Consider the following 57,671-nt stretch of genomic DNA (forward strand, 5'->3'; position numbering starts at 1 on the left):
GCCGTGAATGCGGATCGAGCCGGCACTGAGTTGTTCAAAGCCGGCGATCAGTCGCAGGCAGGTGGTTTTGCCCGAACCCGAAGGCCCAAGCATGGAGAAAAATTCCCCGTCTTGTATTTCGATAGAAACCCGGTCTACGGCGCGAACTTCGCCGAAGCTCCGCGAAACATCGATAAATTGCACGGCAATGGTCATGATCTGCGCTCCTGAAAGGCATTAATCGGGCGTAGCAGGCTACGCCCCCGCGGGTTAGCGGCCGCCCATGATGGCGATATAGTCCTGGGTCCAGCGGCTATATGGCACAAATTTTCCGCCCTGCGCCTGTGGCGTTTTCCAGAAGGCAATCTTGTCGAACTGATTGAACCCGTTGGTTTCGCAGCCCTTGTCGCCCAGTAACGTGCTGGCCTTGCAGCCCGCCGGTGATGCCGGTACCGAACCAAACCAGGCGGCAACGTCGCCCTGTACTTTCGGCTCCAGCGACCAGTTCATCCACAGGTAAGCACAGTTCGGATGCTTGGCATCGGCGTGCAGCATGGTGGTGTCCGCCCAACCTGTAACCCCCTCTTTTGGGAACACGGTACCAATCGGCTGGCCTTCCCCTTTAAGGGCATTGGCCTGATACGGCCAGGCGCTGGAGGCCACTACACCTTCGTTTTTGAAATCGCTCATCTGCACCGAGGTGTCATGCCAGTAGCGGTGGATCAAGGCATGCTGGGTGCGCAACAGCTTCAGGGCGGCCTGATACTGCTCTTCGTTCAACTGGTACGGATCGCTGATGCCAAGCTGCGGTTGCGTGGCCTTCAGGAACAGCGCCGCATCGGCGATGTAAATAGGCCCGTCGTAGGCCTGCACCCGGCCCTGATTGGTCTTGCCGTCCGGCAGGTTCTGTTGCTGGAACACTACCGCCCAGCTGTCTGGCGGCGTTGGGAAGGTTTTGGTGTTGTACATCAGCAGGTTTGGCCCCCACTGATAAGGCGTGCCATAGGTTTTGCCATCTACGGTGTACCAGGCACCGTTCAGCAAACGCGGATCTATATTTTTCCAGTTGGGGAGCAGCGCAGGATTGATTGGCTGCACCCGTTTACCGAAGATCAATCGCAGCGAGGCATCGCCGGAAGCGGTGACCAGGTCATAGCCGCCCTTGGCCATCAGGCTGACCATTTCGTCGGAGGTTGCGGCGGTTTTCACATTCACCGCACAGCTGGTTTGTTTTTCAAACTGGCTGACCCAGTCATAATTTTTATCGGACTGGCCACGTTCGATATAACCTGGCCAGGCGATGATATCCAGGCGCCCTTCGCCTTTGCCCAGCGCCTGCGGCAAGTCGGCCGCCTGGGCCAGGCCGCAAAGCACGGTGAAACAGAGTGCGGAAACTGTGGTGGTGACTGCGGTAGTTTTTCCCATCGTAATGACCCCTGTGTTGCGTATCGTTTTGCGGCAGGGAACGGCTGCCGCTGTCGTTTTCATTAGAAGCTGGCTTTAAATTTCGCCATTACATGCCTGACTACGCTGTAGTCTTGCAGTGAATCACTGGAAAGATCTTTGCCGTAGCCGGAGCGTTTCAGGCCCCCGTGTGGCATCTCACTGGCCAGGGTGAAATGGGTGTTGATCCAGGTGCTGCCGTATTGCAGATGCGCAGCGATATGCAGCGCCCGATCGATATTCTGCGTCCAGACCGACGAGGCCAGGCCGTATTCGGAATCGTTTGCCCAGTTAACCGCCTGCTCCAGATGTTCAAAGCGGGTGACGCTCACCACCGGGCCGAACACCTCGCGCTGGACGATTTCGTCGCTTTGCAGGCAGCCGGCCAGCAGCGTGGGTTGGTAGTAGAAGCCCGGGCCGGAGTGCGCGGCGGCACCGGTAATCAATTCAATATGCGGCTGGCTGAGCGCCCGTTCGACAAAGCTGGCAACGCGATCGCGCTGGCGGCTGCTGATCAGCGGACCGATTTCGTTATCTTCATCACGCTTACGAGCAAAACGCAGGCTGGCCACCGCCTCGCCCAGTGCCTCTACAAGCTTCGGATAGATCCCCGCCTGCGCGTAGATGCGGCAAGCTGCGGTGCAATCTTGTCCAGCGTTGTAATAGCCGTAGGTACGGATGCTGTTAACCACTTCGTCCAGATCGGCATCGTCACAGACAATCACCGGTGCCTTGCCGCCCAGCTCGAGATGCGTGCGTTTGACGCTTTTCGCCGCGGCTTGCAGAATTTTTTGCCCGGTGACAATATCGCCGGTCACCGAGACCAAACGCACCTGCGGATGCCCGACCAGATGGCTTCCGACCCCTTCTCCGCCGCCATAGATGATATTCAGCACGCCTGGCGGCAGGATGTCCTGCAGTGCAGGCACCAGCGCCAAAATGGTCAAGGGAGTATGTTCAGAAGGTTTGAATACCACGGTGTTGCCCGCCGCCAGCGCTGGTGCAATCTTCCAGGCCGCCATCATCAACGGGTAGTTCCAGGGCGCAATTGAGGCCACCACGCCGATCGGGTCGCGGCGGATCATCGAAGTGTGCCCTTCAATGTATTCACCCGCCAGTTGCCCCTGCTGGGTACGCACCGCGCCGGCAAAGAAACGAAACACGTCGACGGCCGCCGGCAGGTCATCATTGAGCGCCTGATGCAACGGCTTGCCGCAGTTGAGCGCTTCCAGACCGGCCAGGCGCGGGGCCTGCCGTTCGATAGCGTCGGCAATGCGCAGCAGAATAGAAGCACGAAAGGCCGGAGTGGTGCGCGACCAGTGGTTGAAAGCCTGCTGTGCCGCCTTAACCGCACTGCCCACCTGCGCCGATGAAGCTTCGGTGATGGAAACCAGCGTTTCGCCATTGGCCGGATTAACGATGCACTCCTGCTGGCCTTCGCCTTCGACCGACTGACCGTTAATGAATTGCTGACAGGATAAACCTGAAAGGAGGTGCACATCTGCCATCGTGTATTGCCCCTAAGTGACCAAAACGTTAACCAAATGTGAATAAGTTAGTTTCAATCAGACTAAGCGAGCATCAGGCAGCCAACAAATTCTAAATACTGAACGCCGCGTTCGATTAAATCGAATGCTTCAGCCCAGCGGCGTGCATATTGCCGTTTTCACGGGCAATGGTGAGGAATGGCGTGACCAGTTCCGGCCGCGCACTGCCGCGTCGCCAGGCCAGGCCGATGTCCAGCGGCTCCAGCAAATCCACCAGCTTGCGAGCCTCAATCATGTTGCCCTCCAGCGACCAGGCGCGATAGGCCATGTCCGGCAGGATTGAAACGCCCATGCCTGCCGCTACCAGGCTGCGCACCGCTTCTGTCGAACCGGTTTTCATGGCGATTTCCGGTTTCACCCCGGCGCGCGCCCAGATGCGGCGCGCATGTACGTCCATTTCGTCGGCGTTAAGCTGGATCAGCGGCAGCTTCGCCACATCCGCCAAGCCAATACTTTCATGATCCAGCAGTGGATGTAGCGGCGGCAGCCACAGACGATAAGGTGAGTGCATCAGCACTTCAGTCTGTAGCGCATCGCGGTCTTCGATATTCGACAGTATCAGCACACCGATGTCGATCTCCCCGCTCACCAGCAGGTGTTCAATATAAGGACGTTCATCTTCGATCATCTGAATGGTGACATTGGGATAGGCCGACTTAAACCGCTTGAGCAGCTCGACCAAGAAATACCCGGCCACCAGACTGGTCACACCGATGGTCAGCTTGCCGGTCAGGCTTTCGGTCCCCAATTGCAGGCTGCGTTTGGCATTGTCCACCGTGGCGAGGATCAGATAAGACTGGCGGAGAAACTGGTGGCCCTGGTGCGTCAGGTTCATGCCCTTGGCATGGCGATCAAACAACCGTACGCCAATGTCGGTCTCCAGTTGCTGAATGGCCAGTGTCAGCGAAGATTGGGAAACAAACACCGCCTGCGCAGCGGCAGAGATCGATCCGGTTTCCGCCACCGCAATAAAATGGCGGATTTGGCGTAGCGTCATCATGGGTCACAACCTCAATCAAAACAGTTGGGCTGAGTGTAAGATACCGTGCGGGAAGCGATCGGAAAAACTACCAAAAACGCGACAACCTTCGCTTTTTTAGAATGCAGATAGCGGAAATGATCGAGCGATCAATCGTTGTGAGGTTTTAGCGGGGTATAAGAAGCCGAGCACTGCCCAAGCTCAAGCTGGCGGTGCTCGGTAGACGATCACAGACTCAAGGATCAAGGGCGTAGCGAGCGCCAGCCCGATTGAGTGCGGGAAGCCGCACAGTGCCCCGGAGCGTACATGTAGTACGCGAGGAGGCCGAGCACTGCCCAACCTCAAGCTAGCGGTGCCCGGTAGACGATCACAGACTCAGGGATCAAGGGCGTAGCGAGCGCCAGCCAGATTGAGTGCGGAAAGCCGCACAGTGCCCCGGAGCGTACACGTAGTACGCGAGGAGGCCGAGCACTGCCCAAGCTCAAGCTGGCGGTGCCCGGTAGACGATCACATTAAATCGCTTCTTCGTCTTGTTCGCCAGTACGAATACGCACTACACGCGCCACGTCGAAGACAAAAATCTTACCGTCGCCGATTTTGCCGGTTTGCGCGGTCTGCATGATGGTCTCGACGCAGGTATCGACGATATCGTCGGCCACCACGATCTCAATTTTCACCTTTGGCAGAAAATCGACCATATACTCCGCGCCACGGTACAGCTCGGTGTGGCCCTTCTGGCGGCCGAAGCCTTTCACTTCGGTGACGGTCATCCCGGTAATGCCAACCTCAGCCAGCGCTTCACGGACATCATCCAGTTTGAACGGCTTGATAATGGCGTCGATCTTTTTCATCTTGTTTCCTCGCACCTATTCACTAGGCTATTTTTCTTGTCATTTTGCGCCCGGGCAGTACTCGGGCTCCTCACGTACTACCTATACGCTCCGGGCCCTGCGTGCTGTCCGAACCCAAACTAACGGCGACGATAACGCCTATTGAATAGGCACTTAATTACCAATTTTTGCGGCCAAAGCCGGATGTGATTGGGTAGCGGCGGTCTTTGCCGAAATTGCGGGCGGTAATACGCGGCCCGACGGCAGCCTGACGCCGTTTGTATTCGTTGATATCCACCAGGCGGATAACTTTGCGCACGATCGCCTCGTCGAAACCTTCGGCCACCAGATCGGCAACCGACTTATCGCGTTCGACATAACCTTCCAGAATCGCATCCAGAATGTCGTACGGCGGCAAGCTGTCCTGATCGAGCTGATCCGGTGCGAGCTCTGCGGACGGCGGGCGATCGATAACCCGCTGCGGGATCACATAAGAAACGGTATTGCGGTATTCGGATAACTTGAATACCAGTGTTTTCGGTACGTCTTTCAGTACGTCGAAACCACCCGCCATATCACCATACAGCGTGGCATAACCTACCGCCATCTCGCTTTTATTACCTGTCGTCAACACGATGCTACGGCGCTTATTAGACAGCGCCATCAACACCACACCACGGCAGCGTGCTTGCAAGTTTTCTTCCGTGGTATCACGTTCGGTACCGGCAAACATTGGCGTCAGTTGGCCCATAAAGGCATCAAACATAGGCTCAATGGAGACGATATCAAATTCAATACCCAGGATTTCGGCTTCTTCTTTGGCGTCGGCAATGCTGATATCCGCGGTGTAGCGGAACGGCATCATTAGTGCCTGCACTTTATCTTTGCCCAATGCATCGACCGCAATTGCCAGCGTCAGCGCCGAATCGATACCGCCAGACAACCCCAGCACTGCGCCCTTAAAGCCATTTTTAGTGACGTAATCGCGCACTGCCAGCACCAGGGCTTCATACACCTGCGCTAACTGTGGTAACTCAGCAGCCGGTGCCGTCATTGGCACTACGTCCAGCTCATTGAACTCAAGTAACGTGACCTGTTCGGCAAATGCCGCCAGACGGTGGGTCATGTTGCCAGCGGCGTCGAATACCTTCGAGCAGCCGTCAAAAATCAGCTCATCCTGCCCACCGATCTGGTTCAGGTACACCAGAGGCAAATGGGTCCGTTGGCAATGGCCAGCCATCAGCGTTTTGCGGATATACGGCTTTTCACGATTGTACGGCGAGGCATTGATAGACAAAATCATTTCAGCGCCAGCGGCCTTGGCAGCATCGACCGGCTCAGGGAACCACAGATCTTCACAAATCAGCAGGCCCAATTGATAGCCTTTCAGCTCAACCACGCAGGTTTCATTGCCCGCCTGGAAGTAGCGTTTCTCATCGAAAACACCATAGTTCGGCAACTGCTGTTTGAAGTAACGCGCCAGCAACTTCCCTTCGGAGAACAGCGACAGCGCATTATAGAGTTTGTCGCCTTCACGCCACGGGTGGCCGACCAGAATGGCTACATCGACCGACGCCTGTTGCAAACGATGCAACTGCACGTCACAGCGCTGATAAAAATCATTGCGATACAACAGGTCTTCCGGCGGATAACCAGACAGCGCCAGTTCGGTGAACATGACCAGATCGGCTCCCGCCTTCTGCTGCTCTTGCACCGTTTGCAACATGCGCTCGGTGTTGCCTTCAATGTCACCGACCAGCAGGTTTAACTGGGCCAATGCGATGGATAGTGATCTGCTCATTGTTTAGGATCCCGCTTAATACGTTCCATGGTTCTCTGTGTTGGGCCACGCCACAAACAAGAGAACGGAGTGTAAATCATTCCGTTGCGTTTGTTGAGAACCTGCGTGCGCAGGCCGCAGCGGAAAATATCATTCTTTAAAATCGTTGGCGTCCAGTTCATGACGCGACAGCAATTTATAAAACTCGGTGCGGTTACGGCCTGCCATACGCGCGGCCTGCGTCACGTTACCTTTAGTGATCTGTAACAGCTTGCGCAGGTAATGTAATTCAAACTGATTACGCGCCTCGACAAAGGTCGGCAAGGCGGTATTTTCCCCTTCCAGCGCCTGTTCCACCAGCGCTTCGCTGATCACTGGCGCAGAGGTCAAGGCCACACACTGTTCGATAACGTTCACCAGTTGGCGCACGTTACCCGGCCAGCTGGCGGTCATCAGGCGTTTCATGGCGTCCGAAGAGAAGCTACGGACAAACGGCTTGTGGCGTTTGGCGGATTCGCGCAGCAGATGATTGGCCAGTAATGGAATATCCTCGGCGCGTTCATTCAGTGCAGGGATTTTCAGGTTCACCACATTCAGGCGATAGTACAAATCCTCACGGAATTCGTTTTTCGCCATCGCCTTTTGCAGATCGCGGTGAGTGGCGGAAATAATGCGTACGTCAATGTCCAAATCACGGTTACTGCCCAACGGGCGTACCTTGCGCTCTTGCAGCACGCGCAACAATTTAACCTGGAGTGAAAGCGGCATATCGCCGATCTCATCAAGGAACAGCGTGCCGCCGGCTGCCGCCTGAAACAGCCCTTCACGGCTACTCACTGCGCCGGTAAACGCCCCTTTTGCATGGCCAAACAGTTCTGACTCCAGCAACTGCTCCGGCAACGCGCCACAGTTAATGGCAATAAACGCCTTTTTACCACGTGGGCTGGCACCATGAATCGCTTGCGCCAGCACCTCTTTACCGGTACCGCTATGGCCGTTGATCAAGACGCTGACATCGGACTGTGCCACCATTTTTGCCTGCTCGAGCAGGCGCAGCATAATCGGGCTGCGGGTAACGATCTCTTCACGCCAACTGTCATCACCCGCAGGCAACGACAATGACAGCGCTTCGTCGATGGCCTTATACAACGCATCGCGATCCACCGGCTTGGTCAGGAAGCTGAACACCCCTTGCTGTGTGGCAGCCACCGCGTCCGGGATCGAGCCGTGGGCGGTAAGGATGATCACCGGCATGCCCGGCTGATGTTTCTGGATCTCGGCAAACAACGCCATGCCGTCCATCTCATCCATCCGTAAATCGCTTATCACCAGATCAATCTTCTCGCGCCCTAACAGGCGCAACGCTTCCTGGCCGCTTTCTGCGATGGTGACATGAAAACCTTCGCTGGTCAGGCGCATTCCCAACAGCTTGAGCAGGCTGGGATCGTCGTCAACCAATAATAAATTGGCCGGTTTGCGTGCTGTCATTGCGCGTGGGACTCCTTGTTAGCAGGGGACGGCGCATAGGTATCTTCCGGCTCTACCGGCAAGGCTGTGCCCTTCTCCGGTTCCGCGTCCGGTTCTCCGGCTTTGTTTGGTGCCACTTTCTTCGCGGCGTCGGTTTTTTGTTGCGTCGCACTGTTGTCCGGAATCTCAGTTTGCAACTGCTTGCGCGAAGAGAGCTGGCGTTCGATGTCAGTCAGGTTTTCCAACTTACGTGACGTGTCCTGCAACTGTGCCTGCAAACGTATTTGGCTCTGGCGCAACTGATCTATCTGGCTGTCAGAGCTTTCCTGCAGATGTTGGTAGCGTGCCTTTTCATCAAACAGAGTGATCTGCAGCACCTGCTGCTGACGCCACAATTGCAACAACGGGCGCAGTGAACTTGGGAACTCCAGACGATAACTGTTCAGGCGATCGATCATCTGGCGACGTTCGCCAGAGGTTGGCTCAGCGCTACCCAACAGGATGCTTTGTTTGAAAATTCCATACCAACTGTCACCGGGCAGCGTTTTCGCCAGCGCACGCGCCTGGGTGGAACCGATACGATCCGCGCAATCCATGGCTCGCAGCCAGTAAAGAGAGTTATTCAACGCATCTTTTTCGTCGAGCGGCCACAGGGTGTCACACGCTGCAATACGGTAATCCACCACTTTTGTGTCCGGGATCGCTTCCTGCTGCGGCTGGCTTAAGCCACCGCTGACCGCGCGATCAACACAGCCAGCCAGTAGAAAGGGCACAAAAAGAACGCTGCCTAAAAAGGAAAATCGACGCTTGCCGAGCGGCGTACCCTGTGTGGCACGCGGTGAACGTTCGGTCTGTGAGAGACGAAGGCGTTTAGACCATGTGTACATTATTATTCATTCTCGGCGGTTAATGGCAATTCAATACGGAAGCAGACGTCTGCGCCAGCAACTTCGACCAGTTGCAGCTCGCCGCGCATCCGGCGGATACAATCCTGCGCGATACTTAGCCCAAGACCGCTTCCTTTTACCGCCCCTTTTCGCTGGTGACTACCCTGGAAAAAAGGCTCAAAAATCATGGTTTGCTCAGCTTCGGGGATCGGTGTGCCGCTATTGGCGACATCAATCTGCACCCGTTGCCCAACCTGACGGCTGCGGATCCAAATGTTACCGGATTCCTTACCGTAGTGCACCGCATTGGAGTAGAGATTATCCAGTACGCGCATTAATAGCGTAGGCTCTGCCCAGCAGATTTCCGCATCCAGTTGGATCTCGGTGCGAATCATTTTTGCCCGAGCCGGTAAACTGTGCGCAGCAACGACCATTTCAACCATTTCTTCCAACGCAACATTCTCATGTTCCGCCGGGCCATCGGCCAGTTTACGGTTGTAATCCAGCAGTTGTTCAATCAGCTGCTGCAAGTGACGGCTACTTTGATCGAGAATGGTCACCACTTCTTTTTGATCGGACGTCAACGGACCGGCAACTTCGTCCGCCAGCAGCTCGGTACCCTCACGCATGCTGGCCAGCGGCGTCTTCAACTCATGCGATATATGGCGTAAAAACTCATGGCGCTGCGATTCCAACCACGCTAACCGCTCACTCAACCAAATAATGCGTTGCGCCAACGAACGTAGTTCTCGCGGTCCTTTAAAAGATGCCGTACTACCTAATGCTCGCCCTTCCCCTAAACGGTTGATCATCCGCTCAACCGCTTTTACCGGGCCGATAATCATCCGGGTGAACAGCACCACCAACATCACACTGACCAGAAACAGCATCAACGCCTGCCAGCCGAAGAACTGGCCACGCTCAGCAATCGCCTGCTGTAACTGTTGACCCCGTGAAAACACCACGGCACGCGTGGCCTGCACCATCTCGGCATTCGAGCGTGAAAACGACTCCAACAGTGCTGAAGCCTGTGAGTCCGGCCCACTGCTTTGACATTTAATCGCCGCAAGCTGGGTCAGCAAATTACGCAACGTTTGATAATAGCGTTCATCAGGCAGGATTGGTGCATGCGCGTCGAGCATCTGCGAATACTGTTTTCGTTGGTTCTGGTACAGCTTTTCCAGAGTGGGATCGACCAATACGCAATATTGGCGATAGCTGCGCTCCATTTCCAGCGCCACACTGGTCATCGCCTCGCTGCGTCGCGCATCCACCAGCGTGGTGCGGTTGATGTCTGCCGCCTGCGCGCTCAGGTGATCCAGGCTCTGGTAAGCCTGATAAGCCAGCACCAACAGCGGCAACAGCACCAGCAGGAACGCCATCAGCACCAGTTGGCGCAGCGAGCGGGGAAATAAACGCCATCTTTTCAACGAAATCATCTCATTGTCTCTAGTCTGCTTCGATGCTAACTGAGTCGCCGATGAGAGGAAAGCCCGGCGTTCAGCGGAGCGTCAGGAAAATACAGGCAAGCGGGCCTTGGGCAGGAGTTTGCGTTTGCGTTTGGGTCTGTCGTAATGAAAGAGAGGTAAACATGACTTTAACGAATTGACGCTGGGGCAGGACTGCCCCATCGCAAGAAAGTGTGGATGCCCTTAAACCTCGTCCCCAGGGTGATGTAGCACTAAGCTGGCATCGAATAGGACGAATAGCATCCGTAAGTATCCGGATTTGATGAATACTCATCACAGTTGGATACAGGCGGTGCCTCACTCCACGTGTCGCCCGATGCTTGATAAAGCGCTTGCGCGTCTGTTATCGGTTTGGTTGGACGATAGGCACCATTTCTTTGGCATCATTCGGAGGCTTATGAGGCAACTATTCCGTCTAAATACGGGGCCGTCATAAAAAGGTGAATGAGCAACTGGAGAGAATAATGCACTTATCGTGCCAATTTTTCAATATATTTATTAACACATTGAAATCAAATAAAAATAATTTTAATCGCGGCTAAAGTGGTCGCTTTATCACGGCATTCGATGAATAAAAAAACACCGCCCTGTCTCCAAAACCCGACAACTTAACTCAATTAATTTTACACCATTATAAAACAACGAGTTACATGTCTCTTTTTAGAGACAGTGAAAATAGCCTCTGTCGCAAAATGCAGACAATAACCCTCCCCACCCAATAAAAAGGGGCGCAATCTCTTGCGCCCCGCAGTCCACTGCTGAATGCTTACTTAGCCCAGCTGCTTACGAGCGTTACGGAACATGCGCATCCACGGGCTGTCTTCGCCCCACTCTTCTGGGTGCCATGAGTTACTGACAGTGCGGAATACACGCTCTGGATGCGGCATCATCACCGTCGCACGGCCATTAGCGCTGGTCACAGCGGTGATACCGTTCGGCGAACCATTCGGGTTCGCTGGGTAGGTTTCTGTCACATGGCCCGCATTATCGACAAATCGCAAAGCAACCAGACCATGGTGCTCCAACGCCGCCAAGTGTGCAGCATCCCGCACCTCGACGTGCCCTTCACCGTGTGACACGGCGATCGGCATGCGAGAACCCGCCATACCTTGCATGAACAGTGACGGGCTAGCCGCCACCTCCACCAGACTGAAACGCGCTTCGAAACGGTCAGACAGGTTACGTACAAAGCGAGGCCAATGTTCTGCACCTGGGATCAGATCACGCAGGTTCGACATCATCTGGCACCCGTTACACACACCCAATGCCAGGGTTTGCGGACGGTGGAAGAAAGATTCGAACTCGTCGCGAACGCGATCGTTGAACAGAATCGATTTCGCCCAACCTTCACCGGCACCCAATACGTCGCCGTACGAGAAACCACCACAGGCGACCAACGTATGGAAGTCCTGCAAATCGCGACGCCCTTCCAGCAAATCGCTCATATGCACATCTACCGCATCAAAACCGGCGCGATGGAATGCTGCTGCCATTTCAACATGGGAGTTAACACCCTGCTCACGCAGCACCGCCACTTTAGGGCGTGCACCCTTGGCGATATACGGCGCAGCAATGTCTTCTTCCGGCGCGAAGCTCAATTTGACGTTCAGGCCAGGATCGCGCTCGTCCTGTTTGGCCTTGTGTTCCTGATCGGCACACTCAGGATTATCACGCAGGCGCTGCATCTGCCAGGTCGTTTCTGCCCACCAGGTACGCAACGTCGCACGGCTTTCGCTGTACACCGTTTTATCGCCCTGAGTAATCACAAAGCGATCGCCAGCCTGTACGCTGCCGATATGGTGCACATTGTCGATCAGACCCTGCTGAGCAAATACGTGTTTTACAGCTTCAAGCTGGTCAGCAGATACTTGAATTACCGCCCCCAACTCCTCGTTGAACAATGCGGCCAGTGCATCATCACCCAACGCGTTAATGTCCGCCTGCACGCCGCAGTGACCGGCAAACGCCATTTCTGCCAACGTGACCAACAGGCCACCGTCAGAACGGTCGTGGTAAGCCAGCAGTGCGCGATCGGCCACCAACTGTTGCATCGCATTAAAGAAGCCCGCCAATTGCTCGACATTGCGCACGTCGGCCGGTTTGTCACCTAACTGGCGGTAAACCTGTGCCAATGCGGTGGCGCCCAGCGCGTTATGTCCATTACCCAGGTCGATCAACAGCAGCGCGCTGTCGCCCTTATCGGTACGCAACTGTGGCGTCACGGTATGGCGTACGTCTTCTACGCGAGCAAAACCGGTGATAACCAACGACAACGGCGAGGTCATTTCACGCTGTTCATTACCTTCCTGCCAGCGAGTTTTCATCGACATTGAGTCTTTGCCCACGGGAATCGTAATACCCAGTGCAGGACAAAGCTCTTCGCCAACGGCTTTCACGGCTTCATACAGACCGGCGTCTTCACCCGGGTGACCTGCTGCTGCCATCCAGTTAGCGGAAAGCTTCACGCGTTTGAGTGAACCAATCTCAGTTCCTGCCAAGTTGGTCAACGCTTCCCCTACCGCCAGGCGGCCAGAAGCGGCGAAGTCCAACAGCGCAACCGGCGCACGTTCGCCGATCGACATCGCTTCACCATAGTAACTGTCCAGGCTGGCGGTCGTTACTGCACAATCCGCTACAGGGATCTGCCATGGACCAACCATCTGATCACGCGCCACCATACCGGTCACGGTACGGTCGCCAATGGTGATCAGGAAGGTTTTCTCGGCAACAGCCGGCAAATGCAGAACACGGTTGACTGCATCAGCCAGAGTAATATTGTCACGCTGCACCGGCTCGCCTTTGGCCTGCAGGCGCGTTACGTCACGCGTCATCTTCGGCGTTTTGCCCAGCAGCACGTCCAGCGGCATGTCGATCGGTTGATTGTCGAAATGACTGTCGTTCAGCGTCAAATGCTGTTCTTCGGTAGCTTCACCAATCACGGCATAAGGGGCACGTTCGCGGCGACAAATCTCGTCAAACTGCGCCATCTGCGCTGGCGCAATCGCCATGACATAACGTTCTTGCGATTCGTTACACCAGACTTCCAGTGGGCTCATGCCCGGCTCGTCGTTCAGAATATCGCGCAGTTCGAAACGACCACCGCGGCCACCGTCGCTAACCAGCTCAGGCATGGCGTTAGACAAGCCACCAGCACCCACATCGTGAATAAACAGAATTGGGTTTTGTGCGCCCAATTGCCAGCAGCGGTCAATCACTTCCTGGCAACGGCGCTCCATTTCCGGGTTGTCGCGCTGTACCGAGGCGAAATCCAGATCGGCGTCAGACTGGCCGGACGCCATGGAAGAGGCTGCACCACCACCCAGACCGATGTTCATCGCCGGGCCACCCAGCACCACCAACTTGGCGCCTACGGTGATTTCCGCTTTTTGCACGTGATCGGCGCGGATGTTACCAATACCGCCCGCCAGCATGATCGGCTTGTGGTAGCCACGCAGTTCCACGCCATTATGGCTGTTGACCTGCTCTTCATAAGTACGGAAGTAACCCACCAGTGCCGGACGACCAAATTCGTTGTTGAACGCTGCACCGCCTAATGGACCTTCAGTCATGATGTCCAGAGCAGTAACGATGCGGTCAGGTTTGCCGAAATCCTGTTCCCATGGCTGTTCGAAGCCAGGAATACGCAGGTTGGAGACCGAGAAGCCCACCAGGCCCGCTTTGGGTTTGGCACCGCGACCGGTAGCACCCTCGTCACGGATCTCACCGCCGGAACCGGTAGCTGCGCCTGGCCATGGGGAGATTGCTGTCGGGTGGTTATGAGTTTCCACCTTCATCAGAATATGTGCTTCTTCCTGATGATAATCATATTGACCGCTTTCCGACTCAGCGAAGAAACGCCCTACCTGCGAGCCTTCCATTACTGCGGCGTTATCTTTATAAGCCGACAGCACATAATCCGGCGTCTGCTCAAAAGTATTTTTGATCATTTTGAACAGCGACTTCGGCTGCTGTTCACCGTCGATAATCCAATCGGCGTTGAAAATTTTATGGCGGCAGTGCTCAGAGTTGGCCTGCGCGAACATATAGAGTTCGATATCCGTCGGGTTGCGCCCCAAACCGGTAAAGGCATTCAGAAGATAGTCGATTTCGTCCTCAGCCAGCGCCAGGCCCAACTTGATGTTGGCCTGTTCCAGCGCGCTGCGCTCTTCACCCAACATATCGATGGCCTGGTAAGGCGCAGGCTGATGTTGAGCAAACAGTTGTTCCGCCTGTTGCAAACTGCTGAAGACGGTTTCCATCATGCGATCGTGCAACAGTACAGCAAGCTGCTGCCATTGCGCTTCAGTCAGCGTCGGCGCCTTAACGTAAAACGCCAGGCCGCGCTCCAATCGCAGTACCTGCTTCAAACCGCAGTTATGGGCGATATCGCTGGCTTTAGAAGACCACGGAGAAATAGTACCCGGACGCGGCGTCACCAACAGCAAGCGACCTTCAGGGGCATGTTCGGCGAGAGAGGGGCCGTACTTGAGTAGACGCTGAAGCTTGGCATGCTCTTCGGCGTTTAGCGGCGCGCTAACATCAGCAAAGTGGACGTACTCGGCGTAGATATCACTAACAGGAAGTTGAGCGTCCTGACAGCGGGACAGCAGTTTGGTAACACGAAAAGCCGACAAAGCGGGCGAACCACGCAGTATTTCCATAATCAAAGTTCTCTCGTCTTCGAAGCAACTGACTTCAGCACTTCATTGGGCGCAACAGGGGGAAAACGCGCGCCATTATAGAGAATCTACGCCGCAGACGAAACCGTTTGCGTAGCTATTATTGATAAAAGCTGTTTGCGCCATCGAATTGTCATAACGTGTCAATAAAGTTGCACGCTGGCGTTTTGTTGCGCAAAATGCCCCCGCACTGGTGATTTAACCATAAGAAAAGACTGGTTTGCTGTCGGCAGTGCACGTGTGCCACCACTGGATAACTATTTGAAACGCCTTAAAATAAACTACATTCTAATCGGTGTTGTTACCTTGCTTCTGGCGCTCGCCTTGTGGCCCAATATTACCTGGCGCGGCGGTCAGGGCGGGCAACTCGAAGAGATTAAATCCCGCGGGGAGTTGCGTATCAGTACGCTAAACTCGCCGTTAACCTATTTCACGACCAAACAGGGACCGAGTGGTCTCGACTATGAGTTGGCAAAACGCTTCGCCAACTATCTGGGTGTGAAACTGGTGGTGATCCCGCATAAGAATATCAATGACCTTTTTGACGATTTAGATGATGACGATGCAGACCTGCTGGCCGCAGGCCTGATCTACAATCAGGATCGGCTCAGCCGCGCACGCACCGGTCCAGCTTATTATTCGGTCTCCCAGCAGTTGGTCTACCGTTTGGGAACCGCTCGGCCAAAAACCTTTGCCGATATTAAAGGTAAACTGGCCGTTGCTTCTGGCTCTGCCCACGTAAGCACGCTGAAACAGCTTAAGCAAAGCAAGTTCCCGAACCTCAGCTGGGAATCCTCCAGCGATCTCACCTCAAAGGAGCTGTTGGAGCAGGTAGCTGACGGCAAACTGGACTATACCCTCGGTGATTCGGTGACCATTGCCCTGCTGCAACGTATCCACCCGCAGCTGGCGGTCGCCTTCGACGTGACTGATGAAGAACCCGTCACCTGGTATTTGAAGCGCGGCACCGACGACAGTCTGTATGCAGCAATGCTAGACTTCTACAGTCAAATGGTTGACGACGGGACGTTGGCACGGTTGGAGGAAAAATATCTCGGCCACGTCGGCAGTTTCGATTACGTTGATACCAAGACCTTCCTATCAGCCATCGACTCCGTCCTGCCAACATTTCGCTCGCTGTTTGAAAAGTATGCCAATGAGATCGACTGGAAACTGCTGGCAGCTATTGCCTATCAGGAATCACACTGGAATCCCCAGGCAACCTCACCGACGGGTGTACGCGGGCTCATGATGCTAACGCGAGCCACTGCCGACGGTCTGGGAGTTAATGATCGTCTCGATCCTGAGGAAAGTATCCAGGGTGGCGCACTCTACCTGCAAAGGTTGATGGCCAAGGTACCCGACAGCGTGCCGGAAGATGAACGCATCTGGTTCTCACTGGCGGCCTACAACATGGGTTGGGGCCATATGCTCGATGCCCGCAAGCTGACCAAGATGCAAAAAGGCAATCCGGACAGCTGGGTAGACGTCAAACAGCGCCTGCCGATGCTCAGCCAAAAGCGCTATTACCCGCAGTTGACCTACGGCTATGCACGCGGGCGTGAAGCTTATAACTATGTAGAGAACATCCGACGTTATCAGGTCAGTTTGGTGGGTTATCTACTGGAAAAAGAGAGAAAGGCAGCGCAGGAAGCCGCCGAACAGGCTGAAATGGGGAAAGGCTACCCGGCCGTCACACCGGAACTGGCACTTAACTTCTGATTAATCTGGGTTCTTATCCAGACCTGCGCGCTGTGCCAGTTTCAACGCCTTTTGCTGTTCACGGCGCATGCGGAAAAAGTTGCTCAACGTAGCGGCGCACTCCTCGGCCAGCACGCCGGACAGGATTTCCACCTGATGATTCATGCCTGGATGGCGCAAAATATCCACCAGTGATCCTGCTGCACCGGTTTTTACATCGGGCGCACCGTATACCAACCGGCGAATGCGGCTATGCACCATCGCCCCTGCACACATCACACAAGGTTCCAGTGTCACATACAGCGTGGCATTTAGCAGACGGTAATTCTGCAATACCGAGCCACCCTGTCTCAGAGCCATGATCTCTGCATGCGCGGTTGGATCGTGGCGGCCAATCGGCCGGTTCCAGCCTTCGCCAATCACCTGATTATCCAGCACCAGCAATGCCCCCACCGGCACTTCACCTTCTTCTTGCGCACGCAAGGCCAGCTGCAATGCCTGACGCATCCAGTATTCATCGTTATATTCAGTCATTGCATTATTCCTCGTGCACTTTGCGGCGGGCATTATACACAGTAGCCCCTTTTATCGCAGCCACTCGACTATACTGGCCGAATAACAGTGTTTTTCAGGGACAGGAAACATGAAATTCAATAAAAAGAATGCCGCCGTAGTGCGTAAAGCACTGGACGGCTGGGTAGCTGAAGGCGCACTGACGACACAGCAACAGCAACAACTGATGCAACATGTCGAGGTACAGCCCTTCGACTGGCGACGGCTGGCACGCTATGCGTTTTTCGCCGCACTGGCTTCTCTGGTAATCGCCATCAGTAGCCTGTTCGCCGACAGCGCACTGCTATACCGACTCAGTGAGCTGTTCCGCTTTGATGCCCCCGTACGTATGACAATTGCCGCCATACTCGCCGCTCTTGGCTATGTGTGGGCATTGCGCCGACGCCACCGGTATCCGGAAAAACGTTACGGCAATGAGGCGGCGTTATTCGTTGCCGTACTACTGACTGCCTGTGCCTTGTGGCAGATGGGCGTTTGGCTGGATAACGGCAGCGGCCGAATCTCACTGCTACTGATGTTCGCTGCCCTGCTGTATGGCGTGATTGGCTGGTTCAGTCGCTCAGGGCTGGTGTGGTGGTTTGCTCTGCTGTCGCTCGGTAACGCCTTCGGCGCCGAAACCGGTTATATGTCGGGCTGGGGCGCCTATTGGCTCGGGATGAGTTTTCCGATTCGCTTTATCGCCTTCGGTGCGGTACTGATCGCGGCTGCGTTGCTGTTGCAGCCACTACTCGCTCGCCGTGGTCTGGAGCGGGTTTCATTGGCGATGGGGCTGTTATACCTATTTATAGCCCTCTGGTTACTGTCGATCTTTGGCAACTATAGCGATCTCGACAGTTGGTACAATGCACGCCAGATCGAACTGTTTCACTGGAGCCTGTTGTTCGGCCTTGTCGCCGTCGGCTGCATTTGGCTGGGGTTGAAACGCGACGACGGCATGCTCCGCGGATTCGGCCTGACGTTTCTTGGTATTAACCTTTACACGCGTTTTTTCGAGTTTTTCTGGGGTGCCATGCCGAAGGCTATTTTCTTTGTGCTACTCGGTCTCAGTCTGTGGGCCTTGGGGCATTACGCAGAGAAGATCTGGCAATTGGGCCGCAAACCCCATGATCAAACCGATGATTAAAGCTTCTGTTTAACGGTTAAACTTACTGCTGGATTGAGCTCAGACCGAGCCAAATCCACAAGGTTAAAGTGGTTAAATTAAAATCAAATCAATCACCTGGCTTATCCACCCCGATATTGCGATAGATCATGATAATTTAATAATTAGCATAGTAGTGTTTGAGGCAAGCAATAAAGCTTTTATCAAGGAGTGAGTTATGGCTGCTTCAACTTTCTTTATCCCCTCCGTCAATATGATTGGTTCTGGCTGTCTGGAAGAAGCAGCGAACACCATGAAACAGCAGGGGCTAGGTTACGCATTGATCGTGACCGACAAAGTGTTGAATAACATTGGTGTGGTCGCCCAGGTTCAACAATTACTCGCCGCACAGCAAATCGAAAGTTGCGTTTATGACGGCACACATCCTAATCCAACCACCCTGAACGTGAAGCAAGGCCTGGCCTTACTGCAAGAACACCGGTGCGATTGCGTCGTCTCTCTAGGTGGGGGCTCACCACACGATTGTGCCAAAGGCATTGCACTGCTGGCGACTAACGGTGGCGACATTAAGGATTATGAAGGTGTTGATCGTTCTGCAAAACCGCAGCTACCGATGATTGCTATTAACACCACCGCAGGTACCGCCTCTGAAATGACCCGTTTTTGCATCATTACTGATGAAGCGCGTCACATCAAAATGGCGATTGTCGACAAACACGTTACCCCAATCCTGTCGGTCAACGATCCACACCTGATGGCCGGCATGCCAAAAGGACTAACCGCCGCGACCGGGATGGATGCGCTAACCCACGCGATAGAGGCTTATGTTTCCAGCGCAGCTAACCCGATTACCGATGCTTGCGCACTGAAAGCTGTCACCATGATCACCGAATCTCTGCGCGACGCAGTCGCCGACGGCAGCAATATGCAGGCGCGTGAAAACATGGCCTATGCCCAGTTCCTGGCTGGTATGGCTTTCAACAACGCCTCACTCGGCTATGTGCATGCCATGGCGCACCAGCTCGGTGGCTTCTACGATCTGCCACACGGGGTGTGTAATGCCGTGCTGTTACCGCACGTGCAGGAGTTCAATACGAGCGTATGCGCATCACGGCTAAAAGATGTCGCCGCCGCCATGGGCCTCGACGTGACACACCTGAATGACCAACAGGGTGCCGCCGCCTGTATTGCTGCCATCCGTTTACTGGCGCAAGACGTCGGTATTCCGGCTGGCCTGCGTGATTTAAAGGTGAAAGAACAGGACTTCGATACGCTGGCAGCCAACGCACTGAAAGACGCTTGCGGCTTCACCAACCCAATACAAGCCACCCACGAGCAAATTGTCGCCATCTTCCGCGCCGCGATGTAAACATCCAAAATACTAAAGGGCGGAATATCCGCCCTTTATTTATTCCAACTGTTGTAACTCACCCTGCTTACTGACCCGCCAACGATGCTCACAGAAATAGAGCAATGGGTTATCCTGCTTGCTATCGCTGTAGCCACTGTATAACTTGAGCGGAGCGCCAAGACGCTGTTCCAACTGGGTGACTTTTTGTTCACCCAAGCAACGCAGCGTCAGAACCCAACCTCCGTAACACCGTATAATACGGCTACCGACCAAATGAACCTGCGGCAGGAAAGCCGAATCCTGATAAACCTGCTTAACAAGTCGTTCTGGCGAGCCGGTGATCAACCATACTTGCGCATCATGAGCATCAAGGTATTGCCGCAAGCGCATTTGCACCACAGGAAAAGCTGTCACTTTCTGCCGGAAATCACTGACAAAACGCAATTCCAACGCCTTTAGGCTGGCCTCTGAGCGACCAAAGGTAATCGACCACAGCAGCACACTCATAGGCCAACGAGCGGCACGCCCCATCACCAGCATTGTTAGCCCAACAATCGGCAATAAGGGCACCACCAGCAACAGATTCAGCGGCAGACGACGTAACAAGAAACGTAAAAAACTGCCAAACATATCTTCCTGATGCAGCGTACCGTCCAGATCAAAGAACACCACGCGACGGCCTTCCACGGCCTGTTGGCTCTGCTTCTCGCTCAAACGCTACTCCTCAGGATCGTTGAATCCCATTATCCAGGTGAAAATAAATCCAGCGGCAATGGTAATCACCAGACCAGCCAGATACAACATCACCTTACCCGAGACAATGGTTAACGCCAAAGGTAAACCCGAGATGCCGAAGGTGATCACCGTCGCCACTTTCCAGTAGCTGATCAGTGCCCCACCCACCGCACCACCAAGACAAGCCGCGATAAAGGGCTTACCCAACGGCAGCGTCACGCCGAAAATCAACGGCTCGCCAATGCCGAGAATACCAACCGGCAACGCCCCTTTGATCACCTTTTTTAGACGCGCATTACGGGTTTTCATTAATACCGCCAGCGCAGCCCCGACCTGCCCTACTCCTGCCATCGCTAAAATCGGTAACAGTGGGTTGGAACCATGAGCCTGCACCAACTCGACGTGGATCGGCACTAACCCTTGATGCAAACCGGACAACACCAGCGGCAAGAACAGCCCGGATAGCACTGCGCCCACCAGCAAGCCGCCTTTGTCGATCGCCAGATTGGCGCCATGGGCAATGGCATCCGAAATATAACCGCCCAGCGGCTGCAGGATCACAATGGCCAAGGATGCGGTCACCAGGGTGGTGATCAGCGGATTGAGGATCAGTTCAATCGACTCCGGCAGCCAATTGCGCAGGCGCTTTTCCACCCAGCACATGAGCGCCACTACCAGCAGCACCGCAATCACCCCACCGCGCCCAGGCTGCAATGCCTCACCAAACAGGGTGATTTGAGCCAACGCAGGGCTGGAGAGAATGCCGGCCATTACGCCGCCCATGGCTTGCGAACCGCCAAACACCCGTGCTGCATTAACCCCCACCAGAATATTCATAATGGCAAACACTGCGCTGCCGAAAATCGCCAGCAGTCCCAGCACGTTGGGGTAATTCACCGCCAGCTCACCGGCAATATCCGGCCTCTTCAGCACGTTGATAATGCCGGTAATCAGACCGGAGGCGATAAACGCCGGTATCAGGGGAATAAAGACATCAGCCAGTTTTTTCAGCGCACCGCTCATTGGTGCAGAATACTTTTGCTTAGCCTGTGCCTTGTTGCGAGCGATATTGTCCTCAACAGCCGCAGGGGCGCCACTGAGTAATGTACGCATAGCGTCCACCACTTTGGCGGCGGCACCAGGACCAACAATGAATTGATGCTGCTCGCCCTGCTTGATATAGCCCTTAATGCCCGGTAACTGCTTGAGCAGCGCTAAATCAAGACGTTGCTCATCGTTAACCTCAACACGAACCCTTGTCATGCAGTTTTCCAGCCGGAGGATATTCCCCTCACCGCCAATCCCCGCCAGAATCTGTGTTGCCAGTGCCGTTGTTTTGTCCATCGCCCGCCCCAGGTGTGGTTTAGCGCGTCAATGCCGCGCGCAAATAGCCGTCGTGTTGCTGTAAGCGCTGCTGCGCCTCTTCAGCATCAACGCCAGCCAGAATCATCAGAATTGCCGGTTTGACCTCAAAGCGGGTTTGCTTTAGCGCGGCTTCAGCCTGACTGCGCTCGGCGCCGGTAGCTTCCACCACGATACGACAAGCACGATCCACCAGTTTTACGTTGGTGGCTTTCACATCCACCATCAGATTTTCATAAACCTTACCGAGCTTGACCATCGCACCGGTCGACAACATATTCAACACCAGCTTTTGTGCAGTACCGGATTTCATGCGCGTCGAGCCGGTCAAGGCTTCTGGCCCCACGACCGGCGAAATCGCCACCTGTGCCTCATGAGCGATCGGTGAGTCCGGGTTGCACGAGATAGCTACCGTTGGGCATCCCAGTTGTCTTGCGTAACGCAACGCACCAATCACATAAGGTGTGCGCCCTGACGCCGCCAACCCCACCACAATGTCGGTCGCCGTTAAATTCAGTGCAAGGAGATCGGCCTCGCCCAGCGTGGCATCGTCCTCCGCTCCTTCTACCGCTTTCAGTAATGCCCCTGGGCCGCCGGCAATCAGCCCGATCACCATGCCATGGGGCACACCGAATGTCGGCGGACATTCAGAAGCATCCAGCACGCCAAGACGACCGCTGGTACCCGCGCCCAGATAAATCAGCCGACCGCCAGCCTTTAGCGCCGCCGCAGCCAGATCCACCGCTTGTGCAATAGCAGGCAACACCTTTTCAATTGCCTCTGGCACCTTTCGGTCTTCCCGGTTAAAACAACCCACCATCTCCAGCGTCGACATTTCATCCAGCCCCATAGTGGCTGGGTTGCGGGTTTCGGATACCAATGCGCCTAAATTCATTTTTTCACCTTTGAATTTTTAATTCACAAACTAAAATCATTATTTGAATATTTTATTCAATAAAGCGAGCATTTTTTGCTATTTTAAAGACTTGGTCACAAAAATTTTCACTGCGCGTTTTCGTCACTGCCGTGGCAGAATGTCGGCTGGTTTTCAGGAAATATTGGTTGCGCCTCAAAAACCCGAACTCCGCGTTATCGGGCCGAAACAGAGGTTCGCTATGCTCTGTACCCATCGCCTTGATTACGGCTTTTGGGTCTGCGACGGCGCCACGGTCAATGATGAGACACACCTTATGAGTACCCTTCTCCGTATTCGCCAGATGTACCCAACGCTGGCTCAAAATGACCGCAAGTTGGCGGACTTTCTGCTGCATAACGCCGAGCAGGCACGCCATCTTAGTTCACAAAAGCTGGCCCAGTTGGCTGGGGTCAGTCAGTCGAGCGTCGTTAAGTTTGCTCAAAAAATGGGCTACAAAGGCTTTCCGGCACTAAAACTGGCATTGAGCGAAACGCTGGCCCACCCGCAAGCAGAACCCGTCGTTACGGTGCATAACCAGATTCTTAGCAGTGATGCATTGAAAACCGTCGGTGAAAAATTGTTGGTAGAAAAGCAAGCGGCACTACGCGCAACACTGGATATCAACAGTGAAGAGCGCCTTCATCAGGGGCTAGAAATGCTGCGACAGGCGCGAAGGGTTATTTTGCTGGGGATTGGCGCTTCCGGGCTGGTTGCCAAAGATTTCTCTTACAAGCTGCTAAAAATTGGCGTTATGGCGGTGGCCGAGCCGGATATGCACGTCCAATTGGCGGCAGTTCAGGCACTGGATAAACGGGATTTATTGCTGGCCATTTCGTTTAGCGGCGAACGCAGGGAAATCAATCTGGCAGCCGAAGAAGCTCGCCTGGCTGGCGCTAAAGTGTTGGCGTTGACCAGTTTCTCCCCCAATGGATTGCAGCAACGCGCTGATCACTGCTTGTATACTATCGCCGAAGAACCCAACACACGCAGCGCCGCTATTTCCTCCAGCACCGCTCAATATGCGCTTACCGACCTGATGTTCATGGCCTTAATTCAGCACGATCTCGATCACGCACGTGACCGTATCAAACACAGCGAACAATTAGTGAAAAAACTCGTCTGAGCCGTATAATGTCCACGCCACGAATACCAAGATATAAAAAACATATCTAAAAATAGAGTATGTGGTGTTTATTGTTCAAATTCCGTACGGAGTTTGAACAGGCATGGACAGCAATATATTAACAATAGAGTTTTATGAAAACACACACGATTGCTTTAAATAAACCCCACATTCCCGCAACATTCTTCGTAATCCGCAATATTTTACTTTTCGTTATCACATCGTTGCTCTTAATAAAGGCGATGGGCTACGGAGGGGCTAAAGGGATTGATATCCTGTTTATTTCACTTATCTTGTTATTATTATCTAGAATCGCCCTAACTCGATATGCCTTGGTCATTCCATACATTGTATTTTGTGCCATCTATGCTCCCGTTGGTGCAATATATGGCCCGCCTTCGGTTGCCGTCGTATCGGCGCTGTTTCAAACCAACAGCACCGAAGCCGTCGAGTTTCTGCACGCCATACCTATCAGTTGCTATCTCTTGCCCTGCGCCATACTGTTCATGTTGCCGACTCTCGCCCGCTATTGCTGGCGCCAACCACTCCCCACCCGAAAAATCTTGCTGTTCCTACTTATTTTTATCGTTGTAGTGTTCACCAGATTACTCAGCGGAGGCGTCGGAAATCTTAAACTGGTGAATTTCTTTTCCTCTCTGGTTTCTTCCTATCAGAACTATAACCAACAAATAATGGAACTTGATGCCAGTACATTAGCCGAAAATAACTGGGTCGTTGATGCAGGAAATAGCCATCAGGCTAACTATGTCATCATCGTCGGCGAAAGTATGCGCAGAGACTATATGTCAGTATTTGGCTATCCGACACCCACCACTCCATTTCTTGATCACGCGAAAGGAGCCTTTTACAGCAATTATATTTCCACCGCACCGAATACGTTTGAATCATTACCAAGAACACTCGCATTAAGCGACGGAAAAAATAATTATCTTGCGGATAACATTATCACGTTGGCAAAAGCTGCTGGGTTGCGTACCTATTGGTTTTCCAACCAAGGGTTACTTGGCCAATTTGATTCACCGGTTTCCAAAATAGCCATGTTCAGTGATGAACGCCGATTCCTGAAAAAAGGGGACTATCAGTCACGCAATACCGACGATGATGAGCTGTTACCCCTGCTGCAAAGCTCATTAGCTAACAATGGTCTGGGGAATCTGTATGTTCTGCATATCATGGGATCTCACTCAGATTTTTGCGAACGTCTCAGCGGCGAACCGCCGGTTTTCACCAGTGAAAATCCAGAGCTTGCTTGTTATCTTTCTACCTATCGCAAGACGGATCGGTTTATCGAACATACCTACGCAATGCTGCAAAAGACCCATTCCCCTTTTAAATTAATCTACTTCTCTGACCACGGCCTTTCCCATAGGAATATCGACGGCAAACTGTACCTGCGCCATGGTGGCAATACCCGACAGAATTATGAAGTACCACTGTTAGTGCTCTCCGATACCGATCACCAGCATACTCTCATTGAAGAACCGCACAGCGCCTTTGATTTTATCCGTCTGTTTGCCCAACAAGCTGGCATCGTCATCACCCGGCCACACCTGAGTGCAGCAGTGGCTGTTCAAGGCAAGCGGCAAGCCTTCAATGGTCAAGAAATGGTTGATTTTGATCAGTTGGCCGATGATCCAGCGGAGTTACTATGACAGCCCGCATCACCATCTGTAAAAAGACATTTGCAGGTGCCGCTGGAAAAACACCCAAATAAATGGGTTTTATGATAGATTGCGCGCCTGTCCGTGTGCACCGATTAAAAGATAACTGAAATGGCACTGCTGATTACCAAGAAATGCATCAACTGCGATATGTGCGAGCCGGAATGCCCGAATCAGGCTATTTCGATGGGCGATGATATCTATCAGATTGATACTGATCGCTGTACCGAATGTGTCGGTCATTACGATACGCCAACCTGCCAGCAGGTGTGCCCAATCGACAATACCATTGTGGTTAATCCTCAGCACCGCGAAACCAATGAACAGCTGTGGGACAAGTTTGTGGTGCTGCACCATGCCGAACAGCTGTAACGGCCACGTTCAGATCGAAAAGGGCGCCAATTGGCGCCCTTTTGTTTTGTCGCAAAGCCAGCCTGTTATCCTTCGATAATCACCGTGGCGCAGGCATAACGGCGCTCGTCTGCCAGCGAAACGTGGATAGATGTCACCCCCATTTCCTGGGCTAGCTCGGCGGCGCGACCATGCAGACGGATATTCGGCTTGCCGAGACCGTCGTTAAAGACTTCAAACTGATTAAACGCCAACCCATTGCGAATACCGGTACCAAAGGCCTTGGCAACGGCCTCTTTCACCGCAAACCGTTTGGCCAGGAAACGTACCGGCTGCTGATGCTGCTGGTACAATGCCCATTCAGTATCATTGAGTACACGACGCGCCAGCCGATCACCACTACGCTCTACTACCGCTTCGATACGTGCCATTTCGACAATATCGGTACCCAATCCCAGCACAGCCATTAGCGACGTGCTTCGCGCATCAGCAGTTTCATATCCGTAACCGCAGCAGGCAGACCGCACATCACCGCCTGCCCGATAATCGCGTGACCGATATTCAACTCATGCATTTCCGGCAGTGCTGCGATAGGCTGAACGTTATGGTAAGTCAGACCATGTCCGGCATTCACCTTCAGGCCTTTTTCTGCCGCGTAAGTTGCAGCAACCGCGATACGATGCAGCTCTGCTTTCACCGCCAGTTCGCCTTCGGCTTCCGCATAAGCGCCGGTGTGGATTTCAATGTAAGGAGCACCCACCGCTACCGCTGCATCTATCTGTCGATGGTCCGGATCGATAAACAGCGATACCAGAATACCGGCCTGTGCCAATCGCTCAACCGCAACGGACATTTTGTCTTGTTGCCCGGCAACGTCCAGCCCACCTTCAGTGGTCACTTCTTCACGTTTTTCCGGCACCAGGCAACAAAAATGCGGCTTCAACTCAATAGCGATATCCAGCATTTCATCCGTCACTGCCATTTCCAGATTCATGCGCGTCTGAATGGTCTGGCGCAAAATGCGAACGTCGCGATCGGTGATATGACGGCGATCTTCACGAAGGTGTACAGTGATCCCATCGGCTCCTGCTTGCTCGGCAATAAATGCTGCCTGAACCGGATCCGGGTATTGGGTTCCGCGCGCGTTACGTAACGTGGCGATGTGATCGATATTGACGCCCAGCAGCAAATCAGCCATGACAACCCTCTAAAGAATTGATTTTCAGTGGCCGTAGTTTACACGTGGGGGCTGTGCGGCAAAAGAGGAAAAGGTCAGGCGTCGTCGACGGGTGTATCCGGCTGTTTACGGACGAACTGACGAAATAGCTCACGACTCTTCAACGGCTTTCCGCCCAGATAGGGCTTGAGTGCCATACGCGTGAAACGTTTGGCCGCACGTAACGTTGACACATCAGGGAACTGGCGCTCAGCCAACGCACGTAGTTCACGGCCGGTAAAGCTGTAATGATCCACCACCAGACTGGCGATAAAACCTTTTTCCTCGCGATACCGGTAGGTCATGCCATCATCCACCGGCAGACCGCTGCCAGCACAATGCAGAAAGTCCAGTCCATATCCCAGATGGTTCAGCAAAGCCAATTCGAACTGACGCAGCGCCTGCTCCGGCGAAACGTCTTCTGCCGCCAGCGCCTGCAAACATTGTAGGTAGTCGAAGAACAATACCGAGTAATTGGCTTCTTGTTCCAACACTCGTGACAGCAGTTCATTCACGTACAAGCCGCTGTACAACATCATGCCACTGAGAGGTAAACCAAGGGAGACCGCTTCGGCGTTACGCAGCGTTTTTACTTCGCCACGGCCACCCCAGCGTACTAAGAGAGGAGTAAAGGGTTGCAAGCAACCCTTTAAATTGGAGCGGCGGCTGCGCGCGCCTTTTGCCAGCAAGCGCACCCGCCCATGACCTTCTGTGAACATATCCAGCATGAGACTGGTTTCACTGTACGGTCGTCCATGCAGGACGAAAGCGCGCTCCCAGCCGTCCATTGGATACGTTATTTCAGATCGTCGGTATAGCCCAGGCTACGCAGCGCACGTTCGTCATCCGCCCAACCCGATTTCACTTTTACCCACAGTTCCAGATGCACTTTGGTTTCAAACATCTGTTCCATATCCTGGCGGGCTTCGATGCCGATAGTTTTGATCTTCGCACCTTTGTTGCCGATGACCATTTTCTTCTGGCCTTCGCGCTCGACCAGAATCAGCCCGTGCACGTTGTAACCACCGCGCTCGTTCGGCACAAACTGTTCGATCTCAACCGTCACAGAATAAGGCAGTTCTTCACCCAGGAAACGCATCAGCTTTTCACGGATGATTTCCGACGCCATAAAGCGTTGGGAACGGTCGGTAATATAATCGTCCGGGAAGTGGTGTTCCGCTTCCGGCAATAGCTTGCGTGCGATAGCCGCGATAGTGTCCACGTTCATACCTTTCTCGGCAGAGATTGGTACCACGTCGAGGAAATTCATCTGTTGGCTAAGGAACGCGATATGCGGCAACAGTTTGGATTTGTCAGTAACGTTGTCGACCTTGTTGATCGCCAGCAGTACCGGACATTTCAAACTACGCAGCTTATTGACCACCATTTCATCGTCAGCGGTCCAGTTAGTCCCTTCCACAACGAAGATCACCAGCTCGACGTCGCCGATTGAGCTGCTGGCTGCGCGGTTCATCAAACGGTTGATGGCGCGCTTTTCTTCGATGTGCAGACCCGGGGTGTCGACGTAGATCGCCTGATAGGCGCCATCGGTGTCGATACCCATGATACGGTGACGGGTCGTCTGCGGTTTACGCGAGGTGATGGAGACTTTTTGCCCCAACAGTTGGTTCAGCAACGTGGATTTGCCCACGTTGGGACGACCAACTATCGCGATAAAACCACAGTATTGTTTTTCTTCGCTCATTCAAGCTCCAGCTTTTTCAGCGCTTGTTCCGCTGCCGCCTGTTCAGCTTTACGGCGGCTTGAGCCTGTTCCCACTACGGGTTCGCTCAAACCACTCACCTGACAGTGGATAGTAAACTCCTGATCGTGCGCCTCACCGCGAACCTGCACCACCAGATAAGAAGGTAACGGCAGATGGCGACCTTGCAAAAACTCCTGTAAACGGGTTTTTGGGTCTTTCTGCTTATCACCAGGGCTGATTTCGTCCAAGCGGCTGCGATACCAGTCCAAAATCAGTCGTTCAACAGTTTGGATATCGCTATCCAGGAACACGCCGCCAATTAATGCCTCAACCGTATCCGCCAGGATTGATTCGCGGCGGAACCCACCGCTTTTCAACTCACCCGGGCCCAGACGCAGACATTCTCCCAGATCGAACTCGCGTCCCATCTCCGCCAACGTATTACCACGCACCAGCGTGGCACGCATGCGGCTCATATCGCCCTCATCTACGCGAGGAAAACGATGGTAGAGCGCATTGGCGATGACAAAACTAAGAATAGAGTCACCCAGAAACTCAAGACGTTCATTGTGTTTACTGCTGGCGCTACGGTGAGTTAACGCTTGCAGTAAGAGCTCCTGCTGTTGAAAAGTGTAGCCCAGCTTCCGCTGCAGCCTATTTATTACGATGGGGTTCATGAGTTACCAATAGATCAAGAATGCGTCAAAAACTTGCAGCATACGGAACAGGCCTGCTTCGCCGAAAGCCAATCCAAAGCTGTTTCGTTTGCAGTGGCTCCCAACAGGGAGCCAACTTTTTATCGCTCGAGCCGGTATTCTACAACGAGTGGAAATATAATGCTGCGTTAATATACCCGTCGCCTTTCAAACTATAGCGTTGTTACCTGCACTCGCTCCCCCCAGTAACTTACTTGAGTAAGCACCTGGGGATAAGCAAGCTGGTCGCCTGGCTACAGCTTGAAATTCATAGGGCAGAAACACTGGATTAATGAATTCCACCGATGCGGCTAAATCTTACGCCGGTAGGCCATTCGCCTTCCTGCTTTTCAAAACTCATCCAGATAGCTGTGGCTTTACCCACCAGATTTTTCTCCGGTACGAAGCCCCAATAACGGCTGTCAGCGCTGTTGTCGCGGTTATCACCCATCATGAAGTAATGACCTGCCGGCACAACCCACTCTGCCAACTGTTTACCTGGCTGCTGGTAATAAGCCCCCACCTGATCCTGCGTGCCCGGCACGGTCAGAATATGGTGAGAAACAGTCCCCAGTGTTTCCTGGCGCTCACGCAGACGGATGCCACCCTGCGGTACGTTATCACTCAGCGGGATCTGGTAGAAACCGTTGCTGGCTTCGCCCATGCCGCTGCGACTAAACAGCTGCACAAAGTCACTTGGTTGCGCATCGTTGTAAGTCACCGCCAATGCGGTATTGCATGACTGACCGCTATTACACGAAGGCTGGATGGTCACACGCTTATTGACGGGATCGTAACTTACACGGTCGCCCGGCAAACCAATGACGCGTTTGATATAATCCAGCTTTGGATCCAATGGATATTTAAATACCGCAATATCACCACGCTTCGGATGACCAGTTTCAATTAGCGTCGTCTGGGTAATAGGATCTTTAATGCCGTAAGCATATTTCTCCACCAGAATAAAATCGCCAATTAACAACGTCGGCATCATTGAGCCTGACGGGATCTGGAATGGCTCATAAATAAATGAACGCACCACAAAGACCAACAGCAATACCGGGAAAACCGATGCACCGGTTTCAATCCAGCCTGGCTGCTTCGCCACTTTCGCCAACGTTTTATCGTCTACAGCGCCTGCAGTTTGTGCATTCACCGCCGCAATTTTCGCCCGGCGAGCCGGCGCCCATTTAAAGCGCTCAAAGGCCCAAATGATCCCGGTGACTAACGTTGCCAGTGCCAGGATCAGGGCAAACATATTCGCCATGCAAACTCCCTAGTTACGCGAACTTGTCGCTGTTACTTACTGTCTTTGCCAACGTGCAGAATGGCCAGGAACGCTTCTTGCGGCAACTCAACGTTACCAACCTGCTTCATGCGTTTCTTACCGTCTTTCTGTTTCTGCAACAGTTTCTTCTTACGGCTAACGTCACCGCCGTAGCATTTTGCCAACACGTTTTTACGCAGCTGCTTCACCGTTGAACGCGCGATGATATGCGTGCCGATAGCCGCCTGGATGGCGATATCGAACTGCTGGCGTGGGATCAGCTCTTTCATCTTTTCCACCAGCTCACGGCCACGGTATTGCGCATTGTCGCGGTGAGTAATCAGCGCCAACGCATCCACGCGCTCGTTGTTGATCAACACGTCAACACGCACCATGTCCGATGTCTGGAAACGTTTGAAGTTGTAATCCAGCGACGCATAACCACGCGAGGTGGACTTCAGACGGTCGAAGAAGTCGAGTACCACTTCTGCCATCGGGATTTCATAAGTCAGCGCAACCTGGTTACCGTGATAAACCATGTTGGTCTGCACGCCGCGTTTCTCGATACACAGGGTGATGACGTTACCCAGGAACTCCTGCGGCATCAGCATGTGACATTCGGCGATCGGCTCACGCAACTCTTCGATGTTATTCAGCGGTGGCAGCTTGGATGGGCTATCAACGTAGATAGTCTCTTTGCTGGTGGTTTCCACTTCATACACTACCGTTGGCGCGGTGGTGATCAGTTCCAGATCGTATTCACGTTCCAGACGTTCCTGGATGATCTCCATGTGCAACAGGCCGAGGAAGCCACAGCGGAAGCCGAAGCCCAGCGCGGTGGAACTCTCTGGCTCATAGAACAGTGAAGCGTCGTTCAGACTCAGTTTGCCCAGCGCGTCGCGGAAGGACTCGTAGTCGTCAGAGCTGATTGGGAACAGACCCGCGTAAACCTGTGGCTTCACTTTTTTGAAGCCCGGCAAGGCTTTGTCTGCCGGCTGACGTGCCAACGTCAAGGTATCGCCTACTGGCGCGCCAAGAATGTCTTTGATGGCACAAACCAACCAGCCTACTTCGCCGCAGTTCAATACGTCACGATCGACACGTTTTGGCGTGAAGATACCCAGACGATCGGCATTATAGGTTTGGCCGGTGCTCATGACCTTGATCTTGTCGCCCTTACGCATAGTGCCGTTCTTGACACGCACCAAGGAAACAACACCCAGGTAGTTATCGAACCAAGAGTCGATGATCAGTGCCTGCAATGGCGCTTCTGGATCGCCTTCTGGCCCAGGGATATCGCGTACCAAGCGTTCGAGGACTTCTGGCACACCAACGCCGGTCTTAGCCGAGCAACGCACTGCGTCGGTCGCATCGATACCCACGATGTCTTCAATTTCCTGCGCAGCGCGATCGGGATCGGCAGCCGGCAAGTCAATTTTGTTCAGTACTGGCACCACTTCCAGATTCATATCCAGCGCGGTGTAGCAGTTAGCCAACGTCTGAGCTTCTACGCCCTGCCCAGCATCAACCACCAGCAGTGCACCTTCACAGGCAGCCAGTGAACGAGAAACTTCATAGGAGAAGTCAACGTGCCCTGGCGTATCGATAAAGTTGAGTTGGTAGGTTTGGCCGTCTTGCGCTTTGTAGTCCAGCGTCACGCTTTGGGCTTTAATGGTAATGCCACGCTCGCGCTCCAGATCCATAGAATCGAGCACCTGCGCAGCCATTTCACGTTCAGTCAAGCCACCGCAAATTTGGATAATACGGTCGGACAGCGTCGACTTACCGTGGTCAATGTGGGCAATAATGGAGAAATTTCGTATATGCTTCATTATAAAAGTTTTTCTGCCTTGGTATTTCTGAATTACTCGCCTATAGAAACCCGCATGGACCTAAAGCGACAGTGAATGGGTTCGGCCGTCTTGCGCCTGAATCGCTGCATTCTACATGTCACAACACTGAAAACCTAGCGATCGGTGCAGTGAAGGCATTCTATTATGTAGACTTTAATGTTACAGAGCGCTCCGGGTTATGAAAGCGGATGTTAACAAAACCCAACGCCGTTATAACGGTAAGTTTCAGCAACCGATATCGCCCCCCTTCCCTCACTGACTATCGTCAGGATCCCGCGCTAATACATAACCGCCAATAACGCAATAAACCCCCTCCTAATTCTGGATAAAATAATATCTGGATCAACATCTTAGAATTGTAATCTGACTCAAGGGGTTTAGGAAAAAACCCATATACGCTTCCCAGCGGCTTCTATAGAAATGGGGGTGAACACCGCGATAAAACATAATTCAGGGCACTACATCGGCACGCCCACCGGGGTTCACCAGCATATCTCTGCATGTTGATTGGAAGGTGCACAATGATCGATAAAGGGCAAATGCTGAGCCGGCACGATTTTTCAAAGGTCAATTGGGGCATTCTCGCAGCCGCAGCGCTGCTGTTAACCATCGGTGCGGCACTGATTTTGTTGCCGTTACTGAGCAATATGGATGAAAGTGCGGTACTGACCTTACTGCAAACCGGCGCAGTCACTATTTTACTCGGCTGTATTCTGCTGGCGCTGCGCCACTATCTGCGGCCAGCGCTAACCTATCGCCTGTACGAACATGGTGTTCGGGTGATTAATGACCATAGTCACAAAGAACGGTTTATCCCCTTTGAAAAAATTGGGGATATTTATCGTTTCCGGGGAGGGCGTCTGTTTGGCGGATTGTTCGACGTGATGGCATTTCGCACCTCAGCCGATCAGCCTTGGTGTCCGGTATTCAGTAACCTGTCTCACTCCTGGCGGCTGGCAGATACCATTATTAATCAGCAAATCCAGCAACGTGGGCCACAGGCGTTAAATGCACTGTATCAGGGGGAAGTACTGTCCTTTCACTATCTCCGTTGCGGCGCTCGTTGGTTAAATCATATGTTTCCTGGTTACCGGAAAGGGCAATCAGCCCAAACGCTACGGCTGAGTGCTACGGCGCTAATCACATCGCAGGGGGCTATTCCGATGGAGCAGATACGCGAAATGGAAAACAACCCGCAACGCGGCACCATTCGCCTGCTGGATAACCAAGGCAATACATTGTTTACGATAGGCTATTTTTCGCTGCTCAGTGCCGATCTGTTTATGGCACTGCTGGAGCATATGATCTACAACCGCATCCCCGCCTACCATAACCCGGCGATGACGCGGCAGCAGTTTTAACGCAGAGGTTCGCTGTCCGCTTGCAGGCGCATAGCCCCTGGCGGCAAACCAATTTGCAGAACGATGGGTTGGTAATTCGCTTGCTCGCCGAGGCGATGCGCCAAGCTGCGCGCCAGCATAAAGGCTGCGCCACCACCAAGCAGTGCGCCAAGCGCGGCTGAAGCGTCGGTGCCCAGCCAATATTGCAGCAAACTGCCACCGAGCATCATGCCCAGCAACGGCGTCAGATAAACCAGCATTGCCGAACGCAACAGACTGCCTTCGGCAATCCCCACCTCAACCCGCTGGCCCGGCTCGAGTGGTTGCTCGATACGCACTTGCAGTTGGTGTTCGGGTTCCGGCACCAGCTCATTCAACGCACGTGCGCCGCAACCAGAGCGGGCAGTACAACTGCCACACCCTGCTTTCGGTTCACAGCGCAGCAGCGCCACGCCCTGTTGCCACGAAACCACCGTGGCCCACTCTTTCATCATTATGGTGATACCTTGAAGGAAATACTGTCAGCAATGCGTTTAGCCGTCGCTGGCGGCAGTTCGCCAACGATGGTGATCTCGTTGCCGCTACGCACTTCGGTCTGGATAGTGCGCCGCCCTTGGCGATAATACTGCTGGCCAGCACCACTCCCCGCGGGGCTGACATTGACCGAGAAGCTAAACAGGCCATCGCTGTATAGCCGTGATTCAACAGGTTCTGACACATTCGGCAGTTTACGGCGGTTGCGTGCGACTTCATCGACACCCGCTGGTAACCAGCCAGTGCTCCATCCCAACTTGATATTCTCTACCGCTGGGAGTGATAGCAACGGCGGTAGGTTGGCCTTGATGAGCCCCTGCATGGCACTTTGCACTTGCGGCCCGACTACGAACGAAATCACCCGATATTGCTCCAGCGTTTCGCCGTCGCGATCGATCAGATCCACCCGCAGCGGCAGCTTGGTATCTTCGTCCATCCAGACAATATAGCTGTAGCGAGAACCATCGCGTGCAACCACGCGGAGCACTTCACAAGGACGATCGGAAATACGTGTGCTGCCAACGGAGATGAAATCGTAGTATTTCGCCAGACGGTTAAAATCAGCATAAACAATGGCCGGTAACGCATCGACGATATGATCGCCGGATAACGTAAAGGGTTCCAGACCGGGTTCAAAATAGCTGATCCCACCACCACGCTGCAGCACTTCGCGACGTGGGCCGTCCATATGCAGCAGTTGGCCAAGAGGCTGCTGATCAATCACCGCATGGCGATAACGCAGCGACTCAATCCCCTGCTTGCTAATGCTGATATAGGCGAGTTCATAATTGAGCGAACGGCTAGCACTGCTCATCTGTTGTAACAACGCCCCGGACGCAGTGGGCTGCGCCGGGGCGATGTTTGAGTAGAGCAGGCTGCCCGTCAATAGACAGACGGAGAACCAAAGTTGCTTCATTACTGCTGTTGCATTCCTAAAGACTGAGTTCCGGGAACCTGGACGGCAGCCTGTTGTGGTGTGCTTTGCTCAAGCTGCAGTTGATCAGAATGCAAACGGCGTTGCAACTCATAATCTTGCAGCATAGCGTTAATGCGTTTACGTTGTTCCTGCACCTGCTGCTGTTGCCCGCTGCCGGTTGAGAAACTGTCTGCCGGTACGCCAAGGCTAACCGGTGACGCCTGCCCCATGATCGGCAGGGTATTGAACGCCGGTGATTCAGCGGCACCAGATTGGGCAGCCGGTTGATTGTATTGCTGTACGCCTACAATCACTGCCAGCGACACGCAGGCCGCCATGCCAATCTGTGTGATCTGGCTGGCCCAAGGACGGACTTTGTCCCAGAACGGCATTTTCTGCCAGGTATGTGGCTGCGGCTGAGATTCCGGAACTGCAGAAGGAACCAGACGTGCCGGTTCTTTCTCTAGCGCAGCAGCAACACGATCTGCGATATCGAAATGCATCACTTGTCCGATATCACCCCGTAGTGTGTCACGTATCAGGTGATAGCTCTGCCAGCTTTGTTGAAGCGCTCTGTCTTTAGACAATGAACTCAGTAGCTCATTGTCGAGCGATTCTCCATCCATCAGAGCGGAAAGCTTTTCTTTCTGCATGCCTAAGTACCCTTCCTGTGTCCGCCATTGCTAACGTTGAATCAGCGGTTGAACTTTATTATCGATAGCCTCCCTGGCGCGGAAAATACGCGAACGTACGGTTCCGACCGGGCAATCCATGATGGCAGCTATCTCTTCGTAGCTTAGACCATCCAGCTCCCTCAGGGTAATCGCCATGCGAAGATCCTCAGGGAGAGACTCAATGGTACGGAAAACTATCTGTCTCAGCTCTTCTGACAACATTAAGTTCTCAGGGTTCGAAATTTCTTTTAGTGCGCCCGCACTTTCGTAATTTTCGGCGTCGTTGGCATCCACATCGCTGGATGGCGGACGACGACCTTGAGCCACCAAATAATTCTTTGCCGTATTCACAGCAATTCGATACAACCAGGTATAGAAAGCGCTATCCCCACGGAATGATTCCAGTGCGCGATAGGCTTTAATAAACGACTCCTGCACCACATCCGGCACATCGCCCTGCGGTACATACCGGGAAACGAGGCTCGCAACTTTGTGCTGATAACGAATTACCAGTAAGTTAAACGACTTCTGATCGCCCTTTTGGACCCGCTCAACCAGAACTTGATCCGTTAACTGCTCGCTCATCCGAGGTAAACTCTCCCCAAATCCGTCTCCACGCGTAAAATTGTACTGCCAGCCATACATTATTTTCCTGAGCAAGCACTCGCTTGGAGTTCATACAGAACACGAAGTTCCGTATTGCCATTGTTTTTTATGTTGATGTCACCCATCCGTGGCTTTTGCCCGGACAATTAGGCTAACATGAATTTCACTCTTCTTCTGCACACATCATACGTTATGCAACCATCATCTGAACATGTTAGCGATGTACTGATTGTCGGCAGCGGCGCTGCAGGCCTGTCATTGGCGTTGCGTCTAGCGCAGCATTGCAAGGTTACCGTACTCAGCAAGGGGCCTCTCAACGAAGGCGCCACATTTTATGCCCAAGGCGGGATCGCCGCGGTTTTCGATGAAACGGACAGCATTGCCTCACACGTTGATGACACTTTGATTGCTGGAGCCGGCCTGTGTGACAAAGACGCCGTTGAATTTATCGCCGGCAATGCGCGCCACTGCGTACAGTGGTTGATCGATCAGGGGGTATTGTTCGACACCGAGGTCAACGCTCAGGGCGAAGCACATTACCACCTGACGCGGGAAGGGGGGCACAGCCACCGCCGTATCCTGCATGCCGCTGATGCTACAGGTAAAGAAGTAGAGACTACCCTGGTGGGGAAAGCAAGCAACCACCCGAATATTTGCGTGATGGAACGCCGTAATGCGGTCGATCTGATCACCTCGAACAAAATCGGCCTGCCGGGCACTCGTCGGGTGGTCGGCGCCTATGTGTGGAACCGGGAGCTGGAGCAGGTAGAAACCTACCGTGCCAAAACAGTGGTGCTGGCTACCGGCGGCGCAGCCAAGGTGTATCAATACACCACCAACCCGGATATCTCATCCGGCGACGGTATCGCCATGGCCTGGCGCGCAGGTTGCCGGGTCGCCAACCTGGAATTCAATCAGTTCCACCCGACCTGCCTGTTCCATCCGCAGGCGCGTAACTTCCTGCTAACCGAAGCGTTGCGCGGTGAAGGTGCCTATCTGAAACGCCCGGATGGCAGCCGCTTTATGCCCGATTTTGACCCGCGCGGCGAACTGGCACCCCGTGACATCGTTGCGCGCGCCATCGACCACGAAATGAAGCGCTTGGGTGCGGACTGCATGTATCTGGACATCAGCCATAAACCAGCTGAATTCATTACCCAGCATTTCCCGATGATCCATGAAAAACTGCTGACGCTGGGCTTTGACCTGACCAGCCAGCCGATCCCTATCGTCCCTGCCGCGCACTATACCTGCGGCGGCGTAATGGTCGATCAGCATGGCCGTACCGACCTTGACGGGCTGTATGCCATTGGCGAAGTCAGCTATACCGGCCTGCACGGCGCTAACCGCATGGCATCCAACTCACTGCTGGAATGTCTGGTCTACGGGTGGTCAGCAGCGGAGGACATCAAAATGCGCCTGCCGTTTATCAAACTGGCGAAACAGCTGCCGCAGTGGGATGAAAGCCGCGTAGACGATGCCGATGAACGGGTCGTGATCCAACACAACTGGCATGAGCTGCGATTGTTTATGTGGGACTACGTAGGGATCGTGCGCACCACCAAACGGCTGGAGCGCGCACTGCGCCGCATCAATACCTTGCAGGCCGAAATTGACGAGTACTACGCTAATTTCCGCATCTCTAACAATTTGCTGGAACTGCGTAATTTGGTGCAGGTGGCGGAATTGATCGTTCGCAGTGCCATGGAACGTAAAGAAAGTCGTGGGCTGCACTATACGTTGGACTACCCGGATCTGCTGCCGGAAGCACTACCGACAATCCTGCAGCCATAATGGCTTTACCAGGGCGTCAGGAATGGCGCCCTTTTCATTTCAGTAGAACAGATAAAAATCAGTAATCAGGTGGCGGAAATCATCCGTATAACCGCCATCGGCCAGCTTAATCGCCAGCTTCCGCTCTACATTTGCGTCTGTCGGCTGACGCGTCAAAGCCAACAATACCCGGTGCAATGGCGTATCAGCGCGATCGCTGACATTCAGCCGCTGCGCAGTGTGCCAACCACGCCCATGCGCATTGCTTTCGAAAGCTTCACCGATATCATGCGGCAACACTACGCAAAAAGTACCGTTCGGAGCGAGCAACTGCTCTGCACTTGCCAGCAATGCATCGTGGGTCAGGGTTTCCGTATAACGCGCATTGTGGCGTGCCTGATCGCGGCAGGCGACCGCTGGCTCAAAGTACGGCGGGTTGCTGACGATCAACTCGTATTCACCGGCATGATGCTGCGCGAAATCGTGAATGTCCTGCGCATGCACCTGAATGCGCTGCGACCAAGGTGACTCCAGAACATTATCACGCGCCTGTGCAGCGGCGGCCTCATCGAGCTCTACCGCGTCGATCAGTACGCTGTCCGTTGAGCGCTGTGCCAACATCAGCGCAATTAATCCGCTGCCGCTGCCGATATCCAGCACTCTCTGTGCCTGTGCTAAGGGTGCCCATGCCCCCAGCAGGACACCGTCCGTGCCCACTTTCATTGCACAGCGATCATGAGCAACAAAAAATTGTTTAAAGGTAAAACCACCGCGACGTGGCGTAAAATTCGCTTTCGATTGAGTGCTCACAATAACCACCTGGATACAAAACTGGCGTAGCATAAGGCAATCTGATTTTTGGGAAAAGAGATGCTTTCCGCTTAAATAGGTGAAGAAAGCGGCCAACCCGTCTATAATCGGCGCCCCAAGTAGAGGTAGACCATGACAGTAACCAATTTTTCCGAGCTCGAACTCGATGAACGCCTGATAAACGCCCTGCGTGATAAAGGCTACGAACGCCCAACCGCCATTCAAGCCGAGGCGATCCCGCCTGCGATGGATGGGCGCGACGTATTGGGTTCGGCGCCGACCGGCACCGGCAAGACCGCTGCATTTTTGCTGCCGGTATTGCAGCATCTGCTCGACTTCCCACGCAAGAAGTCCGGCCCACCGCGCGTACTGATCCTCACCCCGACGCGCGAGCTGGCGATGCAGGTAGCCGATCAGGCACGTGAACTGGCTGCTCATACTTCGCTGGATATCGCCACCATCACTGGCGGCGTCGCGTATATGAACCACGCGGAAGTCTTCAGCGAAAACCAGGACGTGGTCGTCGCCACCACTGGCCGTCTGCTGCAATACATTAAAGAAGAAAACTTCGACTGCCGCGCAGTAGAGACACTGATCCTCGATGAAGCCGACCGTATGCTCGACATGGGCTTTGCACAGGACATCGAAACGATCTCTGCTGAGACTCGCTGGCGCAACCAGACGTTGCTGTTCTCCGCAACGTTGGAAGGCGATGCTATCCGCGAATTCGCAGAACGCATTCTGAAAGAACCGGTAGAAGTCGAAGCTGATCCATCACGCCGTGAACGCAAAAAGATCCTGCAGTGGTATTACCGCGCCGACGACGTGCAGCATAAAACCGCTCTGTTGGTGCACTTGCTGCAACAACCGGACGTACAGAAATCCGTCATCTTCGTGCGTAAACGTGAGCGCGTGCATGAGCTGGCAGCCTGGCTGCGCGAGGCCGGTATCAATACCTGTTACCTCGAAGGCGAAATGGTGCAGGCCAAGCGTAACGAAGCGGTAAAACGCATGATGGATGGCCGTGTCAACGTACTGGTCGCCACCGACGTTGCTGCCCGTGGTCTGGATATCCTGGATATCACCCACGTGTTCAACTTTGATATGCCGCGCACCGCGGACACCTATCTGCACCGTATTGGCCGTACCGGTCGTGCTGGGCGCAAGGGGACTGCAATCTCGCTGGTTGAAGCACATGACCACCTGTTGTTGGGCAAAGTCGGACGTTACCTGAACGAGCCATTGAAAGCGCGGGTAATCGAAGAACTGCGACCTTCAACCAAAGTGCCAAGCGAGAAAAGCAACGGTAAGCCTTCGAAGAAAGTGATTGCCAAACGCGCAGCCGACAAAGAAAAGAACAAAGAAAAAGCCAAGGTGAAAGTACGTCATCGCGATGCGAAGAACGTGGGCAAACGCCGCCAACCAAAGGCCAAACCTGAAGACAACGGCGCGAAGTAATGTTGCCGCTGTAAATAAAAACCGCCTCCACTTACCTGAAGGCGGTTTTTTTATGCCTGTTATTGCTGTACGTAATGCGTTGCCTGCTGATGAGCTTTCAGCCAGGCGTTCAGTTGACGATAACGATCGCGCATTTCTTCGCTCTGCAATGCTGTTGGCGTCTGAGAGAAATAGAACTGGAAGGTCACCCCTTGCTGGTTACGGGCTTTAGCATCGGCCCCGGCCTGCAACAACATCAACGCCAATTGCGGTGCATTGATTTTTGCCGCGACATGCAAAGGGGTATCCCCTAACCTATCGCTCAGCGTGACATCTGCACCAGACACCAGCAACAGCCGCAATTGCTCCTCTCGGCCCGCCAGTACCGCAACGGACAGTGGTGTGGCTCCAGTTACCGCATTACGCGGGTTGATCGGCACACCATAAGACAACAGCAAGCGCAGATACTGCGGGTCCTGCACCGCCGAGGCGGTATGCAACGCGCTGTTTCCATCCAACCCCGGAGTAGAAACATCGGCCCTCTGCTCCAGCAATGCGCTTAGGCTTTGCGGTTGTTGTGACAGTATTGCCCACTGCAATAAGGTGATCTGATGATCGCCCTGCTCACGCAAATGCGCCTGCGTTGCCTGTTCAGCAATACCCTTTACATCGCCACGTGCTACCGCCTGAGCCAGCACCACATTACTGCGCCCGTTGAACGGGGTAATATCCTGATTCATCTGTTGTCCCTTAGCCATAATCAGCAAACCGGCGATCGCGATCAGCGCCAGCATGGCAATAATCACCGTATGCCATGCCCGCCGCCTGTCAGGCATTGGCTTTGGTCTCCCATGGCTTTTGCTCCGCCATCGAACTGATTACCTTATCAATACCGTGCGCCGTCAGACTGCGATCGACATGTTTGCTCGGCCGCCAGTCGTCAATACCGCTCAACGTGTCGTTATTGGCCAACGTGATTTTATGCCCGATGGCGTCTGGAATTAACGAAGTGGATTCCTGTGCACCGGTCAGCATGTCATATTGTTCGCTGTACCGACGAATCCCACCCGCTTGCGCATCCTGTTTTGCTGCCGCAGGATCAATCCCCATACGGTTCAATGTGTAATCAGAAACCCCCGCAGCATTGAAAGTAACCGCCACCGTGCCAGTCGCCAGTGCTGCCGTTGCCGCCAAGCCCCCACCCAGCGAATGGCCGGCGATCACCAAAGCATCACCGAAGGCCGCTTTGGCACCTTTAGCGACCGCGACAGCCTGATTGTACTGCACATCATCATACCCCGTCGCCTGACGGACATTGCTCAACCAGTCGCGCATGTCATTGGTGCCCGCGAAGGCCAGCACGTACTGTTGATTATCACTGTAGATCCCGGCCTGAAAACCCGATGCTGTGTCATGCAGGCTGGCAGGATCAATACCTGCGCCGAGCAAGGCGCTGTCGCTCAATCGACTGAACCCATCAACACCCTGGCTATTGGTGCTGTAAACGTCTTTGGCCAACAGCGCTAACGTGTAATCCCCTTGTTGCGATTGCTGACCGCGCGTCACACCCGAATGCGCAGCAACCGGTGCAGTTGCCGACATGTCGCTCACCAGCGTATTCAGCAGGTTCTGTGCATTTACAGTGTGCGACGACAGTGTAGCCGTGGGGGCGTTTACAGACGTAGGTTCAACAGGCTGGGGGGAGTTCAGCGGTTCCTGCACCGCACGCGTTAGTGGAGGCTGAATGGCCGAAGGACTGACCGCAGAGGTAAAGCTCAAAGACATACTCATGCCGACTCCTTGTCGATAGACTGATTAATTAGCACATCTAATGTGTGCTGTTGTAGCTATCGGCAGGTCGGAGCAGTTCTGTAATGCAGGCGGCTATCTTTGCAAAGAATGTGATCCGGATTCACTTTCTGTCCGGTTAGGCAATGAAATAAAAAAAGGGAGCCGAGGCTCCCTTGTTAATAACACAGTAATTACAGGCTTTCTGTAAAAGTACGTGTAATCACGTCACGCTGCTGTTCTGGCGTCAACGAGTTGAAACGCACTGCATAGCCGGACACACGAATGGTCAATTGCGGATATTTTTCTGGGTGCTTCACCGCATCTTCCAGCGTCTCACGGCGCAGTACGTTCACGTTCAGGTGCTGACCACCTTCAACACGCACGGTAGATTGCATTTCCAGCGGTACTTCACGGTACTCGATCTGGCCCAGTTCGCTGACCGGTACAACTTGGTCTTCTGTATAGTTTGCTTTAGCGCAAACACAGCGAGCTTCTGATGTTTCATCGTCCAGCAGCCAGAAAGAGTTCACCAGCGCCTGGTCGTTTGCTTTAGTAATTTGAATACCAGTAATCATTTTGTTGCCTCCGTACAAGGGCGAAAAATTCTACGTCGAAAAAATCCAATGTTGGTTTCGGCCATTTGGTAAAACCATTGTTGTCTTGTTGTTCTGTATACCAGTCTGGCCAGGGCAATTCTTTGATTAAAGTCAATTTTCACGGGGTACCCACACAGCGTAAAGGGGCAAGTTTATGTTTTATGTCAATTTTCCCCATAAAGTGCATAGCAATTATTTTTGTAAATTTTCAAAAATATTTGTATTCGCAACGATAACGTAAACATAAAAGCGGGTTTCACTGCGTGAAGCTAAACGGTAAGCTATGCCCAGTGAATTGTTAACGAAAACAAAGGAGAGCGTTTATGTCCACCTCCCTCACCTGGCATGACGTCATCGGCAAGGAGAAAGAGCAGCCCTATTTTCATGAAACGCTTGCCTTTGTTGCCGCTGAACGCCAGGCCGGTAAGACCATTTACCCACCGCAAAAAGACGTGTTCAACGCGTTCCGTTTTACCGAACTGGCGGACGTGAAGGTGGTGATTCTCGGTCAGGATCCTTATCACGGTCCGAACCAGGCCCACGGTTTATCGTTCTCCGTGCTGCCCGGCGTCCCTGCTCCCCCGTCGTTGGTTAATATGTATAAAGAGCTGGCGACGGATATCCCTGGTTTTGAACGCCCTAACCACGGTTGCCTGCAAAGCTGGGCAGAACAGGGTGTGCTGCTGCTGAATACGGTATTAACCGTGGAAGGCGGCCAGGCACACTCCCACGCCAAGCTTGGCTGGGAAACCTTTACCGACAGAGTGATCGCTGCGCTAAACGAAAACCGCGAAGGCGTGGTATTCCTGCTGTGGGGTGCGCATGCTCAGAAGAAAGGCAACTTTATCGATCGTAACCGCCACCACGTGTTGAAAGCGCCGCACCCTTCGCCGCTCTCCGCCCATCGCGGCTTCCTCGGTTGCCACCATTTCTCGCAAACCAACCAATTGTTGGAGCAACAGGGACTAAAACCTATCGACTGGATGCCTCGACTACCACAGACATAGCACCAGACGCAAAAAAGGCACCCGAGGGTGCCTTTTCTTTACTTAATTTCGCTTAAGCCTTGGCTTTGGAAACTGCAACCATCGCTGGGCGCAACAGGCGGCCATTCAGCGTATAGCCTTTCTGCATCACCATCATGACATGGTTCGGCTGGTGATCGGCGGATTCCATCAGGCTCATCGCCTGGTGCACATCCGGGTTGAACGGCACGTTAATGTCGCCAACGATTTCGATCCCGTACTTACGCACAACGTCCTGCAGGGACTTCAGCGTCAGTTCGATACCTTCAATCATTGCTGTCAATTCCGGATTGTTTTTATCCGCCATTTCCAACGCGCGTTCCAGGTTATCAAGCACCGGCAACAGATCGCCAGAGAATTTCTCCAGCGCAAATTTGTGCGCTTTTTCGATATCCAGTTCAGTACGGCGACGGACATTTTCCATCTCCGCTTTGGCACGCAGCAGGCTGTCGCGTTCATGCTGCTGAGATTCGGCCAGTTGAGCTTCCAGCTCAGCAATGCGCTCATCCCGCAGATCGACGCCCTCAGCCGCTTCCGGCAGGGCTTCCTGCTGTTCCATTTCTTCCGAGACTTGCTCGTTTGGCGTCTTCTGTTCTTTACTACTCATGAATATCTCCGCGTTTTAGCATTAATCTCGCAACTTGGCTTATTATGGGGATCAAAACCGGGGTTTCAAGTCAACCGGTCACAATGTGGGGCATAAACTGGTCCCGGTGAGGAAAATCACAACAATGAATAAAAAATTCGCCTGTATTGGCATTGTTGGCCACCCGCGTCACCCTTCGGCGCTGGCAACGCATGAGATGTTATTTCACTGGTTGGTCGCCCGAGGCTATTCAGTGATGGTTGAACGGCAGATTGCCCAGGATTTAGGGTTGAAAGACGCCGTAACCGGTAGCCTGGCAGAGATTGGCCAAAAGGCCGATTTGGCCGTAGTCGTTGGCGGCGACGGCAATATGCTTGGCGCTGCGCGCGTGTTGGCCCGTTACGACATTAAAGTGATCGGCGTTAACCGCGGCAATCTCGGTTTCCTGACCGATCTAGACCCCGATAACGCATTGCAGCAACTGGCCGACGTGTTAGAAGGCGAATACATCGATGAACAGCGCTTCCTGCTGGAAACCATCGTGCACAAAGAGAACCAACAGTGCCGCATCAGTACCGCTATCAATGAAGTGGTATTGCACCCTGGTAAAGTGGCGCACATGATTGAGTTCGAAGTGTATATCGACGATCGCTTCGCCTTCTCACAACGCTCTGACGGCCTGATAATCGCTACCCCGACCGGTTCGACCGCATACTCTCTTTCCGCCGGTGGGCCGATCCTGACGCCATCGCTGGAAGCCATTGCACTGGTGCCTATGTTCCCGCACACCCTTTCAGCCCGCCCGTTGGTGATCAACGGCAACAGCACCATTCGGCTGAAGTTTTCGCAGATTGGTAGCGATCTGGAAATCAGCTGCGACAGCCAAATCGCGCTACCTATCCAGGAAGGCGAAGAGGTTTTGATACGCCGTAGTGATTTCCATTTGAATCTTATTCACCCAAAGGACTACAGCTATTTCAATACCTTAAGTACCAAGCTGGGCTGGTCAAAAAAATTATTCTAAAAACTGCGCCAGCCCCTTTACTGTATATAAAACCAGTTTATACTGTATGAAACTACAGTTATGTGTTTATACACAGGAAGGTTCCCATGCTGGCGCAATTGACCATCAGCAATTTTGCTATCGTTCGTGAGTTGGAAATAGATTTTCAACCGGGTATGACGGCGATTACCGGTGAAACCGGCGCCGGTAAATCGATCGCTATCGACGCTCTGGGGTTATGCCTCGGTAACCGTGCCGACGGTAATGTCGTTCGCTTGGGAGCCGCCCGTGCCGATATCTGTGCTCGCTTTTCGCTGGCAGACACCCCGTCTGCGCGCCAATGGTTAGAGCAAAATCAATTAGACGACAGCAATGAGTGCCTGCTGCGCCGGGTGATCAACGCAGATGGCCGCTCACGCGGTTTTATCAATGGCACTGCTGTACCGCTTTCGCAGTTGCGTGAGCTCGGCCAGCGGCTGATTCAAATCCACGGCCAGCATGCCCACCAGTTGTTGCTCAAGCCAGAGCACCAAAAACAACTGCTCGACGCTTATGCGGACGAACCCGCTCTACTGACGCAAATGCAACAAGCTTACCAGCGCTGGCACCAAAGCTGCCGCGAACTGGCTCACCATCAGCAGCAATCCATTGAGCGCGACGCGCGCAAACAGCTACTGCAATATCAATTAAAAGAACTGAACGAGTTTGCGCCTCAGGCTGGCGAATTTGAACAAATCGACACTGAGTTCAAACGCCTGGCCAATAGTGGCCAGTTATTGACGATCAGCCAGCAAACCTTGCAATTGTTGGCTGATGACGAAGAAAACAACATGCTAAGCCAGCTTTATACCGCTAAGCATTTGCTGGTTGAGCTGATCGGGATGGATGAAAAGCTCAGTGGCTTGCTGGACATGTTGGAAGAGGCGTCAATCCAAATCAGTGAAGCCAGCGATGAACTGCGCCATTATGCCGACCGCATGGATTTGGATCCCAACCGCCTGCAAGAACTGGAACAACGTTTGTCGCGCCAAATTAACCTGGCGCGTAAACACCACGTCGCGCCAGAAGAACTGCCGCAGTTGCATCAGCAAATGCTGGATGAACAACAGTTGCTGTCACAGCAAGAAAACGACCACGAACACCTGACCGAGGCGGTTACGCTGCATCATCAGCAAGCGCTGTTGTTGGCAGAGCAACTGCATCAGAAACGCCAGCATTATGCCGCTGAGTTGACCACGTTGATTACCGACAGCATGCAGGCACTCTCCATGCCGCATGGTAAATTCAATATCGACGTACGCTTCGAACCGCAATATTTGAGTGCGGAAGGCGCAACCCGCACCGAGTTTTGTGTGTCCACCAACCCAGGGCAACCGCTACAGGCATTGGCGAAGGTTGCCTCTGGCGGCGAATTGTCCCGTATCGCGCTGGCAATCCAGGTGATTACCGCTCGCAAAATGGAAACACCAGCATTGATTTTCGACGAAGTGGACGTCGGTATCAGTGGCCCAACCGCCGCCATTGTTGGCCGCCTGCTTCGCCAATTAGGCGAATCCACACAAGTCATGTGCGTCACTCACCTGCCGCAAGTCGCGGGCTGTGGGCATCAGCATCTGTTCGTCAGTAAACAGACCGACGGCACAGAAACCGAAACACAGATGTCGCCATTGGATAAACGAGCTCGTTTGCAAGAGTTGGCACGCCTTCTTGGTGGTAGTGAAGTCACCCGGAACACGCTGGCAAATGCAAAAGAACTGCTTGCTGCATAAAAAAGCTCAACTTTTTTACTTTCCTGAGGTCTGACTTTGGCGCTGTTTGCCCGACAGACCTCAAGCTGTAGCAAGGCCACAATTAAGACCCTCCGGGAAACTTCGTCAACTCAGCGATTGGGATGAACAAAGGTGCCAATACGGCTTCAACTTGAAGGATGACGGGTATACCCAATAGATTTCAAGTTGTAGCAAGGCGGCAACCAAGGGATCCCCCGGGAGCTTAGTCTCCTCAGTAACAGGGATAAACGAAGGCTGCCAATACGGCTTCAACTTGAAGGATGACGGGTATACCCAATAGATTTCAAGTTGTAGCAAGGCGGCAACCAAGGGATCCCCCGGGAGCTTAGTCTCCTCAGTAACTGGGATAAACGAAGGCAGCCAATACGGCTTCAACTTGAAGGATGACGGGTATACCCAATAGATTTCAAGTTGTAGCAAGGCGGCAACCAAGGGAATCCCGAGGAGCTTAGTCTCCTCAGTAACAGGGATAAACGAAGGCTGCCAATACGGCTTCAACTTGAAGGATGACGGATATACCCAATAGATTTCAAGTTGTAGCAAGGTGGCAACCAAGGGAATCCCCGGGAGCTTAGTCTCCTCAGTAACAGGGATAAACGAAGGCTGCCAATACGGCTTCAATTTGAAGGATGACGGGTATACCCAATAGATTTCAAGTTGTAGCAAGGCGGCAACCAAGGGAATCCCCGGGAGCTTAGTTAACTAAGTGACTGGGGTGAACGAGGGCAGCCAACACAGCTACAACTTGAAAGATGAAGGGTATAAGGGTTTCCAACAGCAGCAAGGTCTATTATCATCGGCATCCTATGCCCTAAAGGAATGTGATTACTATGCGCTGTAAAACGCTGACTGCCGCCGCTGTAGTTCTTGTGATGCTGACTGCAGGCTGTTCTACCTTTGAGAAGGTGGTTTACCGGCCTGACATCAACCAAGGGAACTACCTGACGTCAACCGACGTAGCTAAAATTCAGAAAGGTATGACCCAGCAACAGGTCGCGTACACATTGGGCACCCCAATGCTGCAAGACCCGTTCGGTACTCAGACGTGGTTCTATGTATTCCGTCAGCAACCAGGCCATGAAGATATCACTCAGCAAACCCTGACGTTGACCTTCAACAGCGCTGGCGTGTTGACCGATATTCAGAACAAACCTGCGCTGACCAAATAATCAGCGAAGGAATTATCGTCCGGCCCATGAGGGATACGTCACGTTCTTCATGACAGTAACAGGCTGCAACTCGGAAGGTAAAATTCTGATAAAAAACAAGGCGCATTCAGCGCCTTATTTTTTTGCCTTTTCTGCCCGTTGGCGGCGCAGTTCTTTAGGATCGGCAATCAAGGGGCGGTAAATTTCCACCCGGTCGCCATCGTTGAGTACATCACCCAACTTGGCCGGTCGGCTATAGATGCCCACCTTGTTACTTTGCAGGTCAATGTCACTACGCAGTTCAAGCAGACCAGAGGCCACAATTGCCTGTTCAACACTGCTGCCTTCGGCCAGCGTGACTTTGCGCAGATACTGACGTTCCGGCAGGGCGTAAACCACCTCAACCCGTATATCTGACACTGTAAACCTCTTTTGCCCGCTGGGTGAATGCTTGCACCATGTTGCCGGCCAGTTCTTTAAACACCTTTCCGAACGCCAACTCGATCAGTTTGTTGGTAAATTCGAAATCCAGGTGCAGCTCAACCTTGCAGGCTTCCGGACTGAGCGGCGTAAAATGCCAGCCCCCCATCAGCTTACGGAAGGGACCATCCACCAGTTGCATATTGATGCTCTGGTTATCCAGCAGCGTATTACGCGTAGTAAACGTTTTGCTGATACCGGCTTTGGCAACATCTACTGCGGCGGTCATTTCATTGTTGGACGCGTCAATCACCCGGCTACCGGTGCAACCTGGCAGAAAATCGGGATAAGAATGAACATCGTTAACCAACTGATACATCTGCTCAGCGCTGAACGGCACCAACGCAGACCGACTGATCTGGGGCATAACATTTCCTGTGAGACACAAAACATACAAATCATACCATTTATCTATCAGCAAACAAAAAATCTGCTATGCAACGAAGGGGCCAAAAATGCGAAAAATTGCGCAGGTGCTGAGCGGTAAAGGATTTCTTTCGCTCGCGCATCCAGTATAATGAACACACTATGACAAAGAAAAAAGCACACAAACCCGGTTCTGCCACCATTGCGCAAAACAAGCGAGCACGTTTCGAATACTTCATTGAAGAAGAAATCGAAGCGGGCCTGTCCCTGCAAGGGTGGGAAGTAAAATCGCTGCGTGCCGGCAAAGCCAACCTCAGCGACAGCTACGTGACATTCCGCGATGGTGAAGCCTATCTGTTTGGCGCCACTATCACGCCCCTTAGCGTGGCTTCGTCGCATGTGGTTTGCGATCCGATACGTACCCGTAAACTGCTGTTGAACAAACGCGAGCTGGATTCGTTATTCGGCCGTGTTAACCGCGAAGGCTATACCGTGGTTGCCTTGTCCATGTATTGGAAAAATGCCTGGGTCAAAGTCAAAATCGGCGTAGCCAAAGGCAAGAAAGAGCACGATAAGCGCGATGACATCAAAGATCGTGAATGGCAGACGGCGAAAGCCCGTATCATGAAGCACGCAAACCGATAAGCCTCTGGCTTAACGGGCTAAACTTCTGGTATACTGCACAAAGTTACTTGGGGCTGATTCTGGATTCGACGGGATTTGCGAAGCCCTAGGAGCATGCCGAGGGGCGGTTGGCCTCGTAAAAAGCCGCAAAAAAATAGTCGCAAACGACGAAAACTACGCCCTAGCAGCTTAATACCCTGCTAAGAGCCCTCTCTCCCTAGCCTCCGCTCTTAGGACGGGGATCAAGAGAGGTCAAACCCAAAAGAGATCGCGTGGATGTCCTGCCTGGGGCTGAAGCGTTAAATCCAATCAGGCTAGTTTGTTAGTGGCGTGTCCATCCGCAGCTGACCGGCGAATGTAAAGATTGGACTAAGCATGTAGTGCCGACGGTGTAGTAATTTCGGACGGGGGTTCAAATCCCCCCAGCTCCACCAAATAAAACAAGGGGTTACGTGAAAGCGTAGCCCCTTTTTCTTTGTAGTGGCGGCAAAATGGCGACAGACGAAATACCGCCATTTAGTGATTTTTGTAGAAGTGTTCCATTACGCGATCGTAAGCCTCTCGCTCATCTTCTGCGGGAAAGTAGATTACTGACTGCCATTCCTTCCCGTTGTGAAACGCAGCGCTCCACTTTCTCCCAATTGGCCAAATCGCATATACAGGGTTGCCATTGTTACCAAACACCTGCTTTTTAGTCAGCCTTTCCCCGTTGGCCATGAAATAAATCATTACGCTACAAACTCGCAACGAACGCATGAAAACCTCTACTTTTTATCTGGTCACAATTACACCGCTCAAAAACATAATACTGTATATATAAACAGTAAATCAATTTCGCAGATTTCAGTTTTACAAACCCACTGCAATTCCTGCGCAAACCTTGCGGCGTCTGGCCTGCCACGTTCTGCCGGCATTTCTGCGCGATCCACTCCTAACGCCCCGCGATCCACGCAATTGATATTTAATATATATTTTTCAATTGGTTATTGTTTTTACCCTTAACGCGGCATGATCCAAAAACTGAAAAACACTGAAATTCTTTTCAATCTTTTCAGTTTGGGTTTAACCGCAAAGCCCCAGGCACGGCACGGCCTGGCGGGGTGGTTTGTAGAAAATCAAAACTGAAATAATTTCCTGATCCAAATCGTGCAGGCGGGTGCGGTGTAGTGCCGTTTCCGTGGGCATGACGTTGATTCCGTGGCGATTCTGCCGCGCTGGCGGCTCGCTGTTGCGGTGATCGGATTTGTTCGCGTGGGATTGTCGGCGGGGTGCCTGATGGCTCAGAAAGGCGCACAGGCCCACCAAATGGCAGGCATGAAAAAGCCCGCGCGAGGCGGGCCGGTATTCCCTGGTGCTGTTATGTACTGCTGCTTAATTTCTACACTGTTATGGGGCCAATTGATAATTGGTTGTGTAGATCAATTACCCGCTATCGATCGGCGCGAACGATCAATTAACAACCCTACCCAATCACCGGCGCGTACTTGGTTTTCAACTGGCCAGACTTCGTGCCGGCGGCGCTAATAGCTGCGGCGTTCTGCGGCCCGCCGGTGTTACTGTGCGTATGGCTAGCGGTCTGTTGCGCCAGCTCCTGCACCACTTCCAGGGTTTCCAGCATTAGTGCCATCACGTTGATTTGCTGGCTACCCACCCACACCACTGGGGCAATTACATCCTGGCGCACTGCCGCAATGCTGCTGCGGATTTTGCCTATCTTCTCCATCAGGCTGCCGGCCACTGCCGTGGTGGCATCCCTTCCCACACTGGCCACCAGATTGCCCTGGGTCGCTACGCTGTAATCCCCTTCGGCAATATGTTGCACTGCACCGGCCAACAAGGTGGATGTGCCCAGCACAGTGGTTTTATCTGTAGCCTGCACCGTTGTGGCCCTGGCCACCAGGGTGCGCGTTTCTTCGTCGGCCTGGATCTCCCTGGTCATGGAACTTTCACGGATAGCCTGGTCGGTTTTCCGTTCCCAATCCCCTGCCTGGGTAACTCGCTGGGATACTTCCTCCCGCTGCTGCTGTAGCTGCTCGCCTGGTTTCACATCCGGCAGCGTGTTGCCCTGGGCCAGCGTCTGACGGATAAACGGTTTATCGGGCCGCCCGTCGGTAAACGCCACCTCGACCAGCGTTCCCACTGGCGGAAACTGAAACATGCCCGAATCCTGGCCCGCCATTGGCACCGGTAGCGGCACCGCCGGGTAAATCGGCGTGTTTTTCGCTGGCTGTCCGTCGGCGTCCAACAATTGCAAATCGACGGCATAGCGAGGCCGGAATGGGTCGGCCAGGTCGCCGCTACTGACGCCCTCCGCGTGGGCTTCTACCCTGGCGAATTTGGGCAGATGTAAACCCGCTGATAACTCCGGGTAAGCGGCATCAATCTGGCGCTGCGCCGGTGTCATGGCCATAGACTTACCCGTTAACGGGTTTTTGGCCAACCAGGTGATCGTGGTGTCGTCATTTTCCAGGCGAACACTCGAAAGCCGGTGGCCATTGACCACCACACCAGGCCGCAAGGCTTGCACCATAGGCAAAGTCATGCTGTTACCGCCGGCACGCGCCTGGCTAAACTCGGCGGGAATATCTACCGGTTTGCCGGCAAACATGGAATGCGCCCAACTGCCCAGGAACACGCCGCCATCCGGCAGCGGTTGCCAAACGTAATCAGGCACCCCAAACGCTGGCCCCAGATTGGCCAGCAGTTGGTAGCCCGTCCCGCTGTGGGTGAAATGGGGGATCGGCTTGTCCAGGTAATCCGCCTGCGCCGGCAACGCGATAGTTAACCCGCTGTTTTCCTCCAACCACTTGGCCACCTGCCGCAATGTTGGGTGCTGGAAGGAACACGGCCAAAGCCTTTCAAACACGCCAACCAGTTCACGCACAAATAGCCGCTGAGAGCCTGTTTCCGCCGGCTGTGCGCGCTCCACATACCCCGTAAACCACCGCAAAATGCTATCCGTATAGCCGGCATCCAGGCGCACCAGTTTACCGGTGTAGTCAGTATCGGTTTGCGCGGTAATAAATCCACGCCCGCAGCCGTTCAGCTCCAACACCAGATTAAAATCAACCAGGGGCACCGTATCCCCGGACAACATCAGGCGTTTAATCGGTTTCATTCGCCCCCCACTACGCCGGCAAGCGCATCATCTGCCGGCTTCAATACCTTACGTTCGAACCAACTCAATTTTTGTTCATCCTCTGACGCCGCGCCGTTCCCGTTTACCTGGCCATTTGCGCCTGGCGTCTGCTTTTTGGCGGCGCTCTTGCTACCTTCCCGCGCATCTTTCTTTTCCGGTACGCTCAAGTGCTCGCGTAGGGTAAACGTCACCAGCCAGGCTTGCTTGCCGTCCTGCTTTGGTGCATCAATCGAGCCAGTGAACGTCGCCAGCCTAAAATTAATTGCCTGGGCCGTGTGGTTGGCCACTCTGTAGCGTTTCAGCTTACCGCCTTCGGTTGCCTCCGCCAGGGCAAACAAGCGCGTTAACACTTGGGCTTCGCTAAAGGGGATCATGCCGGAAATACGCAGTTCTTTGGGTTTTATGCCCTGTTCGGCGTTGGCCGTGCTGGACGTCTGCCCAGACTGGTCTTTATCCTGAAATTGCATCATTGGCGTGACCATGACGCCTTTTAAGGGGATAGCTTCACCATTAAGCGCCAGCGTGACTATCGTCATTGATCATCCCCTCCAGTTGCCCCAAATCCTTGCCCACAAACAACACCGCCAGGGTAAAAACAGCATCCTGCCGGGGAATATCTTTTTTCATCGCTGCACCAACACTGGCACCGGCCCCTTTCGCCGTAAAGGCCCACGCCGGCGCGCTTTTCCCTTGTAATGCGGTCATTGCCTGGCTTATCCCCTCCAGGGCAGATTGGCGGGCCTGGGAAAATCCAGCCAGCGCCACTTGTAAGCCGTCCAAGCTGGCCCCTATGGCCGCGCCGGCCTTGGCTTCCGCAATACGCTGCGCATTCAACGCCAGGCGTTGAGCACCGGTCGAAAGCGGCACCGCCGCCGGCAAACCAGCCCCCATTTTCCCAGGCAATTGCATCCGGGTAATTGCCTGGGTGGCGGCAGTCTGCGCCATGCGCTGCACCTGGTTAAGTGCCGGCAAAGGCAACACCCCCGCCAACGCTGCAATCTGCGGCATAAATTCACCGTGTGAGTTAGCGCAAAGCATGAATACGGTGGCGCTGATTTCCTCCCCCTGGCCGGCCAACTTGCCAGCCAGGTAATCCACGGCATTGGCCGGGCTAAGGTAACTCCCGGATGCCTCTTGCCGTCCTACGCCATAAACCCACGGATGCGCCGGCACCATTGAACACGTCAAAGACTGCATATCACCTGGCATACGCAAAACCGTCTTACGCCACACTCGGCACCTCCGGCCATTCAATTTTTGGTGCCGATAACAGATCAATGCGATTCAGCATCACCCGATATTTTTTCCAGGCGGCCAGTTGCTCTTTTTCCGTATCATTCGCAATAGCGAGATCGGCGGCATCCTGTAAAGGCGCAATGTGTTTAGTTGCTGTAGCAATACGTGCCGCTTGCTCTAACTTGGCTTGGGCCTGGTACTCTTCTGGCGCGTAAACTCGCTTAACTACCTTTTCACCATCGAAAACCCATCCGCCGCCAATGACCGCACGACGGTTTGCCGTGGTATCAGGAACCTCTGCCACGCTCAAGCCCGCAGGCCATAAGGTGGAAACATCCTTGTTGGCGGCAATACTACGAATGACGCCGTTACTGTCATACGCGATTTTGATTGAGTCAGCCGCAAAACCGCTTTGGCACTCGTACCATTCCGTGCCATCTGCGGCAAAAAGAAACATGGCGTTATGCCGATTACGCAATTTAATTTGTTCTGGTGTTTTTGGCTCACCCAGTTGGAAATTCTTAATATTCATCATGGTTTATCGCCCTATCGTGATCCATTGGCCATTTTTATAAATCTGGATATAGCTCCAAAACAGGGACTCAGCCGAATAGTCGCCGTCTCTGTTATCGAAACCCGTTAAAACAGTGTTGTCGTGATAGGTGTAAACACCTGTTGCACCGTGCTGCGCTTCTGCGCTGTATCTGACGTTTTGAATAAAGTTTTGGTTAACCCAATCTATGGTTGCCCGCGCACCAACATCACGATTGTATGTGCCCCAATCCACGCGGTTATTGATATTGTTATCACGCGCATTTAATTGATTGTTCAGCCAGGTACTAAGATACCCACCCCAGATAGCGCCTTTAACGTTGCCGTCATTCTGATAGACGGCCTCCCCGGCGTTCAGATTACCTGGCGCAATAAATTGCTTGTTATTAGGGTCAAATCGCCAGGTAGCCTCAGCGTTGTTATCTCCTCGCACATGAATACAAGGTTTAGCAAAACTGCCTGATCCATCCATTAGATACCCAAAACTTACGGCAGTTGGGTAACCTTGCCCCTTCCGGGTGCTCTTGCCTTTAATCAACGGGACATAGCGGCCACCTTCGACAACATCCCAGTTATAATTTTCCTGATAGAAAGGGGCTTTCGTATCAAGTTGCGATGCAAAAGTTCCACTCCCCTCTGGAGGCGCGCCAGAGGGGGTGCTGTGATAAGTGGCGGTTAATGACGAAGCAGAGATAGAACTGCTGGACGATACCGGGCCGGTGAAGCTGCCCCCGCTGGCCATCATTACCCGATCCCAGCCGCTAAAAGTGCCGTTTATATTGGCAGCTACACGGATGCCAGCTTTTCCACCCGCCTCATGAGACATCTGCAAATAATGCTGAAACTTTCCGTTTCCTGAAGTGGCGGAAAGGTCATTCATGTTAGTCGTGCACAAAACAGAACCCCACGGCACGCCGGCCCAGGAACTATTTTCGACACTCCACACCCCCGGCGACGTTGGCGCATTAGCGCCCGTCAAAACGCGGGCAACCCCCATTCGTGCGGCAAAGCTATTTCGTACATCAGCGGCCTGCACATCTGACGCGGAGGGTTTATTTCCGGTGTGGTACAGGCTCACAAAATCCGAATATTTCCCCGTATCGGTAGCACGCAGCCAAAAGCTATTGCTGGTTTTTTCCGCCAATAACTGGAAACCCCGATACTCGTTTGCACTGAAATTCACCAGTGTAGAATAAGGTTTCGACGGATAGCCTTTGATGTTCGGATCGTCAAACTCCAGCGTTGACAGGCTGATGCCCTGCTTCCATAACGTGGGTGAGTCTGTAGCGGCGCGCAACGGCTGCATTGGCAATACCGTTGAACCGTCAATCTCTAACCGGCCCTTCATCTTGTCGCCCGCAAGTTTTACATAGCGTCCGTCCGCTTCGGTCTTGTTCCAGGCATTCACATCCGATGCAACCAAGTTAACATCGCCGGTCAGCGCCTTACCGTTTACACGAATAGAGCGCAGGGCATATTTTTGCGCGGCCTGGGCATCGGTTAACGCTCCAACGTCCGCCGCCGTGGGCTTATTGGCGGGGGAATAAACGCGGGCACTGCCATCCCACACGGATGCGCCGGTGATCCGCCCCTTGGCCGAAAATGAGCCGGTACGCACATTCAAAAATGCTGTGCGGCCCTGGACGCCTTCCCCCTTGCAAGTGTTATAAAAGCCCAGGCCATACCAGCTTTGTATATCCACATTGCAGGTTTCATAGCTGGCCCCGTCCCCGTTCCCTGGGAAAAGGCCACCTGGCTTAGCTTTCCAACTGTTGGCCACCATCACACCGCCAGATGCCTGGATCTCCTTTTGGAACGTGCCGCCCTGGGTAGCGGATACGGTGTCCACGTCTTGCGCCGTTGGCTTGTAGTCCGTGGTGTAAATACGTGACCACCTAACCCCGTTTGTGGCATTTGAACCACCTAAGAAGCCCGCACCGCTGTTAGAAACACCCACGTATCCGGTAGAAGGGCCGCCATCACATGGCAAAGAAAGTACCCCATAGACCCCGTTACCTGGTGCGTTAGATGAGGTGTTATTAACCCGGTAAATTTCCCCCTGATTACAATAAGCATCATCCCGATGACGGGAACCCATGCCCAGGCCAAATGCCCCGACCTCCATCAGTTGACCGCCGGCTACACCCACGTTACGCGTGGCCGCGCTGCCCAATCCCAGGCTACCCCGGCTTTTCGCCTTATCTTTCAGCGACGCCAGGTTATCGTCCTTACGCAAATAGGCATCATTGCCGGCCTGGTCGGACAGTGAACCTTTTGGGCGCAAGTCGGTAATGTTGCCGGCGGCATCGATGCTGGCCACCGCAAACACATAGTGCTTAAAACCGGCGTTATCCGTGTAATCCGTAGCATTGGCCGAAACGGTAAATTTCACAGCGCCAGCCCATTGACTAACCACATTGCCCTGTAAGCTCACGTCGGCCCAGACCTTGATAGGCTTTGTTGTCACTGTGATGTTTTGGTTTGCCGCCAACACCGCACGCAGCCCGCCTACATAGCCGGTGCCCGCCGTCACAAAATATTGCGCGCCGGCTT

General features: G+C 53.5%; 51 protein-coding genes, 1 other RNA gene and 1 pseudogene (2 of these 53 running past the window's edge). 15 read left to right on the plus strand and 38 right to left on the minus strand.

The features are described from left to right. The 10 genes from SGBXF1_RS18410 to purL all read right to left on the minus strand — a co-directional run. Positions 1-195 carry the 5' end (the start) of an ABC transporter ATP-binding protein gene (locus SGBXF1_RS18410; protein WP_037417470.1) on the minus strand. Its footprint begins 834 nt before the window's first position, so only the first 195 of its 1,029 coding nucleotides appear in the window; the start codon lies at positions 193-195; its stop codon lies beyond the left edge, outside the window. 54 nt (positions 196-249) lie between these two features. Further along, complete coding sequence (gene ydcS / locus SGBXF1_RS18415) at positions 250-1,404, minus strand: putative ABC transporter substrate-binding protein YdcS (protein WP_186427320.1); 1,155 nt, start codon at positions 1,402-1,404, stop codon at positions 250-252. A gap of 62 nt (positions 1,405-1,466) precedes the next feature. After that, positions 1,467-2,930 (minus strand): gamma-aminobutyraldehyde dehydrogenase, encoded by a 1,464-nt coding sequence (locus SGBXF1_RS18420; RefSeq protein WP_186427321.1) that lies wholly within the window; start codon positions 2,928-2,930, stop codon positions 1,467-1,469. Positions 2,931-3,045: 115 nt separating this feature from the next. Then, positions 3,046-3,969 carry a LysR substrate-binding domain-containing protein gene (locus SGBXF1_RS18425; RefSeq protein ID WP_012146355.1) on the minus strand — a complete coding sequence of 308 codons (924 nt, stop codon included), beginning with the start codon at positions 3,967-3,969 and terminating at the stop codon, positions 3,046-3,048. A gap of 491 nt (positions 3,970-4,460) precedes the next feature. After that, positions 4,461-4,799, minus strand: a complete 339-nt coding sequence (gene glnB / locus SGBXF1_RS18430; protein ID WP_004847623.1) for a nitrogen regulatory protein P-II — start codon at positions 4,797-4,799, stop codon at positions 4,461-4,463. Positions 4,800-4,956: 157 nt separating this feature from the next. Then, on the minus strand, positions 4,957-6,579 hold the full coding sequence (locus SGBXF1_RS18435; protein WP_186427322.1) for an NAD+ synthase: 1,623 nt from the start codon (positions 6,577-6,579) through the stop codon (positions 4,957-4,959). 129 nt (positions 6,580-6,708) lie between these two features. After that, positions 6,709-8,046, minus strand: coding sequence for a two-component system response regulator GlrR (gene glrR / locus SGBXF1_RS18440; RefSeq protein WP_186427323.1), 1,338 nt, complete (start codon positions 8,044-8,046; stop codon positions 6,709-6,711). Beyond that, positions 8,043-8,912 (minus strand): two-component system QseEF-associated lipoprotein QseG, encoded by an 870-nt coding sequence (qseG, locus tag SGBXF1_RS18445; RefSeq protein WP_186427324.1) that lies wholly within the window; start codon positions 8,910-8,912, stop codon positions 8,043-8,045. The genes glrR and qseG overlap by 4 nt, the downstream gene beginning before the upstream one ends. A 2-nt stretch (positions 8,913-8,914) precedes the next feature. Next, entirely contained in the window at positions 8,915-10,351 is a 1,437-nt protein-coding gene (locus tag SGBXF1_RS18450; protein WP_037417456.1) for a sensor histidine kinase, read from the minus strand. Between the two features lie 800 nt (positions 10,352-11,151). Beyond that, complete coding sequence (gene purL / locus SGBXF1_RS18455; RefSeq protein ID WP_186428537.1) at positions 11,152-15,045, minus strand: phosphoribosylformylglycinamidine synthase; 3,894 nt, start codon at positions 15,043-15,045, stop codon at positions 11,152-11,154. Between the two features lie 276 nt (positions 15,046-15,321). Between purL and mltF the strand changes: the two genes are divergently transcribed. Next, on the plus strand, positions 15,322-16,782 hold the full coding sequence (gene mltF / locus SGBXF1_RS18460; protein WP_037422319.1) for a membrane-bound lytic murein transglycosylase MltF: 1,461 nt from the start codon (positions 15,322-15,324) through the stop codon (positions 16,780-16,782). Here mltF and tadA read toward each other — a convergent pair whose 3' ends face one another. Beyond that, positions 16,783-17,295, minus strand: coding sequence for a tRNA adenosine(34) deaminase TadA (gene tadA, locus SGBXF1_RS18465; RefSeq protein ID WP_037422049.1), 513 nt, complete (start codon positions 17,293-17,295; stop codon positions 16,783-16,785). Between the two features lie 109 nt (positions 17,296-17,404). On the opposite strand from tadA, the gene SGBXF1_RS18470 reads away from it, so the two are divergent. Continuing rightward, the gene (locus SGBXF1_RS18470; protein ID WP_186427325.1) at positions 17,405-18,457 is read left to right on the plus strand and encodes a DUF2339 domain-containing protein; all 1,053 of its coding nucleotides are present in this window, start codon (positions 17,405-17,407) and stop codon (positions 18,455-18,457) included. A gap of 196 nt (positions 18,458-18,653) precedes the next feature. Beyond that, positions 18,654-19,805, plus strand: a complete 1,152-nt coding sequence (yiaY, locus tag SGBXF1_RS18475) for an L-threonine dehydrogenase (RefSeq protein ID WP_186427326.1) — start codon at positions 18,654-18,656, stop codon at positions 19,803-19,805. A 39-nt stretch (positions 19,806-19,844) separates the two neighbouring features. Here the strand turns inward: yiaY and yfhb are convergent, their stop codons facing one another. The 3 genes from yfhb to murQ are packed head-to-tail and all read right to left on the minus strand — an operon-like array spanning position 19,845 to position 22,779. Beyond that, a complete protein-coding gene (gene yfhb, locus SGBXF1_RS18480) occupies positions 19,845-20,501 on the minus strand; it encodes a phosphatidylglycerophosphatase C (RefSeq protein ID WP_037422061.1) in 657 nt (218 codons plus the stop codon). 3 nt (positions 20,502-20,504) lie between these two features. Beyond that, a complete protein-coding gene (locus SGBXF1_RS18485) occupies positions 20,505-21,866 on the minus strand; it encodes a PTS transporter subunit EIIC (RefSeq protein WP_037422063.1) in 1,362 nt (453 codons plus the stop codon). 19 nt (positions 21,867-21,885) lie between these two features. Continuing rightward, entirely contained in the window at positions 21,886-22,779 is an 894-nt protein-coding gene (gene murQ, locus SGBXF1_RS18490; RefSeq protein ID WP_061808345.1) for an N-acetylmuramic acid 6-phosphate etherase, read from the minus strand. A gap of 295 nt (positions 22,780-23,074) precedes the next feature. Here murQ and SGBXF1_RS18495 point away from each other — a divergent pair, with 295 nt between their 5' ends. From SGBXF1_RS18495 to SGBXF1_RS18505, 3 genes are all read left to right on the plus strand, one after another. Continuing rightward, positions 23,075-23,923: a MurR/RpiR family transcriptional regulator gene (locus SGBXF1_RS18495; protein ID WP_037422068.1), complete on the plus strand. Its 849-nt coding sequence runs from the start codon at positions 23,075-23,077 to the stop codon at positions 23,921-23,923. A 134-nt stretch (positions 23,924-24,057) separates the two neighbouring features. Continuing rightward, positions 24,058-25,596 carry a phosphoethanolamine transferase gene (locus SGBXF1_RS18500; RefSeq protein ID WP_186427327.1) on the plus strand — a complete coding sequence of 513 codons (1,539 nt, stop codon included), beginning with the start codon at positions 24,058-24,060 and terminating at the stop codon, positions 25,594-25,596. A 120-nt stretch (positions 25,597-25,716) separates the two neighbouring features. Then, positions 25,717-25,977: a YfhL family 4Fe-4S dicluster ferredoxin gene (locus SGBXF1_RS18505; protein ID WP_130381756.1), complete on the plus strand. Its 261-nt coding sequence runs from the start codon at positions 25,717-25,719 to the stop codon at positions 25,975-25,977. Between the two features lie 65 nt (positions 25,978-26,042). On the opposite strand, the gene acpS is transcribed toward SGBXF1_RS18505, so the two are convergent. The 7 genes from acpS to lepA all read right to left on the minus strand — a co-directional run bounded on the left by acpS (position 26,043) and on the right by lepA (position 32,671). Continuing rightward, the gene (acpS, locus tag SGBXF1_RS18510) at positions 26,043-26,423 is read right to left on the minus strand and encodes a holo-ACP synthase (RefSeq protein ID WP_186427328.1); all 381 of its coding nucleotides are present in this window, start codon (positions 26,421-26,423) and stop codon (positions 26,043-26,045) included. After that, positions 26,423-27,154: a pyridoxine 5'-phosphate synthase gene (gene pdxJ / locus SGBXF1_RS18515; protein ID WP_037422078.1), complete on the minus strand. Its 732-nt coding sequence runs from the start codon at positions 27,152-27,154 to the stop codon at positions 26,423-26,425. The genes acpS and pdxJ overlap by 1 nt, the downstream gene beginning before the upstream one ends. A gap of 74 nt (positions 27,155-27,228) precedes the next feature. Continuing rightward, positions 27,229-27,960 carry a DNA repair protein RecO gene (recO, locus tag SGBXF1_RS18520; protein ID WP_037422081.1) on the minus strand — a complete coding sequence of 244 codons (732 nt, stop codon included), beginning with the start codon at positions 27,958-27,960 and terminating at the stop codon, positions 27,229-27,231. Positions 27,961-27,968: 8 nt separating this feature from the next. Then, positions 27,969-28,877: a GTPase Era gene (gene era, locus SGBXF1_RS18525; protein WP_037422084.1), complete on the minus strand. Its 909-nt coding sequence runs from the start codon at positions 28,875-28,877 to the stop codon at positions 27,969-27,971. Then, positions 28,874-29,554, minus strand: coding sequence for a ribonuclease III (gene rnc, locus SGBXF1_RS18530; RefSeq protein ID WP_037422087.1), 681 nt, complete (start codon positions 29,552-29,554; stop codon positions 28,874-28,876). The genes era and rnc overlap by 4 nt, the downstream gene beginning before the upstream one ends. Before the next feature lie 307 nt (positions 29,555-29,861). Continuing rightward, positions 29,862-30,839 carry a signal peptidase I gene (gene lepB / locus SGBXF1_RS18535; protein WP_037422089.1) on the minus strand — a complete coding sequence of 326 codons (978 nt, stop codon included), beginning with the start codon at positions 30,837-30,839 and terminating at the stop codon, positions 29,862-29,864. Positions 30,840-30,871: 32 nt separating this feature from the next. Beyond that, positions 30,872-32,671, minus strand: coding sequence for a translation elongation factor 4 (gene lepA, locus SGBXF1_RS18540; protein ID WP_037422092.1), 1,800 nt, complete (start codon positions 32,669-32,671; stop codon positions 30,872-30,874). 542 nt (positions 32,672-33,213) lie between these two features. Here lepA and SGBXF1_RS18545 point away from each other — a divergent pair. Further along, complete coding sequence (locus SGBXF1_RS18545) at positions 33,214-34,053, plus strand: hypothetical protein (protein ID WP_186427329.1); 840 nt, start codon at positions 33,214-33,216, stop codon at positions 34,051-34,053. Here SGBXF1_RS18545 and rseC read toward each other — a convergent pair. From rseC to rpoE, 4 genes are read right to left on the minus strand one after another with little or no spacing between them, the layout of a single operon-like run. Further along, positions 34,050-34,526 (minus strand): SoxR-reducing system protein RseC, encoded by a 477-nt coding sequence (rseC, locus tag SGBXF1_RS18550; RefSeq protein ID WP_037422098.1) that lies wholly within the window; start codon positions 34,524-34,526, stop codon positions 34,050-34,052. The genes SGBXF1_RS18545 and rseC overlap by 4 nt on opposite strands. Beyond that, the gene (rseB, locus tag SGBXF1_RS18555) at positions 34,526-35,482 is read right to left on the minus strand and encodes a sigma-E factor regulatory protein RseB (RefSeq protein WP_037422102.1); all 957 of its coding nucleotides are present in this window, start codon (positions 35,480-35,482) and stop codon (positions 34,526-34,528) included. Before rseB ends, rseC begins: the two co-directional genes overlap by 1 nt. Then, positions 35,482-36,135 (minus strand): anti-sigma-E factor RseA, encoded by a 654-nt coding sequence (rseA, locus tag SGBXF1_RS18560; RefSeq protein WP_037422105.1) that lies wholly within the window; start codon positions 36,133-36,135, stop codon positions 35,482-35,484. Before rseA ends, rseB begins: the two co-directional genes overlap by 1 nt. A 30-nt stretch (positions 36,136-36,165) precedes the next feature. Further along, positions 36,166-36,741 carry an RNA polymerase sigma factor RpoE gene (gene rpoE, locus SGBXF1_RS18565; protein WP_012146382.1) on the minus strand — a complete coding sequence of 192 codons (576 nt, stop codon included), beginning with the start codon at positions 36,739-36,741 and terminating at the stop codon, positions 36,166-36,168. 213 nt (positions 36,742-36,954) lie between these two features. Between rpoE and nadB the strand changes: the two genes are divergently transcribed. Further along, complete coding sequence (gene nadB, locus SGBXF1_RS18570; protein WP_172479789.1) at positions 36,955-38,556, plus strand: L-aspartate oxidase; 1,602 nt, start codon at positions 36,955-36,957, stop codon at positions 38,554-38,556. A gap of 39 nt (positions 38,557-38,595) precedes the next feature. Here nadB and trmN read toward each other — a convergent pair whose 3' ends face one another. Continuing rightward, positions 38,596-39,378: a tRNA(1)(Val) (adenine(37)-N(6))-methyltransferase TrmN gene (gene trmN / locus SGBXF1_RS18575; protein WP_037422112.1), complete on the minus strand. Its 783-nt coding sequence runs from the start codon at positions 39,376-39,378 to the stop codon at positions 38,596-38,598. A gap of 99 nt (positions 39,379-39,477) precedes the next feature. Here trmN and srmB point away from each other — a divergent pair, with 99 nt between their 5' ends. Next, positions 39,478-40,803 carry an ATP-dependent RNA helicase SrmB gene (gene srmB / locus SGBXF1_RS18580; protein ID WP_037422118.1) on the plus strand — a complete coding sequence of 442 codons (1,326 nt, stop codon included), beginning with the start codon at positions 39,478-39,480 and terminating at the stop codon, positions 40,801-40,803. A 59-nt stretch (positions 40,804-40,862) separates the two neighbouring features. Here srmB and SGBXF1_RS18585 read toward each other — a convergent pair whose 3' ends face one another. The 3 genes from SGBXF1_RS18585 to grcA form a co-directional block, all read right to left on the minus strand. Next, positions 40,863-41,618 (minus strand): ankyrin repeat domain-containing protein, encoded by a 756-nt coding sequence (locus SGBXF1_RS18585; protein ID WP_186427330.1) that lies wholly within the window; start codon positions 41,616-41,618, stop codon positions 40,863-40,865. Next, positions 41,611-42,573, minus strand: coding sequence for a Tle-like phospholipase domain-containing protein (locus SGBXF1_RS18590; protein ID WP_061808351.1), 963 nt, complete (start codon positions 42,571-42,573; stop codon positions 41,611-41,613). Before SGBXF1_RS18590 ends, SGBXF1_RS18585 begins: the two co-directional genes overlap by 8 nt. A gap of 191 nt (positions 42,574-42,764) precedes the next feature. Further along, entirely contained in the window at positions 42,765-43,148 is a 384-nt protein-coding gene (gene grcA, locus SGBXF1_RS18595) for an autonomous glycyl radical cofactor GrcA (RefSeq protein ID WP_037422124.1), read from the minus strand. Between the two features lie 344 nt (positions 43,149-43,492). Between grcA and ung the strand changes: the two genes are divergently transcribed. Continuing rightward, the gene (ung, locus tag SGBXF1_RS18600) at positions 43,493-44,176 is read left to right on the plus strand and encodes a uracil-DNA glycosylase (RefSeq protein WP_061808352.1); all 684 of its coding nucleotides are present in this window, start codon (positions 43,493-43,495) and stop codon (positions 44,174-44,176) included. Positions 44,177-44,228: 52 nt separating this feature from the next. Here the strand turns inward: ung and grpE are convergent, their stop codons facing one another. Further along, the gene (grpE, locus tag SGBXF1_RS18605) at positions 44,229-44,801 is read right to left on the minus strand and encodes a nucleotide exchange factor GrpE (RefSeq protein ID WP_037422128.1); all 573 of its coding nucleotides are present in this window, start codon (positions 44,799-44,801) and stop codon (positions 44,229-44,231) included. 124 nt (positions 44,802-44,925) lie between these two features. On the opposite strand from grpE, the gene nadK reads away from it, so the two are divergent. The 3 genes from nadK to bamE all read left to right on the plus strand — a co-directional run bounded on the left by nadK (position 44,926) and on the right by bamE (position 48,742). Continuing rightward, on the plus strand, positions 44,926-45,804 hold the full coding sequence (gene nadK / locus SGBXF1_RS18610; RefSeq protein WP_012146391.1) for an NAD(+) kinase: 879 nt from the start codon (positions 44,926-44,928) through the stop codon (positions 45,802-45,804). 86 nt (positions 45,805-45,890) lie between these two features. Beyond that, positions 45,891-47,552 (plus strand): DNA repair protein RecN, encoded by a 1,662-nt coding sequence (gene recN / locus SGBXF1_RS18615; RefSeq protein ID WP_037422132.1) that lies wholly within the window; start codon positions 45,891-45,893, stop codon positions 47,550-47,552. 851 nt (positions 47,553-48,403) lie between these two features. After that, positions 48,404-48,742, plus strand: coding sequence for an outer membrane protein assembly factor BamE (gene bamE / locus SGBXF1_RS18620; RefSeq protein WP_037422134.1), 339 nt, complete (start codon positions 48,404-48,406; stop codon positions 48,740-48,742). A gap of 114 nt (positions 48,743-48,856) precedes the next feature. On the opposite strand, the gene SGBXF1_RS18625 is transcribed toward bamE, so the two are convergent. After that, positions 48,857-49,141: an RnfH family protein gene (locus SGBXF1_RS18625; protein ID WP_037422137.1), complete on the minus strand. Its 285-nt coding sequence runs from the start codon at positions 49,139-49,141 to the stop codon at positions 48,857-48,859. Continuing rightward, positions 49,122-49,568, minus strand: a complete 447-nt coding sequence (locus SGBXF1_RS18630; RefSeq protein WP_037422140.1) for a type II toxin-antitoxin system RatA family toxin — start codon at positions 49,566-49,568, stop codon at positions 49,122-49,124. Before SGBXF1_RS18630 ends, SGBXF1_RS18625 begins: the two co-directional genes overlap by 20 nt. Before the next feature lie 161 nt (positions 49,569-49,729). On the opposite strand from SGBXF1_RS18630, the gene smpB reads away from it, so the two are divergent. Next, positions 49,730-50,212, plus strand: a complete 483-nt coding sequence (gene smpB, locus SGBXF1_RS18635) for an SsrA-binding protein SmpB (protein ID WP_061808353.1) — start codon at positions 49,730-49,732, stop codon at positions 50,210-50,212. A 49-nt stretch (positions 50,213-50,261) separates the two neighbouring features. Beyond that, positions 50,262-50,625: a transfer-messenger RNA gene (gene ssrA, locus SGBXF1_RS18640) on the plus strand. A 1,028-nt stretch (positions 50,626-51,653) separates the two neighbouring features. Here the strand turns inward: ssrA and SGBXF1_RS18645 are convergent. From SGBXF1_RS18645 to SGBXF1_RS23890, 6 genes and pseudogenes are all read right to left on the minus strand, one after another. Continuing rightward, positions 51,654-53,309: a hypothetical protein gene (locus tag SGBXF1_RS18645; RefSeq protein ID WP_186427331.1), complete on the minus strand. Its 1,656-nt coding sequence runs from the start codon at positions 53,307-53,309 to the stop codon at positions 51,654-51,656. Next, on the minus strand, positions 53,306-53,866 hold the full coding sequence (locus SGBXF1_RS18650) for a baseplate complex protein (RefSeq protein ID WP_186427332.1): 561 nt from the start codon (positions 53,864-53,866) through the stop codon (positions 53,306-53,308). Before SGBXF1_RS18650 ends, SGBXF1_RS18645 begins: the two co-directional genes overlap by 4 nt. Continuing rightward, positions 53,841-54,527: a hypothetical protein gene (locus SGBXF1_RS18655; RefSeq protein WP_238320983.1), complete on the minus strand. Its 687-nt coding sequence runs from the start codon at positions 54,525-54,527 to the stop codon at positions 53,841-53,843. Before SGBXF1_RS18655 ends, SGBXF1_RS18650 begins: the two co-directional genes overlap by 26 nt. 25 nt (positions 54,528-54,552) lie before the next feature. Next, entirely contained in the window at positions 54,553-55,101 is a 549-nt protein-coding gene (locus SGBXF1_RS18660; RefSeq protein WP_186427334.1) for a tail fiber assembly protein, read from the minus strand. 3 nt (positions 55,102-55,104) lie between these two features. After that, a complete protein-coding gene (locus SGBXF1_RS23885; RefSeq protein ID WP_337590045.1) occupies positions 55,105-57,243 on the minus strand; it encodes a tail fiber protein in 2,139 nt (712 codons plus the stop codon). A gap of 36 nt (positions 57,244-57,279) precedes the next feature. Beyond that, positions 57,280-57,671, minus strand: a pseudogene (locus tag SGBXF1_RS23890) (phage tail-collar fiber domain-containing protein); its annotated part runs 550 nt beyond the window's last position; the annotation flags it as partial.

This window comes from Serratia grimesii (assembly GCF_900186025.1).
Classification (GTDB): Bacteria; Pseudomonadota; Gammaproteobacteria; order Enterobacterales; family Enterobacteriaceae; genus Serratia; species Serratia grimesii.

Coding starts and splice junctions, on each gene's coding strand:
- SGBXF1_RS18630 (WP_037422140.1), bottom strand. CDS start 49,568: ATGCCCCAGATCAGTCGGTCTGCGTTGGTGCCGTTCAGCGCTGAGCAG.
- rnc (WP_037422087.1), bottom strand. CDS start 29,554: ATGAACCCCATCGTAATAAATAGGCTGCAGCGGAAGCTGGGCTACACT.
- grpE (WP_037422128.1), bottom strand. CDS start 44,801: ATGAGTAGTAAAGAACAGAAGACGCCAAACGAGCAAGTCTCGGAAGAA.
- glnB (WP_004847623.1), bottom strand. CDS start 4,799: ATGAAAAAGATCGACGCCATTATCAAGCCGTTCAAACTGGATGATGTC.
- SGBXF1_RS18420 (WP_186427321.1), bottom strand. CDS start 2,930: ATGGCAGATGTGCACCTCCTTTCAGGTTTATCCTGTCAGCAATTCATT.
- recN (WP_037422132.1), top strand. CDS start 45,891: ATGCTGGCGCAATTGACCATCAGCAATTTTGCTATCGTTCGTGAGTTG.
- era (WP_037422084.1), bottom strand. CDS start 28,877: ATGAGCGAAGAAAAACAATACTGTGGTTTTATCGCGATAGTTGGTCGT.
- grcA (WP_037422124.1), bottom strand. CDS start 43,148: ATGATTACTGGTATTCAAATTACTAAAGCAAACGACCAGGCGCTGGTG.
- nadB (WP_172479789.1), top strand. CDS start 36,955: ATGCAACCATCATCTGAACATGTTAGCGATGTACTGATTGTCGGCAGC.
- rseA (WP_037422105.1), bottom strand. CDS start 36,135: ATGCAGAAAGAAAAGCTTTCCGCTCTGATGGATGGAGAATCGCTCGAC.
- rpoE (WP_012146382.1), bottom strand. CDS start 36,741: ATGAGCGAGCAGTTAACGGATCAAGTTCTGGTTGAGCGGGTCCAAAAG.
- SGBXF1_RS18485 (WP_037422063.1), bottom strand. CDS start 21,866: ATGGACAAAACAACGGCACTGGCAACACAGATTCTGGCGGGGATTGGC.
- SGBXF1_RS18425 (WP_012146355.1), bottom strand. CDS start 3,969: ATGATGACGCTACGCCAAATCCGCCATTTTATTGCGGTGGCGGAAACC.
- ung (WP_061808352.1), top strand. CDS start 43,493: ATGTCCACCTCCCTCACCTGGCATGACGTCATCGGCAAGGAGAAAGAG.
- rseC (WP_037422098.1), bottom strand. CDS start 34,526: ATGATGAAAGAGTGGGCCACGGTGGTTTCGTGGCAACAGGGCGTGGCG.
- SGBXF1_RS18470 (WP_186427325.1), top strand. CDS start 17,405: ATGAAATTCAATAAAAAGAATGCCGCCGTAGTGCGTAAAGCACTGGAC.
- SGBXF1_RS18585 (WP_186427330.1), bottom strand. CDS start 41,618: ATGCCTGACAGGCGGCGGGCATGGCATACGGTGATTATTGCCATGCTG.
- SGBXF1_RS18545 (WP_186427329.1), top strand. CDS start 33,214: ATGATCGATAAAGGGCAAATGCTGAGCCGGCACGATTTTTCAAAGGTC.
- srmB (WP_037422118.1), top strand. CDS start 39,478: ATGACAGTAACCAATTTTTCCGAGCTCGAACTCGATGAACGCCTGATA.
- SGBXF1_RS18650 (WP_186427332.1), bottom strand. CDS start 53,866: ATGACGATAGTCACGCTGGCGCTTAATGGTGAAGCTATCCCCTTAAAA.
- rseB (WP_037422102.1), bottom strand. CDS start 35,482: ATGAAGCAACTTTGGTTCTCCGTCTGTCTATTGACGGGCAGCCTGCTC.
- murQ (WP_061808345.1), bottom strand. CDS start 22,779: ATGAATTTAGGCGCATTGGTATCCGAAACCCGCAACCCAGCCACTATG.
- acpS (WP_186427328.1), bottom strand. CDS start 26,423: ATGGCTGTGCTGGGATTGGGTACCGATATTGTCGAAATGGCACGTATC.
- SGBXF1_RS18495 (WP_037422068.1), top strand. CDS start 23,075: ATGAGTACCCTTCTCCGTATTCGCCAGATGTACCCAACGCTGGCTCAA.
- SGBXF1_RS18450 (WP_037417456.1), bottom strand. CDS start 10,351: ATGATTTCGTTGAAAAGATGGCGTTTATTTCCCCGCTCGCTGCGCCAA.
- SGBXF1_RS18590 (WP_061808351.1), bottom strand. CDS start 42,573: ATGAGTATGTCTTTGAGCTTTACCTCTGCGGTCAGTCCTTCGGCCATT.
- SGBXF1_RS18660 (WP_186427334.1), bottom strand. CDS start 55,101: ATGATGAATATTAAGAATTTCCAACTGGGTGAGCCAAAAACACCAGAA.
- SGBXF1_RS18655 (WP_238320983.1), bottom strand. CDS start 54,527: ATGCAGTCTTTGACGTGTTCAATGGTGCCGGCGCATCCGTGGGTTTAT.
- SGBXF1_RS18645 (WP_186427331.1), bottom strand. CDS start 53,309: ATGAAACCGATTAAACGCCTGATGTTGTCCGGGGATACGGTGCCCCTG.
- nadK (WP_012146391.1), top strand. CDS start 44,926: ATGAATAAAAAATTCGCCTGTATTGGCATTGTTGGCCACCCGCGTCAC.
- bamE (WP_037422134.1), top strand. CDS start 48,404: ATGCGCTGTAAAACGCTGACTGCCGCCGCTGTAGTTCTTGTGATGCTG.
- lepA (WP_037422092.1), bottom strand. CDS start 32,671: ATGAAGCATATACGAAATTTCTCCATTATTGCCCACATTGACCACGGT.
- glrR (WP_186427323.1), bottom strand. CDS start 8,046: ATGACAGCACGCAAACCGGCCAATTTATTATTGGTTGACGACGATCCC.
- SGBXF1_RS18435 (WP_186427322.1), bottom strand. CDS start 6,579: ATGAGCAGATCACTATCCATCGCATTGGCCCAGTTAAACCTGCTGGTC.
- tadA (WP_037422049.1), bottom strand. CDS start 17,295: ATGACTGAATATAACGATGAATACTGGATGCGTCAGGCATTGCAGCTG.
- pdxJ (WP_037422078.1), bottom strand. CDS start 27,154: ATGGCTGATTTGCTGCTGGGCGTCAATATCGATCACATCGCCACGTTA.
- SGBXF1_RS18500 (WP_186427327.1), top strand. CDS start 24,058: ATGAAAACACACACGATTGCTTTAAATAAACCCCACATTCCCGCAACA.
- qseG (WP_186427324.1), bottom strand. CDS start 8,912: ATGTACACATGGTCTAAACGCCTTCGTCTCTCACAGACCGAACGTTCA.
- yiaY (WP_186427326.1), top strand. CDS start 18,654: ATGGCTGCTTCAACTTTCTTTATCCCCTCCGTCAATATGATTGGTTCT.
- ydcS (WP_186427320.1), bottom strand. CDS start 1,404: ATGGGAAAAACTACCGCAGTCACCACCACAGTTTCCGCACTCTGTTTC.
- lepB (WP_037422089.1), bottom strand. CDS start 30,839: ATGGCGAATATGTTTGCCCTGATCCTGGCACTGGCAACGTTAGTCACC.
- SGBXF1_RS23885 (WP_337590045.1), bottom strand. CDS start 57,243: ATGGAGGTCGGGGCATTTGGCCTGGGCATGGGTTCCCGTCATCGGGAT.
- smpB (WP_061808353.1), top strand. CDS start 49,730: ATGACAAAGAAAAAAGCACACAAACCCGGTTCTGCCACCATTGCGCAA.
- recO (WP_037422081.1), bottom strand. CDS start 27,960: ATGGACGGCTGGGAGCGCGCTTTCGTCCTGCATGGACGACCGTACAGT.
- trmN (WP_037422112.1), bottom strand. CDS start 39,378: ATGCTACGCCAGTTTTGTATCCAGGTGGTTATTGTGAGCACTCAATCG.
- SGBXF1_RS18505 (WP_130381756.1), top strand. CDS start 25,717: ATGGCACTGCTGATTACCAAGAAATGCATCAACTGCGATATGTGCGAG.